The 56,346-nt window shown below is 46.7% G+C and carries 53 protein-coding genes, 1 tRNA gene, 1 rRNA gene, 1 other RNA gene, 1 pseudogene and 1 riboswitch; of the genes and pseudogenes, 40 read left to right on the top strand and 17 right to left on the bottom strand.

Features of this window, described 5'->3' with window-relative positions; translation table 11 throughout:
• The first annotated feature begins 186 nt into the window (after window positions 1–186).
• The 11 genes from rrf to JO375_RS00270 all read left to right on the top strand — a co-directional run bounded on the left by rrf (window position 187) and on the right by JO375_RS00270 (window position 9,016).
• A 5S ribosomal RNA gene (rrf, locus tag JO375_RS00320) occupies window positions 187–303 on the top strand.
• Between the two features lie 338 nt (window positions 304–641).
• Window positions 642–2,099 (top strand): IMP dehydrogenase, encoded by a 1,458-nt coding sequence (gene guaB, locus JO375_RS00315; protein ID WP_229522613.1) that lies wholly within the window; start codon window positions 642–644, stop codon window positions 2,097–2,099.
• A 254-nt stretch (window positions 2,100–2,353) separates the two neighbouring features.
• Window positions 2,354–3,742, top strand: a complete 1,389-nt coding sequence (locus tag JO375_RS00310; protein WP_229522609.1) for a D-alanyl-D-alanine carboxypeptidase family protein — start codon at window positions 2,354–2,356, stop codon at window positions 3,740–3,742.
• A gap of 132 nt (window positions 3,743–3,874) precedes the next feature.
• Window positions 3,875–4,756 (top strand): pyridoxal 5'-phosphate synthase lyase subunit PdxS, encoded by an 882-nt coding sequence (gene pdxS / locus JO375_RS00305; protein WP_229522608.1) that lies wholly within the window; start codon window positions 3,875–3,877, stop codon window positions 4,754–4,756.
• Between the two features lie 17 nt (window positions 4,757–4,773).
• Complete coding sequence (gene pdxT, locus JO375_RS00300) at window positions 4,774–5,340, top strand: pyridoxal 5'-phosphate synthase glutaminase subunit PdxT (RefSeq protein WP_229522607.1); 567 nt, start codon at window positions 4,774–4,776, stop codon at window positions 5,338–5,340.
• Window positions 5,341–5,376: 36 nt separating this feature from the next.
• On the top strand, window positions 5,377–6,660 hold the full coding sequence (gene serS / locus JO375_RS00295) for a serine--tRNA ligase (protein ID WP_229522606.1): 1,284 nt from the start codon (window positions 5,377–5,379) through the stop codon (window positions 6,658–6,660).
• Between the two features lie 84 nt (window positions 6,661–6,744).
• Window positions 6,745–6,833, top strand: a tRNA-Ser gene (locus JO375_RS00290).
• A 140-nt stretch (window positions 6,834–6,973) separates the two neighbouring features.
• The gene (locus tag JO375_RS00285; protein ID WP_229522605.1) at window positions 6,974–7,315 is read left to right on the top strand and encodes a hypothetical protein; all 342 of its coding nucleotides are present in this window, start codon (window positions 6,974–6,976) and stop codon (window positions 7,313–7,315) included.
• A gap of 25 nt (window positions 7,316–7,340) precedes the next feature.
• A complete protein-coding gene (locus JO375_RS00280; RefSeq protein WP_007428073.1) occupies window positions 7,341–7,511 on the top strand; it encodes a hypothetical protein in 171 nt (56 codons plus the stop codon).
• Window positions 7,512–7,582: 71 nt separating this feature from the next.
• Window positions 7,583–7,738: a small acid-soluble spore protein P gene (locus tag JO375_RS00275; RefSeq protein WP_229522604.1), complete on the top strand. Its 156-nt coding sequence runs from the start codon at window positions 7,583–7,585 to the stop codon at window positions 7,736–7,738.
• 201 nt (window positions 7,739–7,939) lie between these two features.
• Complete coding sequence (locus JO375_RS00270) at window positions 7,940–9,016, top strand: hypothetical protein (protein WP_229522603.1); 1,077 nt, start codon at window positions 7,940–7,942, stop codon at window positions 9,014–9,016.
• A 111-nt stretch (window positions 9,017–9,127) separates the two neighbouring features.
• Here JO375_RS00270 and JO375_RS00265 read toward each other — a convergent pair whose 3' ends face one another.
• Window positions 9,128–9,694: a GNAT family N-acetyltransferase gene (locus JO375_RS00265; protein ID WP_229522602.1), complete on the bottom strand. Its 567-nt coding sequence runs from the start codon at window positions 9,692–9,694 to the stop codon at window positions 9,128–9,130.
• Window positions 9,695–9,736: 42 nt separating this feature from the next.
• Window positions 9,737–10,285 carry a tRNA adenosine(34) deaminase TadA gene (gene tadA / locus JO375_RS00260; RefSeq protein WP_229522601.1) on the bottom strand — a complete coding sequence of 183 codons (549 nt, stop codon included), beginning with the start codon at window positions 10,283–10,285 and terminating at the stop codon, window positions 9,737–9,739.
• Window positions 10,286–10,613: 328 nt separating this feature from the next.
• Between tadA and JO375_RS00255 the strand changes: the two genes are divergently transcribed.
• Entirely contained in the window at window positions 10,614–12,890 is a 2,277-nt protein-coding gene (locus JO375_RS00255) for a PAS domain S-box protein (RefSeq protein ID WP_229522600.1), read from the top strand.
• A 50-nt stretch (window positions 12,891–12,940) separates the two neighbouring features.
• Window positions 12,941–13,642, top strand: coding sequence for a 23S rRNA pseudouridine(2604) synthase RluF (gene rluF / locus JO375_RS00250; RefSeq protein ID WP_229522599.1), 702 nt, complete (start codon window positions 12,941–12,943; stop codon window positions 13,640–13,642).
• A 136-nt stretch (window positions 13,643–13,778) separates the two neighbouring features.
• Here rluF and JO375_RS00245 read toward each other — a convergent pair whose 3' ends face one another.
• Together JO375_RS00245 and motA are read right to left on the bottom strand one after the other, a co-directional pair.
• Window positions 13,779–14,606, bottom strand: a complete 828-nt coding sequence (locus tag JO375_RS00245; protein ID WP_229522598.1) for a flagellar motor protein MotB — start codon at window positions 14,604–14,606, stop codon at window positions 13,779–13,781.
• On the bottom strand, window positions 14,599–15,393 hold the full coding sequence (gene motA / locus JO375_RS00240) for a flagellar motor stator protein MotA (RefSeq protein WP_229522597.1): 795 nt from the start codon (window positions 15,391–15,393) through the stop codon (window positions 14,599–14,601). Before motA ends, JO375_RS00245 begins: the two co-directional genes overlap by 8 nt.
• Before the next feature lie 186 nt (window positions 15,394–15,579).
• On the opposite strand from motA, the gene JO375_RS00235 reads away from it, so the two are divergent.
• Entirely contained in the window at window positions 15,580–15,873 is a 294-nt protein-coding gene (locus tag JO375_RS00235) for a hypothetical protein (protein ID WP_229522596.1), read from the top strand.
• A gap of 120 nt (window positions 15,874–15,993) precedes the next feature.
• Window positions 15,994–16,293, top strand: coding sequence for a 4a-hydroxytetrahydrobiopterin dehydratase (locus JO375_RS00230; protein ID WP_007428083.1), 300 nt, complete (start codon window positions 15,994–15,996; stop codon window positions 16,291–16,293).
• A 75-nt stretch (window positions 16,294–16,368) separates the two neighbouring features.
• Here the strand turns inward: JO375_RS00230 and JO375_RS00225 are convergent, their stop codons facing one another.
• From JO375_RS00225 to JO375_RS00210, 4 genes are all read right to left on the bottom strand, one after another.
• Window positions 16,369–16,875, bottom strand: coding sequence for a GNAT family N-acetyltransferase (locus JO375_RS00225; RefSeq protein ID WP_229522595.1), 507 nt, complete (start codon window positions 16,873–16,875; stop codon window positions 16,369–16,371).
• A 305-nt stretch (window positions 16,876–17,180) separates the two neighbouring features.
• Window positions 17,181–17,681: a C40 family peptidase gene (locus JO375_RS00220; RefSeq protein ID WP_229522594.1), complete on the bottom strand. Its 501-nt coding sequence runs from the start codon at window positions 17,679–17,681 to the stop codon at window positions 17,181–17,183.
• A 4-nt stretch (window positions 17,682–17,685) separates the two neighbouring features.
• A riboswitch (cyclic di-AMP (ydaO/yuaA leader) is annotated at window positions 17,686–17,824 on the bottom strand.
• Between the two features lie 274 nt (window positions 17,825–18,098).
• Window positions 18,099–18,923 (bottom strand): hypothetical protein, encoded by an 825-nt coding sequence (locus JO375_RS00215; RefSeq protein ID WP_229522593.1) that lies wholly within the window; start codon window positions 18,921–18,923, stop codon window positions 18,099–18,101.
• 11 nt (window positions 18,924–18,934) lie between these two features.
• Window positions 18,935–20,947, bottom strand: a complete 2,013-nt coding sequence (locus tag JO375_RS00210) for a M1 family metallopeptidase (protein ID WP_229522592.1) — start codon at window positions 20,945–20,947, stop codon at window positions 18,935–18,937.
• A gap of 125 nt (window positions 20,948–21,072) precedes the next feature.
• Between JO375_RS00210 and JO375_RS00205 the strand changes: the two genes are divergently transcribed.
• The gene (locus JO375_RS00205) at window positions 21,073–21,579 is read left to right on the top strand and encodes a YwhD family protein (protein WP_229522591.1); all 507 of its coding nucleotides are present in this window, start codon (window positions 21,073–21,075) and stop codon (window positions 21,577–21,579) included.
• Window positions 21,580–21,697: 118 nt separating this feature from the next.
• Window positions 21,698–21,775, top strand: coding sequence for a helix-turn-helix domain-containing protein (locus JO375_RS24895; RefSeq protein ID WP_377532002.1), 78 nt, complete (start codon window positions 21,698–21,700; stop codon window positions 21,773–21,775).
• A 183-nt stretch (window positions 21,776–21,958) separates the two neighbouring features.
• On the opposite strand, the gene JO375_RS24890 is transcribed toward JO375_RS24895, so the two are convergent.
• Window positions 21,959–22,048, bottom strand: a complete 90-nt coding sequence (locus tag JO375_RS24890; RefSeq protein WP_377529376.1) for a putative holin-like toxin — start codon at window positions 22,046–22,048, stop codon at window positions 21,959–21,961.
• Window positions 22,049–22,284: 236 nt separating this feature from the next.
• Here JO375_RS24890 and JO375_RS00200 point away from each other — a divergent pair, with 236 nt between their 5' ends.
• Window positions 22,285–22,791: a PTS sugar transporter subunit IIA gene (locus tag JO375_RS00200; protein ID WP_229522590.1), complete on the top strand. Its 507-nt coding sequence runs from the start codon at window positions 22,285–22,287 to the stop codon at window positions 22,789–22,791.
• 344 nt (window positions 22,792–23,135) lie between these two features.
• Here JO375_RS00200 and JO375_RS24445 read toward each other — a convergent pair whose 3' ends face one another.
• From JO375_RS24445 to JO375_RS00185, 3 genes are all read right to left on the bottom strand, one after another.
• Entirely contained in the window at window positions 23,136–23,213 is a 78-nt protein-coding gene (locus JO375_RS24445; protein WP_267497624.1) for a putative holin-like toxin, read from the bottom strand.
• A 172-nt stretch (window positions 23,214–23,385) separates the two neighbouring features.
• On the bottom strand, window positions 23,386–24,237 hold the full coding sequence (locus tag JO375_RS00190; protein WP_377529373.1) for a pentapeptide repeat-containing protein: 852 nt from the start codon (window positions 24,235–24,237) through the stop codon (window positions 23,386–23,388).
• 230 nt (window positions 24,238–24,467) lie between these two features.
• On the bottom strand, window positions 24,468–27,041 hold the full coding sequence (locus JO375_RS00185; RefSeq protein ID WP_229522589.1) for a glycosyl hydrolase: 2,574 nt from the start codon (window positions 27,039–27,041) through the stop codon (window positions 24,468–24,470).
• A 596-nt stretch (window positions 27,042–27,637) separates the two neighbouring features.
• Here JO375_RS00185 and JO375_RS00180 point away from each other — a divergent pair.
• Window positions 27,638–28,015 (top strand): VOC family protein, encoded by a 378-nt coding sequence (locus JO375_RS00180; protein ID WP_229522588.1) that lies wholly within the window; start codon window positions 27,638–27,640, stop codon window positions 28,013–28,015.
• A gap of 138 nt (window positions 28,016–28,153) precedes the next feature.
• On the opposite strand, the gene JO375_RS00175 is transcribed toward JO375_RS00180, so the two are convergent.
• Window positions 28,154–28,546 carry a VOC family protein gene (locus JO375_RS00175; protein WP_229522587.1) on the bottom strand — a complete coding sequence of 131 codons (393 nt, stop codon included), beginning with the start codon at window positions 28,544–28,546 and terminating at the stop codon, window positions 28,154–28,156.
• A gap of 312 nt (window positions 28,547–28,858) precedes the next feature.
• On the opposite strand from JO375_RS00175, the gene JO375_RS00170 reads away from it, so the two are divergent.
• Window positions 28,859–29,302 (top strand): transporter, encoded by a 444-nt coding sequence (locus JO375_RS00170; protein ID WP_229522586.1) that lies wholly within the window; start codon window positions 28,859–28,861, stop codon window positions 29,300–29,302.
• Between the two features lie 139 nt (window positions 29,303–29,441).
• On the opposite strand, the gene JO375_RS00165 is transcribed toward JO375_RS00170, so the two are convergent.
• Window positions 29,442–31,499, bottom strand: coding sequence for a transglycosylase domain-containing protein (locus tag JO375_RS00165; RefSeq protein WP_229522585.1), 2,058 nt, complete (start codon window positions 31,497–31,499; stop codon window positions 29,442–29,444).
• Window positions 31,500–31,738: 239 nt separating this feature from the next.
• Between JO375_RS00165 and speE the strand changes: the two genes are divergently transcribed.
• Both speE and JO375_RS00155 read left to right on the top strand, forming a co-directional pair.
• Window positions 31,739–32,566, top strand: coding sequence for a polyamine aminopropyltransferase (gene speE / locus JO375_RS00160; protein WP_229522610.1), 828 nt, complete (start codon window positions 31,739–31,741; stop codon window positions 32,564–32,566).
• A 331-nt stretch (window positions 32,567–32,897) separates the two neighbouring features.
• On the top strand, window positions 32,898–34,187 hold the full coding sequence (locus JO375_RS00155; RefSeq protein WP_229522584.1) for an MFS transporter: 1,290 nt from the start codon (window positions 32,898–32,900) through the stop codon (window positions 34,185–34,187).
• Window positions 34,188–34,561: 374 nt separating this feature from the next.
• On the opposite strand, the gene JO375_RS00150 is transcribed toward JO375_RS00155, so the two are convergent.
• Both JO375_RS00150 and JO375_RS00145 read right to left on the bottom strand, forming a co-directional pair.
• Window positions 34,562–36,301 (bottom strand): ABC transporter ATP-binding protein, encoded by a 1,740-nt coding sequence (locus tag JO375_RS00150; protein WP_229522583.1) that lies wholly within the window; start codon window positions 36,299–36,301, stop codon window positions 34,562–34,564.
• A complete protein-coding gene (locus JO375_RS00145) occupies window positions 36,298–38,139 on the bottom strand; it encodes an ABC transporter ATP-binding protein (protein WP_229522582.1) in 1,842 nt (613 codons plus the stop codon). Before JO375_RS00145 ends, JO375_RS00150 begins: the two co-directional genes overlap by 4 nt.
• Window positions 38,140–38,343: 204 nt before the next feature.
• Here JO375_RS00145 and JO375_RS00140 point away from each other — a divergent pair.
• From JO375_RS00140 to JO375_RS00125, 4 genes and pseudogenes are all read left to right on the top strand, one after another.
• A pseudogene (locus JO375_RS00140) lies at window positions 38,344–38,616 on the top strand (LysR family transcriptional regulator substrate-binding protein); the annotation flags it as partial.
• A 96-nt stretch (window positions 38,617–38,712) separates the two neighbouring features.
• A complete protein-coding gene (locus JO375_RS00135) occupies window positions 38,713–39,153 on the top strand; it encodes a DUF1934 domain-containing protein (protein ID WP_229522580.1) in 441 nt (146 codons plus the stop codon).
• Complete coding sequence (gene argS, locus JO375_RS00130; protein ID WP_229522579.1) at window positions 39,150–40,829, top strand: arginine--tRNA ligase; 1,680 nt, start codon at window positions 39,150–39,152, stop codon at window positions 40,827–40,829. Before JO375_RS00135 ends, argS begins: the two co-directional genes overlap by 4 nt.
• 121 nt (window positions 40,830–40,950) lie before the next feature.
• A complete protein-coding gene (locus JO375_RS00125) occupies window positions 40,951–41,172 on the top strand; it encodes a hypothetical protein (RefSeq protein ID WP_229522578.1) in 222 nt (73 codons plus the stop codon).
• A gap of 132 nt (window positions 41,173–41,304) precedes the next feature.
• Here JO375_RS00125 and JO375_RS00120 read toward each other — a convergent pair whose 3' ends face one another.
• Window positions 41,305–42,468: a S8 family peptidase gene (locus JO375_RS00120; protein ID WP_229522577.1), complete on the bottom strand. Its 1,164-nt coding sequence runs from the start codon at window positions 42,466–42,468 to the stop codon at window positions 41,305–41,307.
• A gap of 411 nt (window positions 42,469–42,879) precedes the next feature.
• On the opposite strand from JO375_RS00120, the gene rpoE reads away from it, so the two are divergent.
• The 14 genes from rpoE (at window position 42,880) to JO375_RS00050 (ending at window position 55,979) form a co-directional block, all read left to right on the top strand.
• Window positions 42,880–43,422 carry a DNA-directed RNA polymerase subunit delta gene (rpoE, locus tag JO375_RS00115; RefSeq protein WP_229522576.1) on the top strand — a complete coding sequence of 181 codons (543 nt, stop codon included), beginning with the start codon at window positions 42,880–42,882 and terminating at the stop codon, window positions 43,420–43,422.
• Window positions 43,423–43,821: 399 nt separating this feature from the next.
• Entirely contained in the window at window positions 43,822–45,423 is a 1,602-nt protein-coding gene (locus JO375_RS00110; protein WP_229522575.1) for a CTP synthase, read from the top strand.
• Window positions 45,424–45,634: 211 nt separating this feature from the next.
• Window positions 45,635–46,003: a response regulator gene (locus JO375_RS00105; RefSeq protein ID WP_229522574.1), complete on the top strand. Its 369-nt coding sequence runs from the start codon at window positions 45,635–45,637 to the stop codon at window positions 46,001–46,003.
• A 248-nt stretch (window positions 46,004–46,251) separates the two neighbouring features.
• Entirely contained in the window at window positions 46,252–47,106 is an 855-nt protein-coding gene (gene fba / locus JO375_RS00100; protein ID WP_229522573.1) for a class II fructose-1,6-bisphosphate aldolase, read from the top strand.
• A 239-nt stretch (window positions 47,107–47,345) separates the two neighbouring features.
• On the top strand, window positions 47,346–48,602 hold the full coding sequence (locus tag JO375_RS00095) for a UDP-N-acetylglucosamine 1-carboxyvinyltransferase (protein WP_229522572.1): 1,257 nt from the start codon (window positions 47,346–47,348) through the stop codon (window positions 48,600–48,602).
• Window positions 48,603–48,857: 255 nt separating this feature from the next.
• On the top strand, window positions 48,858–50,192 hold the full coding sequence (gene rho / locus JO375_RS00090) for a transcription termination factor Rho (protein ID WP_229522571.1): 1,335 nt from the start codon (window positions 48,858–48,860) through the stop codon (window positions 50,190–50,192).
• A 97-nt stretch (window positions 50,193–50,289) separates the two neighbouring features.
• The gene (locus JO375_RS00085) at window positions 50,290–51,561 is read left to right on the top strand and encodes a radical SAM protein (RefSeq protein WP_229522570.1); all 1,272 of its coding nucleotides are present in this window, start codon (window positions 50,290–50,292) and stop codon (window positions 51,559–51,561) included.
• Between the two features lie 157 nt (window positions 51,562–51,718).
• On the top strand, window positions 51,719–51,916 hold the full coding sequence (gene rpmE, locus JO375_RS00080) for a 50S ribosomal protein L31 (protein ID WP_229522569.1): 198 nt from the start codon (window positions 51,719–51,721) through the stop codon (window positions 51,914–51,916).
• Window positions 51,917–52,027: 111 nt separating this feature from the next.
• Window positions 52,028–52,294, top strand: an RNA gene (ffs, locus tag JO375_RS00075) — signal recognition particle sRNA large type.
• A 160-nt stretch (window positions 52,295–52,454) separates the two neighbouring features.
• Window positions 52,455–54,200 carry a DNA polymerase III subunit gamma/tau gene (dnaX, locus tag JO375_RS00070; RefSeq protein WP_229522568.1) on the top strand — a complete coding sequence of 582 codons (1,746 nt, stop codon included), beginning with the start codon at window positions 52,455–52,457 and terminating at the stop codon, window positions 54,198–54,200.
• 35 nt (window positions 54,201–54,235) lie between these two features.
• On the top strand, window positions 54,236–54,547 hold the full coding sequence (locus JO375_RS00065) for a YbaB/EbfC family nucleoid-associated protein (protein WP_229522567.1): 312 nt from the start codon (window positions 54,236–54,238) through the stop codon (window positions 54,545–54,547).
• Between the two features lie 27 nt (window positions 54,548–54,574).
• Entirely contained in the window at window positions 54,575–55,174 is a 600-nt protein-coding gene (gene recR / locus JO375_RS00060) for a recombination mediator RecR (RefSeq protein ID WP_229522566.1), read from the top strand.
• 221 nt (window positions 55,175–55,395) lie between these two features.
• Window positions 55,396–55,707, top strand: a complete 312-nt coding sequence (locus JO375_RS00055; protein ID WP_229522565.1) for a DUF2508 family protein — start codon at window positions 55,396–55,398, stop codon at window positions 55,705–55,707.
• Window positions 55,704–55,979, top strand: coding sequence for a pro-sigmaK processing inhibitor BofA family protein (locus JO375_RS00050; RefSeq protein WP_229522564.1), 276 nt, complete (start codon window positions 55,704–55,706; stop codon window positions 55,977–55,979). Before JO375_RS00055 ends, JO375_RS00050 begins: the two co-directional genes overlap by 4 nt.
• The last annotated feature ends 367 nt before the right edge of the window (window positions 55,980–56,346 follow it).

Genomic DNA, 56,346 nt, shown 5'->3' with positions numbered 1-56,346 from the left:
TCGAGGGCTTATCCTAAGAATAGAACGCAAGTGGAGTTTCGGATCCAGTTTTCAGGGTGTAACACCTTGAAAGTATGTAGGACTATATACGGTATGTAGAACTACATACGAATACGTTCGATTTTCATACACGCAGGAGCGTGGTGCCGGAAATCTGTACGTTAGAATGGATGAGATCCATTCATGTTTGGTGGCGATAGCGGAGGGGTTCCACACGTACCCATCCCGAACACGACCGTTAAGCCCTCCAGCGCCGATGGTACTTGGACCGCAGGGTCCTGGGAGAGTAGGACGCCGCCAAGCAACAAGCAAAGAGGACCGTGATCTCGATGAGATTGTGGTCCTTTTTCGTGTATGGCCAGATTATAAAATTACTTTTATGCAGCTTACCCAAGTCGGAAATATACAATTGGGAATGTCGCAATTTTTTAAAAATGCTTATTCCCAAGGATTGTCCTCCATAGGAGTACACTTGTTTATACAGGGAGATACTAAGGCTTGAGGCTGTTGATAAAGGCTTGACACCCCTATACTGCTTTGCTAAGATTGCAATTAATATATTTTTAGAGAGCCTTGATTTGTCCGTATCGGACAGACAACAAGACCAATACAGACTAAACATTTGAAGGAGGATCATCTTGGTGTGGGAAGATAAATTCGGTAAGGAAGGCCTTACCTTTGACGATGTTTTGCTGGTGCCTCGTAAGTCGGAGGTTCTGCCTAAAGAAGTAAGCGTAGCGACTCGGTTGAGTGATAACGTGAAGCTGAATATTCCTTTGTTAAGTGCTGGTATGGATACTGTTACTGAGGCAGTATTGGCAATTGCCATGGCACGTGAGGGTGGTATTGGTGTTATTCATAAGAATATGTCGATTGAACAGCAAGCGGGAGAAGTGGATCGGGTTAAACGCTCGGAGAGCGGTGTTATCACTAATCCATTTTCATTGACTCCAGATCATTTGGTATCTGATGCCGAGGCAGTGATGGGCAAATATCGAATTTCTGGTGTACCTATTGTAAACGAAGAAAACAAGCTGGTAGGTATTATTACGAACCGCGATCTTCGCTTTATCCACGATTTTAATCTTAAAATCAGTGAAGTAATGACGATGGAAGAATTGGTAACTGCTCCTGTAGGTACGACTTTACAGGAAGCAGAAATTATTTTGCAAAAGCATAAAATTGAGAAGCTTCCTTTGGTCGATGAAGGAAATTACCTCAAAGGACTTATCACCATTAAGGATATTGAGAAAGCAATTCAATTTCCAAACGCAGCGAAAGATACACAAGGGCGTCTTCTGGTCGGTGCGGCTGTAGGCATTTCCAAAGATACATTTGAACGGACTGAAGCGCTTGTAAAAGCTGGTGTGGACTTGATTGTAGTAGACTCTGCTCACGGTCATCACATTAACATTATCGAAGCCGTTCGCAAGCTGCGTAGTACTTACCCGGATTTGACTATTGTAGCTGGTAATGTAGCCACCGGTGACGGAACGCGTGAATTGATTGAAGCAGGAGCTTCGGTTGTAAAAGTCGGAATTGGGCCAGGCTCTATCTGTACAACACGCGTAATTGCTGGGATTGGGGTGCCACAAATAACGGCTATCTATGACTGTGCAACCGTTGCACGGGAGTATAATATTCCGATTATTGCAGACGGCGGTATTAAATACTCTGGCGAGATTACAAAAGCTATTGCGGCTGGCGCTTCGGCGGTAATGCTCGGAAGCCTCTTTGCAGGTACGGAAGAAAGTCCTGGAGAATCCGAAATTTATCAAGGACGTCGCTATAAGGTATACCGGGGTATGGGTTCAATGGCTGCGATGAAGCAAGGGAGTAAAGATCGTTATTTCCAAGACGACGATAAGAAGTTGGTACCAGAAGGCATTGAAGGACGTGTTGCCTATAAAGGTCCACTTTCTGACACTGTCCATCAGTTGCTGGGTGGTCTTCGCTCAGGTATGGGCTACTGCGGTACAGCAAATATTGAGGAGCTTCGCAACGATACAAGCTTTATCCGCATAACAGGTGCAGGTCTGCGTGAAAGCCATCCGCATGATGTGCAAATCACGAAGGAAGCACCAAACTATTCTCTATAGAGTTCGGTTGTAATAGACTTGACGACAGGCAGAGCGCAATTCACTCTGCCTGTCTTTTTTTAGAGATACCCCTGTGATAGAATAGACAGGTGTCCGTCTTGTTACGAGCACACTCATAATAGGTCTGAACTTAGTAGCTAGATTCAATTAACGATATGACACTGAACTTTAATTACATTGCCTGGCAGAGGCTATAACCGCCGCCCGTTATACATAACGGATCGGGTTAAGGTATGAGAGGAGTTTGTATTCATTTGAAAGCGAACAATCAAAAGCAAAAAAGTAAACGCAGCATGATTAAGAAGAGCGTAACTGCGGTCATGGTGCTTAATATGATGTATATGTCGGCATTGCCTGTAGTCAGCCATTTGGATCCGACCGTGGCTACTTTTGCTGCCGGAACAACTACAGCGTCGATGAATATTGTCGGAACAGGCTCTGTTAACCCGCCTAGTCTGGCACTACGTTCAGCCATTCTGATTGAGCCTTCCACAGGGCAGGTGCTGCTGTCCATGAACCCGGATGAGCCGCTTCCGCCTGCCAGTATGACTAAAATGATGACTGAATACATCGTGGCTGAGCAGGTCAAGCAGGGCAAGCTCAAATGGACCGATAAGGTTACGGTTAATGATAACGCTGCTCAGAGCGTCGGATCGCGTATTTTTTTGGCTAAAGGTGATCAACATACGGTAGAAGAGCTGTATATTGCCATGGCGGTAGGTTCTGCTAATGATGCAACGGTAGCCTTGGCCGAGCGTGTATCCGGTACGGAACAGGATTTTGTTAAATTAATGAATGAGACGGCTCAGAAAATGGGCATGAAGAATACGTATTTTATCAACGCCACAGGCTTGGACCGTAAGGATATGCCAGAAGCATTCCAGCCCAATACTGATCGGGAGACGGTAATGTCAGCAAGAGATGCAGCGATATTAGCTAGTAATATCATTAAGGATCATCCGGATTATAAACGGTTTACGACGATTCAATCCTACAAATTCCGCCCGACGGATAAGGCGCCGATTGTTAACTACAACTGGATGCTGGAAGCAAATAAAAACATAACTAACTTCAAAAAGTTCGCTTATCCGGGACTGGATGGAATGAAGACGGGTCATACGAGCAATGCGGGTAACTGCTTTACGGGAACGGCCGAGCGCAACGGAATGCGTCTTATCAGTGTAGTTATGGGAGCAGATTCTGAACCCCACCGTTTTACAGAGACGGCCAAAGTACTGAATTACGGGTTTGATAATTTTGAAGTAAAGCAGGTCGTGGCACCAAAGACTGTAGTTAAAGGTGTAGAGAACGTGCCTGTCACCAAAGGTACAGAAACGGAAGTGCCTGTCGTGACGAAGGATGCAGTAAGTTTTGTAGTACCTAAGGGCGCAAGCAATCCTAAGGTAACCTTTACAACTAACATTACCCCGGCAAGCTCACTCGTGGCTCCTTTGAAGCAAGGGGCAAAAGTCGGAACGATTACGTATACGTACAAAACGGATGGCTCCGATAAAGGCCAGGTCAAGACGGTAGATCTGATTACGACGACGCCAGTAGAAGAGGGCGGCTGGTTCCGAATGCTTTTCCGCGCAATTGGCCATTTCTTTGGTGAATTGTTCCAGGGGATTAAAAATCTCTTCTAGTTTACGATAGAGTGAGCCGAGATTTTTTTATTCTTCGTACTTATTTGCGGCTTGAAATGATTGTGTATTTGGCATCTGTGCGGTAGAATATTAAGTTAGAATCTAAACGTAACCCTTACAGGAGGCAACGATATGGAAACGGGAACATCGCGTGTAAAAAGAGGTATGGCAGAAATGCAAAAAGGCGGCGTAATCATGGATGTCATGAACGCTGAGCAGGCTAAAATTGCAGAGGCAGCAGGTGCTACAGCCGTAATGGCTCTTGAACGGGTGCCTTCGGATATCCGTGCGGCCGGTGGTGTTGCCCGTATGGCTGACCCGACGATTGTGGAAGAGGTTATGAAGGTTGTTTCTATTCCCGTTATGGCCAAGGCTCGTATCGGTCACTATGTGGAGGCAAAGGTGCTGGAATCTCTTGGTGTTGACTATCTTGACGAGAGCGAAGTGCTGACACCTGCGGATGAAGTTTTTCATATCGATAAGCGTGAGTTCACCGTTCCTTTTGTCTGCGGAGCTAAGGACTTGGGAGAAGCACTGCGTCGTATTGGAGAAGGTGCATCTATGATCCGGACCAAGGGTGAGCCTGGAACAGGCAATATTGTTGAAGCTGTTCGGCACATGCGCTTGATCAACGGTCAAATTCGCAAGGTGCAGAATCTGTCGAAGGACGAGCTGTATGCTGAAGCTAAAAACCTCGGCGTTCCTTACGAGCTGCTGTTGGAAGTGCATGAGCACGGCAAGCTGCCAGTGGTAAACTTTGCAGCGGGCGGGGTAGCAACACCTGCTGATGCCGCATTGATGATGCATTTGGGCGCCGATGGCGTATTTGTAGGATCAGGTATTTTCAAATCGGACAGCCCTGAGAAATTTGCGCGGGCCATTGTGGAAGCGACTACTCATTATAAAGACTACAAGCTGATTGCAGAAGTATCCAAAAATTTGGGCACTCCTATGAAAGGCATTGAAATTTCCAAGCTGGCATCGCATGAACGCATGCAGGATCGCGGTTGGTAAGGAAAGAAGGGACCGGCATGAAAATTGGAGTATTATCGCTGCAGGGCGCTGTGGCTGAGCATATTCGCAGTGTTGAATGCGCAGGTGCTGAAGGTGTGGCGGTGAAAAAGATCGAACAGCTCGATGAGCTGTCCGGTCTTATCATTCCCGGCGGTGAAAGCACAACCATCGGCAAGCTAATGCGCAAGTATGAATTTATAGATGCTATACGTCAGTTTTCTGATCAAGGCAAGCCTATATTTGGTACCTGTGCGGGATTAATCGTGCTGGCCAAACAGATTCAAGGACAGGAAGAAGCACACTTGGGGCTGATGAATATTACAGTATCACGTAATGCCTTTGGTCGCCAACGGGAAAGCTTTGAAACAGATTTGAACATTAAAGGCATTGAGGAACCGGTACGTGCAGTGTTCATACGCGCGCCGTTAATACAGTCGGTTGGTGCGGGAGTAGACGTGCTGTCTGAATATAACGGTGAGATCGTGGCGGCCCGTCAAGGGCACCTGCTAGCTTCATCCTTCCACCCGGAATTAACAGATGACTACCGGTTACATCAGTATTTTGTGGATATGGTCCGCGAATAGCGGAAAGTCAGGTTTGTATTGTAGGGGGGATTACCTGTGTTAGATATAAAGATTTTACGCAACGAGCTTGGTCGGGTTGAGAAAGCTTTACAGGACAGGGGCAAATCGCTGGATCTGATTAATGGTTTTACAGATCTGGATGTAAGACGCCGTGAATTGCTTCAGGAGAGTGAAGCACTCAAAAATCGCCGGAATGTCGTATCCGGTGAAGTAGCCAAGCTAAAGAAGAACAAGGAAAATGCGGATGATCTTATTGCCGAAATGCGTCAGGTCTCCGACCGTATTAAAGAATTGGATGAGCAAGTGCGCGAGCTGGAGGTTCAGATCGACGAACAAGTGATGTCCATTCCGAATATTCCAAATGAAACTGTGCCGGTAGGTGCCTCGGAAGAGGATAATGTTGAAATCCGTCGCTGGTCGGAGCCGCGTGAGTTTTCCTTTACGCCCAAAGCGCATTGGGAATTGGCGCAGAACCTGGACATTCTTGATTTTGAGGCCGCTGCTAAGGTAACCGGCTCTCGTTTTACGTTTTACAAAGGGCTGGGAGCACGACTGGAGCGTGCGCTGATTAACTTTATGATGGATCTGCACAGCAGTGAGCATGGGTACGAAGAAATGCTCCCTCCGTACATTGTGAATGGTGACAGTTTGTATGGAACAGGACAACTTCCGAAGTTTGAAGAGGATTTGTTTAAACTGCGTGATACCGAGTACTACCTCATTCCTACAGCTGAAGTTCCGGTAACGAACTACCACCGCGAAGAAATTATGAATGCGGAGCAGCTTCCAAAGTATTATGTGGCATACAGCTCTTGCTTCCGTTCAGAAGCTGGATCAGCTGGACGAGACACCCGCGGTTTGATTCGTCAGCATCAGTTCAATAAGGTAGAAATGGTCAAGCTGGTGCATCCGGATACCTCCTACGAGGAATTGGAGAAGATGACGAATGATGCTGAGCGTGTTCTACAGCTCCTTGGGCTTCCATATCGTGTGCTGGCACTTTGCACCGGGGATATGGGCTTTACTGCTGCCAAAACGTATGATTTGGAAGTATGGCTGCCTGAGAGCGACATGTATCGTGAAATTTCTTCATGCTCCAACACTGAAGACTTCCAGGCGCGCCGTGCGAATATCCGGTTCCGTCCAGATTCAAAAGCGAAGCCTGAATTTGTACATACGCTGAACGGCTCAGGATTGGCTGTAGGGCGTACGGTGGCTGCTATTTTGGAGAATTATCAGCAGGAAGACGGAAGCGTCATGATTCCGGAAGTGCTACGTCCATACATGCGAGGCGTTGAGGCAATTACTCCCAAGCATTAATCGTTGCATTTGTAGAAAGTCTGTGGTAAAATAAATTTGTTGCGCCTGAGTTATTGGTAGGAGCAGCTTATCGATTTACCACTTGGAGAGGTACCGAAGCGGTCATAACGGGGCGGTCTTGAAAACCGTTAGAGTGCAAGCTCACATGGGTTCGAATCCCATCCTCTCCGCCATATGATAAAATAACCAAGCCATTCAAATACGATAGCTGATACATTGGCCTTTAAGGCTAGACAGAGATCGTAAGGAATGGCTTTTTTGTTGTATAAAAAACCTGCTTTTTTCACACGTTATCAGATGTGGAGGTGCTGGCATGAATCGAGAAATGACAGTAGATCAGCAAAAGCTGGTAGAAGCTTGGCAGGAACAACTGCCGATTCTTTTAAATTCAGGAGATAAAGCACAGGTGCAGGCAGATGAGGCAGACAGCCGGGCTATCCGAATCCACATTGAGGTAGAGGGCCGCCAAATGTACTCCTTCGACTTTGCATGCACCTATGTCGATTCCCGGGAAGTGCAGGTTAGCTTGATCGATGTAGAACAGGATGGGAAGACTGTAGATGAACGAACAGATATCATCCAACAGTTGGTGTCCGATTACACTCGGCATATTCATCAATGTGCCCAGACGTTACAGTCGTTGACGCATTCATAGTTATGGAGGATGGGGGTAAGGTTACATGACAAAAGCCAAAAACGGACTGGATAAGAACCTGTCCAACATTGTAGATGATTTGGAGCAGCGTCCAGTGAATAGCCATCAGGCACAACAGGTGCAGCAGGATCGGAATGACCGCCGTCATCAAGATTCACTAAATCACGATAAAACGGAGGACCTGCACCATCTATAGTCCTAATTAAAATGGAAATATACGGATTTTATGATGAATTAGCGTAAAGACTGAGAACGGAGGATGCATAAATGGGCAAGTCTAAAGTCATACCTGTCCCCGAGGCACAGGATTCCGGTGGAGGAAACGAAAAACGTGAGCGTAATCATCAGCAGGAGCCGCTGTCCGGCTCTAAAAAGGTGAAACAACGAAATCACGTCTCTCATCACAACAGAGAAGGGTCATAAGCATATAGACTTTTTTCCTAAAAATATATTGCATAATACAGTACACCCTGGTTAAGAGCCGGGGTGTCTTTGTGCTTATTGTAAGAAATTTTTCCAATAAGTATTTCGTTGTTTGAGAAAATGCGGTAAAATAAAGAGAGTGTGTATTTTTTTATTTACACTATAAAAAGGGGTTAATTACGAGAGGAGAGAATCTACACCATGAGTAAAAAGTTGACCGTCCTGGTACTCACGATGGTGCTGCTTTTAACGGTAGCCCTGGTAGGTTGCAGCAAGAAGCTGGAACCGAAGGAAGCAATTACGACCGGTACAGCAAATGCAATGAAGTTGAACTCTTATGAATCCAAAAGTCAATTCACAGTAAAAGATCTGACTATTACATCTGCTTCACTTCCAGGTGAGCGAAGCACAATGATAACAAATATGCTGAAAAATGCAGACATTACTTTGGACGGCGTATATCAAAAGGAACCTTTCCAATCTGAAATGACCTTGGGCATTCATTTGAAAGGTGACCTTTCCACCAGCTTTACGATTCCAATGGTAATGACTAAAGATAAACTATACGTTAAAATTCCGAATGTTCCATTTTATCCGCTTCCACAGGATGTTGTAGGCAAATTCCTGATTGTCGATCCACAAGAACTGGCTAAGAAATCCGGACAAGAATTCAACCCTGCAATGATGGATCAGGCAAAATCGCAAAAATTTGCGAACGAAGTGATTGCTGCAATTATAGGCGATTACGATCAAGCTACGTATTTCTTTAATATTGATCCTAAAGATGCTAAATTGCCACAAGGCGTTGAAGCTAAACAAGTGGTTCAATTCAAAATTACGAACGACAATGTGAAGCAAGCATCGAATACATTTATTACCAAGTCGCTTCCGAAAGTCCTGGATATCATGTCCAAGGACGAATATGCTAGCATGCTGCAAGTGAAGAAGGAAGAGCTGGCTGAAGCCAAAAAAGAACTGCAATCCAACACCAGTGAAGTGAGTAAAAAACTGGATGAACTGAAAAACTATTTGACCGTGAAACAGTTTGACATGAATACAGCTCTGAATAAGGATAACATCCCTGTATACCAAGACCTGAATGCAAATGTGGAACTGAATGATCCAACCACAAAAGATAACGTAAAATTGTTTGTAACGGGCTACTCGCAATACAGCAAGATCAATGAGAAAGCAACATTTAAAATAGGTATTCCAACAGACGACCAAGTCCTGACAATCGAACAATTGCAACAAAAAATGCAAACTGTTGCTCCTTAAGTGTGAAATAACGGTCTGCAAGTAGCATCATCAAGTGGTATAGGAAAACCGCTCGGCTTAACGCCGGGCGGTTTTTTGTATACTGCTACTGTGTTTACCCTGTGCTGTCGTTCAGGTCTGCCACACGTTATCCTCAGCTAAAAGTCCGAACATCTGGTGATCCTGCCAGGTTCCCTGGATTTGGACCAGCTTGCGGGCAATACCTTCTGGCTGGAAGCCGCATTTTTTCAGCACACGCTGTGAACGTTCATTATGCAGGAGTGTTCCCGCCTGAAGACGGTGAAGGGATAGGGCACGAAAGGCATATTGTATGACTAACTTCAAGGCAGCGGTCATATGGCCACGCCCCTGTTCCTGTTGATCCATCATGTAGCCGATATCGGCAAATTGCCCAACACCGCGTACCAGATTGGAAATGGAAATATAACCGATAAGTCGCTCTTCCTCTATGAGGAAGATACCGAATAAGTATCCTCGATCCTCCTCGGCTTGACGCAGCCTCTGACGGATGTAGTCCTGTTGTTTCTCCAAGGTGAAAAATGAATCCTCGTACCGCGGCTCGTACACCGCGTGGGAATCCCTGTTTTGGAGCCTGAGGGCGAGAAGGGATTCACTATCCTTCAAGCCAAGCGGGCGTAGAAAAATGCCTTGTGGCGTATTGTACAAGCTCACAGACATAAGCTGATCTCCTCCCAATGGGAATTTAGCAATCAGATGCAATCATGACCGATCAGGACTATGCGAAGCAAGAGTTCCAGGTTCTCCTCCTAAGGATGAAGACGGAGGAGAAGACAACTTCGCAGCCGCTCGCTTTTGACGGAGATCTCGAAAAAAATTCGTTAGCAATGAAGCGCATTCCTCTTGAAGCACGTCACGGGTCACCTCTGTACAATGATTGAACCGGGGCTCCTGTAATAGATTCATCAGCGTGCCTGCGCAGCCAGCCTTGGGGTCTGTGGTACCGTATATCAAATGGGGAACCCTTGACTGCACAATGGCTCCGGCGCACATCGGACACGGCTCCAAAGTGACATACAGCCTGCAATCCAGCAGACGCCAAGCACCCAGATGCTCGCTAGCCTGACGAATGGCAATAATCTCGGCATGTGCAGTCGGGTCTGCGCCAGTCTCGCGCAAATTATGACCGCGGCCTATGATTTCATTATCTTTTACGATAACAGCTCCGATGGGGACCTCACCCAACGCTTCCGCCTTATACGCTTCCTGAATGGCTTCTTTCATCCAATAGGCGTGATCCATAATGGTCACTGGGAAATGGCTCCTCTCCAACGTGGAATTATCCAACGAACAAGTATTCCGTTGTTAACATGATGTGAATAAAATTGTGGATAACACTTAATTTGTCCACAAATCTATCCACAGTTCACAATATGATCTGTGTATTTGTGGACTATTTGTGGATGATTATCTTATTCCATTGTAGGCAAACGTCCGAATATTGACAACACGATTCACTTGGCGTGTATTTATGAGTATCCGGGAAATGTAAATGCTGGTATCATAGGCGTTATTACGGTATCATTGAGTTAGCAATTGCCAGTAATCGCCAGCATACGGCAAGAGGTGAGAAATTAGTGTGTCAATAAAAATCAAAATTACGATTATTTTGTCGGGGTCCGTTTTATTTATCCTTTTATTGAATATTGCACTTAATTATTATACGACCCACGAAAATTTAAGAAGTGACAGCGAAACGAAAATGGTTCTGACCGCTAAAATCATCGGAGAAGCCATTGAACAAAGCAGACATAGCTGGGAGGCGGTTGACAAGCAGCTTGGCTATAACCTGTGGCTTTCTGCTAAATTGGTTGCCAATCAGCTCGGCCCTGACATCCAAGACATTCAGCAGAAACAACTTCAACAGTTGGCCACACTTCATAAGGATATTAATATTTCATTGATGGTTCGCGATGGAGAAGGGTATAAAGTTGTCAAATCCTCAAATCCCAAGGAAATAACATCCTCCAATCTAGCGACTGGGCACTGGAAAAATGCAGTCGATCAATTATATGCGTATGGACAGGCAACAATAGGGCAAGGACAGAATCTGGATCATTTTTGGACCGGGTCATTTGATTACACAGGTTTAGACACCTCGAATGTTAATAAATGGGGTTTTTATTATGACCAAAAACGCAACTACTTAATTCGAATTTCATTTCAAGAAGCTACAGTGCAAAATTTTCAATCCATCCTGAGCCCTGATGAGATCGTAAAACAGACTCAGCAGGTGGATTATCGCATCATGGAGATCACAGGGATTAACCCTGCAACCTTCGGTGGAGCTACGATGGACAAGCAGGGGAACGATTGGAAGTACTATTATATGTACAACAAACCTATCCAATTCGGCACCTATCAACTAGCTAGAGCGCAGGAGGACCGTTTGGCCGTGTCCAAAGCTATTCTCTCCGGGGAGAGTATTGTACAAGATTGCTATATTAAAGGAGAACGGGTTCTCGTCAGTTACATACCTTTTTATCCAACTAACCGTGAAGCCTATGTCATCCGTATTGTTATGAATTATGATACAATCACCTCTGTGATTTCCAAACAATTGATCAGCTTAGTTGCCATTTCTATTGTCCTTTTGGAGGTTATCATTATCGGCAGCTATGTGCTAGCCAGTCTATTCGTACGCCCCATTCAATCTATTTTGGAAAAAGTGAACGAGATGGCCGATGGGCATTTTGATACGCGACTGGAAATCAAGGGTGGTCATGAGCTTGCACAGTTGGGTGAACGTATCAACGCAATGGCCTACAATCTGGGTGTGTATACCCGGAGACTTGAACAGATGTATGAGGAGAACCGTTCTGTGAAAGAGCATCTGGAATCGGTTATTAATCAAACAGCCGATGCGATTCTTGTGACTGACCAGGAGGATCGTGTTGTTCGGGTCAATCATGCATTTGAAACGTTGTATGGCTGGACCAAGAAGGAATTGGTCGGACGCAAGCTGGAGTTTGTACCTCCGCAGCAACAGGCGGAATATGAGTTGCAGAAGAAGAGCCTGCTTCAAGGTGAGAGCATCGTGTCGATTGAGACCCTTAGAATGCGTAAGGATGGAAGTACCGTAGAGATTAGTATGAGCACATCGCCTATTCTGGATGAAGAGGGAAAGATTTTGGGCTTTATCAGCGTCTCGCGCGACATTACAGGGCGCAACCGGATGGAGGAATTGCTGCGCAGATCAGAGAAGCTGACGACAGTAGGACAACTGGCGGCAGGTGTAGCGCACGAGATTCGAAATCCGCTGACTACGCTGCGCGGCTTTCTCCAGCTACAGCAGCAAAATCAATCGCTGAATTTGAAGCACAATGATATTATGATGTCTGAACTGGATCGCATTAATTTAATTGTTAGCGAGTTTTTAATATTGGCGAAGCCACAGGCTGTTCATTTTCAGAAAAAAGATGTTCGTTATATTGTGAGTGATGTTATTTCTCTGCTTGATAGTCAGGCGCATCTGCTGGGTATTGTGTTTAACCTTCAGCTCACGGAAGAGCCTGCTCTGGTGTACGCTGAAGGAAATCAGTTAAAACAGGTATTCATTAATTTACTTAAAAATAGTATGGAAGCTATGGGTAAAGGCGGTACGATCACGATTCGTTTGTTCTTAGAGGGAGAAAACGTTAAAATCTTCATACGGGATCAAGGGACAGGGATTCCCGCAGAGATGCTGTCCAAGCTGGGCGAACCTTTTTTCACAAACAAAGAGACAGGTACAGGACTCGGACTTATGGTCAGCCAGCGTATTATACAAAGTCATAAAGGCACACTGGATATTGAGAGCACGGAGGGAGAGGGAACCACGGCCCTTGTGCAGCTTCCGATTGCCAAACCTGAGTAACGGATAAGACGCAGGAGGAAACGTAACAGTAGAAATGGAGGGTACACAGGTTGCGCATTAACAAGTTTATCAGCGAAACCGGTTTTTGCTCGCGTCGGGAGGCGGACAAGCTGGTAGAGAGCGGCCGCGTGACGATTAACGGTGAAGTAGCCGTGCTGGGCAGTCAAGCGGAGGAAGGCGATGACGTTCGTGTGAACGGCAAGCCACTCCGCGAGAAGTCCGATCACGTATATATTGCATTGAATAAACCGGTGGGAATTACAAGCACAACGGAGAGCCACATCAGAGGCAATATTGTCGATTTTGTAGGACACCCGCAGCGGATCTTTCCAATCGGACGTCTGGATAAGGACTCAGAGGGCCTCATCTTGCTTACCAATGATGGAGACATTGTGAATAAGATTTTACGGGCCGAAGGCAAGCATGAAAAGGAATACATCGTAACGGTGGATCGTCCCGTCACATTATCCTTTGTACAGGGGATGTCCAGTGGTGTGAAAATACTCGGTCAGCGGACACTGCCCTGTGAGGTGACGCGTGTATCCGAGCATGTATTCCGCATTATCCTGACGGAAGGGAAAAACCGTCAAATCCGACGAATGTGTGCTGCCTTTGGCTATGAAGTCCAAAAGCTGCAGCGCCTGCGGATTATGAATATCCGATTAGGATCGCTTCAGAAAGGCGCCTGGCGTGACCTGACAGAGGCTGAAAAGCGGGAGCTAGGCCAGATGCTCAATTATACGCTTAGCTAGCCCAGAGGGGCTCCTCATAGCTTACAGACGATGTCCATCGTAATAGGACATGGTCAGCTGCTGGAAGCGCAAAATCAAAAGGCACCAGCTGCATAGAAATGCGGCGGTGCCTTTGCTTATATAACATATGCATTTATTACTCGTTACTCGCACTTGAGGTAGGGCTAATAACCTGTGTACCGTTCTGATATTTGCGAAGAACGGAAATCTCAACGCGACGGTTTTTAGCGCGTCCCTGACTGTCCTGATTCTTGGCTACTGGGCGATATTCGCCATAACCGATAGATACAAATTTGGTTGGATCAAGCTGCTGATTGAGCAGCAGTATCCGCAAGAAATTGAGTGAGCGCTTGGCGCTCAAGTCAAAGTTGGACGGAAACTGGCTGTTGGAGATGGGCACATTATCTGTATGACCCGATACGATAACATCATAGCCAGGAAATTGCTGCAGCATGCCGGAAATGGACTTAGCCAGCTTTCTCGCCTCCGGCTTTACTTCGGCCTGTCCTGATGCAAACAAAGCATTATCGCTAATGGTGATCATCAGCTGAGATTGGTTCAGTCTGGTATTCAGCAGAGTAGTCAGGCCGTTATTTTGAATGTATTGATCCATTTGCTTTTTAAGCTTTTTCAAATCTTCTTCTTCCCGCTGGGCAAGCTGTCTTTGCAGCTCAGAAGTGGAAGTAGCTTTAGATTTTGTGGGTTGGGTTACCTGTTCTTTATTTTTCCCCATATCCATCGATTGTGACGACGGGTTAGCAGCCGATTGATCCAGTATGCCGGTACCACCGTTAAAGGCTGCAGTCAAGGATTGAGCCATCGTTTCAAATTTTTTGGCATCAAGCGAGCTCATACCGAATAAGACGATGAATAATGCGAGCAGAAGGGTCATCAAGTCGGAATATGGCAACAGCCAGCTTTCGTCAGCATGTTCTTCATGCGGTTCATGTCTTTTTTTACTCACTGGAGTCGCCATCCTTCTGGCCCATACTAGCGCGTTCGGTAGGAGTTAAGAAGATCGCCAGCTTTTGGCTGATGGCAATAGTCGAGATGCCCGATTGAATCGAAAGCAAGCCTTCGACCATCATCAGCTTCAGCTCAACCTCTTTTTTGGAAAGTCGTTTCAGTTTATTTGACATCGGATGCCAAAGGACATAACCGGTAAAAATACCAAGCAACGTCGCAATAAAGGCTGCAGCGATGGCGTGAGACAGTTTTTCCATGTTACTAAGGTCGGCCAAGGCCGCAATCAGACCTACGACCGCACCGAGTACCCCCAGAGTAGGAGCGTACATCCCGGCTTGGGAGAAAATCAGCGCGCCGGCGCGATGTCTGTCTTCGGTAGCGTTAATGTCTTCCATTAGCACATCGCGTACGAATTCCTGATCATTACCATCAATGATCATACGCATACCTGTACGCATAAAGGGATCGTCGATCTCTTCGACCTTGGATTCCAGCGCGAGCAGACCTTCACGACGGGTAATCGATGCCCAATTGGTAAACGTGCTGATGAGCTCCTTGCGATCCAGCAGTTTCTGCTGGGTGAAAATAATTTTAAACAGCTTAGGTACCCGTTTAAGTTCTTCCATCGGAAAAGCCATGAATATACTCGCTGACGTTCCGACAAAAATAATCATGTAAGCAGCGGGATTGTTGACCAAGTTGACGACTGGCGCGCCCTTTAGGATCATCCCGACGACCAGTGACACAAGCCCGAGCACAAGTCCAATAATGGTTGAAATTTGCATGATACACCTCATCCATGAGAATAGAATTTGAATCCTTTCATGCCGCCGGGGTCGTCCTTGCCCCAAGCGCGTCATTATGAGACGGATTATAGTATTTATCGACAAAACTCTCTTTTTTGTTAAGGGCGAATTTCCGGTATAATAAGATGATATGTATTGAATGGCGGAAGAATTGGAGGAAAACGCATGGGAGTGAAGCATGGGCGGGAGTATGAACAAATTTTGAACGAATTGACAGAGGCAGTAGGTCACATTCCAGACAGCTATGAATTTTTCGAAATGGATGCAGTGGATTGGGACAAGCTGGACCCGTCGGGACGGCGGGAAGTCAATGAAGCACTGGCGGAAGATTTGTTTTATGCGCTCGGCACAGAGCCCGTAATTGCTGTAGGCAGCGGCGTTATGATCTATAAGCCGGATCAGCATCAGATCTATGTCCTCATTGGAGATGAAGAGTTAACGTCGGTTCCTTTAATTTGAAGGCCGGCTTATGGATTTATCAACGGGGCCGTGGTAATATGTACACCATTATACCGTAGTTTCGGCCGCGCTCAAGCGACTGAAAAAAGGCTTCCGTATTAAATAGGGAGGAATCGTAACATGCCTTTTACACAAGAAGAGATTGAAGCACACCTAGAGAAACTGGAGGGCTGGGAACTGGAGGAAGGACGTTGGATCGTTCGGAAATATAATTTTTCCAGTTTTATGAAAGGGATTGCATTTGTGGATGAAGTTGCCGCTATATCTGAGGCATTCAATCATCATCCTTTTATTACGATTGACTACAAGACTGTGACCCTGCGTTTGACCTCATGGGATGATGGCGGTATTATGGCCGTGGATATTAAAGAAGCTCAACAATATAATGAAGCTTTTGAGAAAATGCGCAGCAGTCATTGATCGCGTGATGACCTGCCGATGATAAAAAGCGCCTTCGCTATACAACAAGGTAGTTGTATAGCGAAGGCGCTTTTATCATCGAGTCCGAGTCTGCTGTTGGGGACGATATACCATACAATGGAACGGCTTTTTGCCATCGGGAGTCTGGCGTTCATAGGTATCTGTAAGCTCAAATCCAGCTGCCTCGTAGGCCCGGATGGCACGCCCATTCCAGGTGAGTACCTCCAGGTCAATCTCATTCTGCGGATTTCGCCTTCTGGCTTCCTCGGCAATCACGCGGACAAAATCAGAGCCTCTGCCTTGCCCGCATCTTTCGGGATGCATTCCAAGACCCAGCCGGGTTACACCAATCATAGGGAAATATTGAGCAAATCCGGTCAGTGTGTTCTCCTCATCCAGTATGGCAACATATTGTTCTTGGCGAAGTGTGGCATTTCCAAATTCGACTTCAAGCGCCTTCATTTGGTCCCAGGGCAGCCAACCATATATATCGTAGGGTGGATCATAATGCCATTCACAGATTGCGGCCGCATGATACTCGTCCATCGGTACGATCCGGAAATTTGAAATTGAGGCTGGCATGTCTTACCACATCCTTTTGCAGGTACTTAAACTATTAACAACAGATTGTAGACAGGTAATCGAGGAATGGCAAGGTGTTTATTTCAGGTCTAAGTCGGATATAAATTTAATAAGAAGGATTTACTGCTAATGTTGCTCCCCCTGGCGATAACAGTAAAACCGGCGATGTTCGCCTAAAATTGAAACTTTTTTGGGTTTCAGTTCGTAAGTAATCAAATAACGGTTGCTGATGTGGAGAACATAAAAAACCGCAATTCGATCCAGTCAGAATCAAATTGCGGCTAAGTTCAATTGCTGTTGGGTCGTTATTCTACGTTGTCGTCATCAGGAGTTTCAGAAGCAACGGTATGGTACGCGTCTGTGCTCATAATTCTTTTTGCACCAACATAACGGTTAGCATAATAACTTTCGTTCAGTGAGCTAATTATCACACCGCGTGAAGATGAGGAATGGGCAAATTTCCCTTCACCCATGAAGATGCCTACATGGGAAATGCCTCTCCCTGTGGTATTAAAAAACACCAGGTCTCCAGCTCTCATTTCGTCGCGGGATACGGAAGATCCCATTTTGAATTGTGATCCAGATTGATGTGGCAGTTTAATTCCCAATTTGTTAAATACATACATTGTAAAGCCGGAGCAATCGAATCCGTCGAGTGTAGTGCCTCCGCTTCTGTAGCTCGTTCCTTTGGCATCCTGGATGACTTGGTCCATCTTAGAGTCTGCAAATACACTGCCGCCACCCAATGTAAGAGATGTAAAGGCAATGGCAAGACCCATAGCTGCGATCGTTAGCTTCTTTTTCAAAAAAATATACCCCTTCCAACGCCTACGAGGTTAGCTTAAGGATTCGGTAGAAGGTTCCCCTATGATCACTCTGTTGCGAGATCAATTCACCCAAACTTGGTTCCCCCGCTTCCTAGGTGCCAGGAATTAGGCTTAACTTATGATGTGCACCTTGGAGAGCAGTATTCACGATAACGACTTTTAAAATAAAGGTTACAATAAAGATTACAAAGTTGTTACTATCAGTTCACTGCGATTATTGTAACAAAGTCGGCTGGCTTTGGCAAATGTTTCATCGCAAAAAGTTACAAAAAAAATCTGCCTCTGACATCTCAGGGGCAGATTATGTTAATAGTACTTGGTTAAATGACGTTTTTGAGGGAATGCACAGGGGTTCTTCGACAGCTCAAAAAGAGAGGAGACGCATACAGGGTGAGCTCAGCCTCTGGAGATGTCGGAATGCCATAGCTGATACTGTGAGCTGATATGCCACAGCCTGACCAGACTGGTAACAAAATGATACGATTGCTGGAGAATAAGTGCCAGCATCCCCGTCCAAATCATCGCCACAGTGCCAAATAGGCCGAAGACCAGCAGCACACAAGCGCCGAGCGAAAGCGAGATGCCAACGGATGGAAGAATCTGGCGAAAGAAGGCAAGCAGAGATGACAGTATGGTATGACCACCGACGGTGCCCAATTGCATGTACAGGATGCACTGCCGGATGAACCAGCCGTATGCGATCCATCCGACAGCATAGGGCAGTATATGCAGCAGATAAGAGGGGGATTGCAGCGCTCCTGCTGCAATAGGGTAGAGCCTCGGTATCACCCAGATAGCAGGAAGCAGCAGCAGCCCCAACTCGACGATATAATAGAGCATCGACGACAAGCCGTGACGTTTCATCCCGCGGAAAAAGGACAGACTTTGCGGCTCAGTCGTATGGGTGTGCAGACTTTGATATATTCCCGCTCTAATAAAGGGAGTGATCAATATACGCAGCACCGTCGCCCCCAGCAGCAGCCACAAGTATATATGCACTTCCCGGTTGTCCATTAGGGCTATCTGGCTTTCCAGCCAGAACAGAGTCTGGCCCAGCTCATTGTGCCCCTGATCGGGATAGCGCAGCAGCAGAGGGGTAACGGCGGATTGTACCAGCCGATAGAGAAATACTCCCCACAGCAGCCGATACAGAAATAAAATAATGACAATATAAAATTGTATGCGCACAAGCGCCCAGCCTTCTTTTATAACCGTCCGCATTTATAGACACCTCACCATGACAGACTACCAAGCAGTGTCTCCAACAGCTTGGTTACACTTATGCTCCAACGGGTTTGCTGCTTTTCGCTTAGTTCAGCCTTCAGGTTATTATTGATATGCTTATTCTCCAGCGCAATGGTATACAGTGGATCAAGGGTCACGTATGAAACAGGAGAGCTGCTTTTGATCCGATACGTCGTGCTTTTCTCTGTGCCATTCCAAGCCTTGAATATCGTAGTGCCATCCTTGAAGGTAAATTGAACGGGAATTTTGGGATAATCCGCGCCTTTTTTGCTCAGTGTCACGACCGCTTCGTATCCATTCTTCAGCTTATGGCTTGTGATGCGATCTACCGAAAAATCCGCCATCTGGCCGTCATATACATATTGCTCAAAATAGTGGCTCCAGGAGCGTCCGGTGACTCTCTCAACAATACGTTGAAAATCCTGTGAGGACGGATGTTTGAAACGATACGTCTGAACGTAGGTGCGCATAATGCGATCCATTTTTTTCATGCCTACCTGGCGTTCAATCCCCCGTAGCACCAGCTTGCCCCGGGAGTAGGCATTTTGCCCATATTCAACTGAGGAGCCATACTTCCATGACTCGCGGTTTAGCGGTTGTGGAGATGCTATCTGGCCCGCCTGTAGCGGCAGGTTAGGGTTGATCCCGTATTCCTGCTCCATGAGTCGTTCTTCTGCATAAGAGGTGAAGCCTTCATCCAGCCACGGTTCCTCAAACTCATTATTGGCTACCATCCCGTAGAAATATTGATGCGCAATTTCGTGAACCACTGTCCTCTCCAGGTTATAACCGGGATTCAGGTCATCTGCGGCGGCGGCCGTGATCAGTGTCGGGTATTCCATACCGCCGGCGCCACGGCCCGTTTTGGGGGGAACCACAATGGACAGGGTGGAATATGGGTAAGGCCCGTACCATTTGCTGTAGTATGAAAGGGCGGCCTTCGCTGCGCTTATATAGCGACCCTTTAGCTCCTTGTGCGACGGATCAAGGTACAGCTTGATTTTGACACCAGGCACTTCATCAGTAGAAAAGGGCTCTTCTACCGTTGCAAAGTTGGGTGAGGCGGCCCAGGCAAAATCGTGCACATCATCGGCATAAAATTGATATATTTTCTGTCCGTTCTGTCGGACTGCTCCACGTGTTGGAAAGCCGGTCGCGGCTACGATGTACGTTTCAGGCACTCGAATCCGTATGCTGTAAATTCCGAAATCAGCATAAAACTCGGAGTTGCCGTGATATTGGTGGAGATTCCAGCCTTCCTCGGCTCGTCCGCGCTGTCCTGCGGTTTCATAAACGCTGAGTTTGGGAAACCACTGCCCTGCCATTACAAAATCATCTGTTACCCCCATCCGTGCGAAGATGGCAGGCAGCTTCACTTCGAACTTCATATATAGTGTAACTTCTTCGCCACCCCGTACCGGCTTGGGTAGACGTACCTTCATAAGCGAGCGGTCGTCTGCGTTGCCGTCATCCGGCTGTACATACTGCGTACGGTGCATAAGGGATAAGCCATCCTCCGTTTTCAGCTCGGTCAGCGTCATGGAGCCGAAGCCGTTCTTGGGCATGGTGTCCCCGCGCAGCTTGCCTCCGGATTCCTTCATAAAGGTGGTTTCCATGGAAGAAAAGGCGTTCGGGTATAGATGAAGATACAGATCGTTCACAGTTTTCTTGCCCGGATGCTTCCAGGTCAGCATCTCTGTGCCTCGTAAAATGCGCCCTTCTTCGAGGGATACATCAATGTGATACTCCACCACTCGTTTGCTGAGGATTTCACTAGCGGACTGTGAAGGATTCCTGGGCAGCTCAGCCGAGATGTTTGCCCCTGGAGGCTTGCCCATATTTGGCGCAAGCGCAGACTCAGATGGGGAGCCGTATGATGGTTTGCCTGTGAATTGCGGATCGAATTGTGATTGCGGCTGCCAAGCCAACCATAACGTCCCTGCGAGAAGACCGAGGGCTAGTGTAGACAATAAAATGATTTTGGTGCGTGCTGGGGTCATACAATGGATACCTCCCGTTGACAAGCATCTACAGCATGTATATGTTTGCTTTCGGAAGATTATTAGTTAAAATATTTGTAGTGTAAAATAGTGTGTGAAGACGGAAAATGGAGGCCTAGTAACGCATGAGTGAAAATCAGCCGGACGGCAAAAAACAGATTGCACTGAACATTGTCAGTGGCAAGAGTAAACATAAGGGCTTCGGTGCAGGCTCAATTGATCTGAACAGCATGTCCCCTGTTATCATTGACCGGGGAGAGGCAAAAATTGATATGGGTGCCATGCATGCCAAAAGCAAAGTGGAACGTGGAATCAAGTTCTCTACGAATAAAGAGGACGTACCGAACGGACGCCAGGTATGGCTGGTATGGGTAGCCGTGGACCGCACGCCTGAAGGACGTATGTACGGCGGCGCGACAGCCTGCGAGATGCTGATTGATGACGAAGCCAAACGCGGCTGGAAGATTCTCGCCGATCACGTCAATCGTATGGACTACGCGCTCAAGCGACGGTTCATGCTGGATGATCTTGGGAGTGAGGAAAAAGCAGCGCTCAAAAGCCTGCTGATTTCGCATAATCAGGAATGGTGGGACGCTTCGCCAGAGGAATTGAAGCAGGCGCTGGAAGGATAAAGTGGATAAACATAGTAATAATATTTTAAGAAAGTAGCCGCTCTATTGGCTGCTTTTTTTAATACGATGGATATTGCTAATAAGAAGTTACTTGAGATTATAATAAAAAAAGTGGTAATTGGAAACCTTATTAAAGCTTTGTGATGCTTTCAATTCTAAGCTTTCAGACCTCATAGAATATGTACCAAACAAGTAAAACAACGAGGAAACCCGTTAAATTCTTGAAGAGAAAAACTGTATTTACGTTATAAAATGAGCTATACTGAGATAAGAATAGTAAAAGGAGCCGTGCGCTAACACGACTCCAGTATACAACAGCTGCTTAAAGAGCAGTCGGCAGTAGGTTCCAACGATAGACCGTTACCTTGGGGAGGGCGGTCTATTTCTTAAGCAATGCCAGAATGAACATGCCAAACATGATCATTAGGGAAATTGCGTCTATTTTTGACGAGAAGAGTAACGAGTGCATATACTTAAAACAACCTGACTGAGATAAACGTGATCTTAGTAGGTTATTTTTTGTCAAAAATATATGAACAGATAAAGCCTTGACATTCAGGAAAGGCACTTACTATAATTCAAATAAAAATCGGTTACAAAATCCGATTTTTATTTATTTCTCCTGTGGAACCGGTTCCCAAAAGAGTGTAGTTAAGTTCTATTCATTGTTTTTGAATGCAATCTGTTAAGAAAGGTGGCATCGTTATGTTTAAATGGTTGAAAAAGAAGACAGCTTCTCGTATTGAAGAATTCGACATGGCAGCGCCAGTTAAAGGACGCGTGGTTTCCCTTGAAGAGGTTCCAGACCCTGCTTTCTCTACGAAGGCTATGGGGGAAGGCATCGCCATTTATCCGGCCGAAGGCAAGGTTATAGCTCCTTTTGCAGGTAAAGTCGCTCATGTCATGGAGAAAAGCAAACACGCTCTGATCATTGAACATGAATCCGGGGTACAGATTTTGATACATGTAGGGATTAATACAGTCTCTCTCAAAGGACAGGGCTTTAATCCTCATGTCCAGACAGGAGATAGCATTAAAGCAGGCCAGTTGTTGATGGAATTTGATCTGGATGCGATTCAACGGGATGGATTGCCGGTAATTACTCCAGTCATTGTTCCGGACGGGCAAGAGATGATCAGCCATGTGGAAATATTGGAAGGTTCATCTGCTTCTCCAGATACACCTGTATTAAGAGTCCATTTGAAAGACTAACTGGAATTTCCGGTTAGTCTTTTTTTAGATAATTCATTTACCAGTCAAAGGACTGGAATGAACATCTGAATCAGAAGATAGGATTCACATATTTCAGCTATCCGCCGATTTCAAGCTTTCGGTATGAATAGAATATGTATCTGACAAGTAAAACGACGGAACAGTCAGTTGAATTTATGAAGAAAAGAACTGTATTTACGTTATAAAATGAGCTATACTGAGATAAAAATAGTAAGGGGGCCGTGCGTCAACACGACTCCAGTGTACAACCACTGCTTAAAGAGCAGTCGGCAGTAGCGTTCAACAATAGACCGATACCTTGGTGGGGGCGGTCTATTTCTTTTTCATGAGGTAAGTAATGCCAGAATGGACATGCCAAACATGATCATCAAGGAAACCGCGTCTTTAACCTCCACAGGCATCACCTCCCTTCGGGGAGACTAGCCGATCGCCCTTTTAGCCGTATGTTGTACTAGCAAAGTATACCACAAGACAGACGTCTTTAAGGTGATAATTACTTGATTAAGTCTTTATTTAGGGGTCACAAAATCGATTCCTATACTTTAATAGCCAACGATTGCTACCAAATGAAATCTAATGCAGCCAATGATCAGGGATGCTTAGAGAAGGAGGTAATATGGTTTTGCGATTACCTTTTGCCGAATTCAATTGCGCTTGCGTAAGAAAGATACTGCCTTCGAGATTGGCCCCGCTTAAATCCGCATCTCTAAAATCTGCGCCGATCAGGTCGGTCATTCTCATATCAGCTTCTCGGAGATCAGCAGCAATAAGCAGCACTCCCCTCAAATTGGCCCCTCTCAGATTAGCCCCTCTTAAATTCGCGCCCATCAGGTCTCTTTGTTTCAGCTTTTTATTATACTTACTGTGCTCCATGTTTTTCTTTACCTTTGCCCGCACTAATTCACTTGTTTGTAGCAGTAAATCATTGATTAGCGCCCTATGGGCTGGTACATGAAGATTTAAAAGGGATTCTGGGTCTTGATCCGTAAGCTGCTCGGTTTTTGCTATCGCTTTTTGCAAGTCTGCATAGATGGGGCGAGCCTCTGCCAGGCTAAGGGCTTCATTTAAGTAAAAAAGCATTTCGTGTAGCTGCTGCATGACGGGAAGTAGATTAAACATTTCTTCAGCGATTGCCGGGCTGTCTCGCCAGCTTTTTCCGCTGTACGTAACTTGAGATATCTTTTGACCTGCCCCAAAGCAATCATATACGGTACAGCCTCGCAAGCCGCTATTTCTTAGATTCGTATGAATATTACAACGATAACCCGCATTCAGGTTTTGACAAGGAGTTCCTCCATCCTTATTAAAGGCAAAATCAGCAGATTTGGCATAAGGCAAAGCTACACAGCATAACCCAAAACATTGGTCACAATCTGCACTAAACTTTTTTTGAATATGGCTCTGATTCATTAACTCACTAGACAATGATCACACATCCTTTTACTAGCACCTATCGAATGTAATATTAGCATTTAGAAAGATAGGGGATTGCCTTTATTATATCTATAGCCTTTATTTCAAGTAAATATATATGAGCTAGCGCTTAAAAATATGGGGAATTTGCTAATTGGCGATAGCGCTCTTGCCTTGCCTAACACAACAAAAAGGGTTGGAGCAGGGGATAATCCCCGATCCAACCCGTATTTCTTGCCTCCTTACAGCTCAATCCCCCATATAAGCTTACCGTTCATATACCCGGTAACCAGTTCGTTGTCTGCGAACTGACTGCTGGATGCCTTGAATGAGTAATCGTCAGCCTGGTTGTAATTGGACCAGTCGGTTTTGGAGAACCGAGCTTGGACTTCTGCACTCTGGCCGGGATTAAGCGTTCCAGCCGAACTCGTAAAGCCAATTTCCAGATAATAATCGGCTCCGGCAACCCGAGTCGCCAGTTTAACGAATTTACCGGTTACATTCGCACTCCCGATACTGGACCAGTCGCACCAGAAGTTCTGTGCCTTTTCCCCGTCAATCGTATAGTAATACCGGAGTTTCACATCACTTAACTTTATCGCCGAATCACCGGTGTTGATTACTTTGAATCTGGGTGAAATTCCATTGGTGGAGGCACTCGTGTTGCCATTGAAGGCTTGGATCGTCAAGTCTCCCGCCGGTACAGGAACACTGCTGTCCACTACATTTACTGTAAGGACAGCGTCTTTTCCTCCACTGAAATGAAAGGTTATCGCATTCTGGCCCAGTGGCAGTGTGGCAAGATAGGATTTGCTCAGAATGACAGCAGCACTTGATTCCGTATAATCCTGTCCCGATTTAAGGGTATAATTCCCACTTTTTATGCTTGCAAGCTGGTTTCCATTTAAAGTAAGGGATACAGGAATATCCTGCCCTAGATTCTTTGCTTTATCATATGTCACATTCACAGGCGTAATCGCAGCGCCCGGTGTTGAATCGACAATTTTGACTTTTAATACGGAATCTTGTCCTTGATTAAAATCAAAGACGATCGAATGCTCGCCAACCGGCAGCCCAGCCAGGAATTCTTTTTTCAGCAGCAGCGTATTTCCGCTCAAGGTATAATCCTTAGTCACGGTCAATGCATTGGCACCAGCTCGGAGAGCGGTTAACGTATTGTCGTTAAAATTCACGGTTATGGCTTTGTCGCTTTGATTGGGCGAATATTTGTCGAATTCGACGTTTGTAGGTGTGATGGATGCTCTTGGGGTTTTATCGTCAACCTTTAAATCGGGCAGCTCATCCAACGTGATTACATAATCACTTTGATAAAGCGTTGTCAGGGTGTCTGGATAATTAAAGGCGGAACTCATGAGATGCTCGCCATACCAGGGTAAAAAGTAGAGCCATCCCGATTTTTCCTCTGTCAGGTTCTGTACGCTTGGGACGGTGTCGTTCTCCGTCATGGCCACCATTTTCTTGCCGTTGGTTAAATCAACAAGTTGATAGAAAATCGAGGTAATGGCATCCTCATTGGGTACGCCGGACAAACCGTCATAGCGGTTGTAGACCGTATTGTATTTATCATAGCCGACAATATCCACCTTATCGTTGCCAGGATACCATCCGGGAGAAGTGCTGTATACATAGCTGTTGTAGGTCCAGATCAAGTTGTGCAAGCCGTACGTCTCCGTAAGTTCGGTATAGAGATGATCCCACAGCTGTTTGTATACATCCGCGCCTGCCGAAGCCCACCAGAACCACGCGCCTTCCCCTTTCAACCCGCCGTTGCCTTCCGCCTCATGATAAGGACGAAAAATAACCGGCACATGGTTATCTTGCAGAATCTGCAGCTGTTTCGCCAAATCCTTAATGGTCATCTGCACGTATTGATATTCTTTAGTACCGGGAACCACCGCATTGGCTGTATTAAAATTGGTTTCCGTCGGCTTGTAGGTGGCGTTCTTCCAATCCACAGACTCCCCGAGCTGATAGGCGGTGAAATTTCGGGGCACATTGATATGCCAGGAAGCTGTCGCGATCCCGCCCCGTTTATTTACCCAATCGATCATCCGATCGGTTGTGCCGTCCTCCCAACCGTACAGCGGATTATAGTTCATCAAATCAAAGCCGCGGATTGCCGGATACTTTCCGGTTAGATTGTGAATCCAATCAAACTCCAATTCAGTATTGCCGTTATTGCCGCCTCCGTAAATCTCCTGCTGACCGGAGATCATATGGTTGCCGTAAACCTCCGTTAAATAATTCATCAAACGTTGAGTTTCCGGTGTGGCTTTAGAATCGGTGAGGACAGGCTGCACATCCAAGGGATCAAGATCAGCATAATCCACAGTGAAGGTGTCAAAATAAGCGAATCCCCAACCGGCCTTCAGTTGGATGGTGTTGCTTCCTTGTTTCAGCTTATGAAAGCCAAAATCGAAATTCGACCACGTGGTCGTGTAAGGCAGCATATACGAACCTTTGGCATCGCCGTTAACAGTTAAATATTGAAGCCTGCCGTCAGGGCTCAGCTCCTGCATATACCGAGTGGAGATCGCATACATGCCGGTTTCCGGGACAGTCACTGTAAAGGTTATTGTGCCGGAATTCTGCATCCAGACAAATCCACTTCCGGAGAATCCGGGCTTGGGTTGTCCGTAAATTTTAGTCGCCACTTGAAGATCGGAGGTGAGCTGGGCGTCTTCGCCTTCAATCGTGAAAAGCGTGGTGTCTGCATGAACGGGCACTGGTATCAATCCAAGCAGCAGAGTAAATGCCAGCATAATTGCACTTGCAGTTTTGAGCAAATTTTTCACTTTCATCTTTCCTTTCTATGTAAAAGATGATAAATAATCGCACAACCTATCAACTCATGGAGGCGATTTCATAGTAAATATAGCATATGAACCATATTTTGTAAATATATAAACATTAAATAGTTTTGCACTTTGTTTTTCTACAATCCCTACGTCCTTCCACTCTTCTTTTCCCAACGTCAACCACTGTTATTGGGTTTGAGCCTTATTTCATGTCAGCCAGGAATTAATAGGCATTGGATTTTGCATGGAAGGACAAATGAATTCATTATAGAATTTATTAACAAATATAAAGATTATAGTAATTTGAAGAAAAAAGAGATAGATAAAATCGATGATTGCTTGTTTTGAGCCGGATACAACGTCCTTAAAATTTTTAAGGGAAGTGCATTTTTAATATTCCTTTATAGGAATACTCCCGATGGGGTATTCTTTAATCAACAGGACAAAAGTTATCCTGAATAAAGGAGATGATTAAACAAGAAGCTATTAGATATAGAGGTGAGTAACATGTCATGAAAAAATCCGAAATGGACATAACGATGCTGAGTGCTCTAGCTGAACCGAATTATTCCATATGAGGAGTGTATAAATTGATGATTAATATTATTGGTCAAGTTATGCTGTATGTGAGTAACCAAGACGAATCCAGAGATTTTTGGACAAAGAAACTAGGGTTTGAGGTCATTTCTGAAAAAAACAATGGACAGATGAGGTGGATAGAAGTTGCTCCTAAGGGTGCAGCAACTAGCATCGTTCTTCATAATAAAGAGTTTGTTGCCAAAATGAATCCTGAATTGAATCTGGGAACACCATCTATAATGTATTTCACGGAAAATCTCGATCAATTACATCGTGATTTGACAAACAAAAATATCACAGTTGGAGAAATTGTAGAACTTCCCTCCGGAAGAGTTTTTAACTTCGCAGATAATGAAGAAAATTACTTTGCTGTAATGGAAAAAAGAAGTTAAAAAAGTAAGTAAAATGAAATGAACTTTCGAACCCCATTAAGGTTTTAAACTGATGGGGGAGACGTAAGGGAAACAATAGTTGAATAAGTCACAAAAGCAGCTAATCAAAATGATTAGCTGCTTTTGGTCTAGATCGGGTTATGCTTTTGCCAGATTCAATTGCCATGAAACGCCGTATTTGTCTTCAACCCATCCAAATTGCCGGCTTACGGGTGAGGGCTCAAGAGGCATTAGAATTTGGCCTCCCTGCGATAGCTGATCAAACACACGGTGAATTTCTTCTTCTGAATCACAGGTGACGAATAATGACAGAGCCGGGGTAAAAGGGTGCTTGTTCTGATGATTGTAGTCAATAGCCATAAAGGTTTGTCCCTTGAGGATAAATACAGAATGTAACACGGTTCCATTTTCCTGATGAAGCATGCTAATGATGTCAGACGGCTTAAATACGGAAGTATAAAATCGGATGGCTTCTTCTGCTTGGCCAGGGAACATAAAAAATGTTGTCATTTTCGGTTTAGCATTTTCCATAAGGTTCACTCCTTGGGTTAGATGGTAGATGCTAAACATTCTCTCACTTTTGAAATGAAAATATTCAGCCATGAAAGAGTGCTGCGACTGGTACATCTACCATGCGGATCGCATCGCGAGGAACAGGCGGCGAGTTGGAAAAAGCGATAAATCAGAATTTATTTAATGAATTTTCAAATTTTTATCTTTATTAAGCTTTAAATGTAATCAGCTGAAATCGCAGAATGTGGTGGCGGATATGGGGATTCGCCCAGTCCACGGGCTAATGTCCCGCATAGGATACATCAGCCTAGAACACAAGGAGTGAAACACATGTCTTTAATGCCACAGGTGCCTGTACAACCAGGCACTCCGGGTTCATCCATGCCGTCAGGTCCTTCGCTTCCACAATTTCCTGGTACACAAGGCTTATTCCCGTCACCGATTGGCCCACCGCCAGGTCCGGGTCCGTTCTCGCCGCCGTCAGGACCGATTGGTTCTCCGGGACCTGGGTTTCAAGCTCAGGCCCCGACTGCTCCGCCGCCGCAATTTATCCCACCGCAGCCACTGGCCACAGCCTTCGCGATTGATCCCGCGGCCATGTCCGGTTGCTTGTTCCGCTATACGTTTATATGGCTGAGGAATGGCGAACGTTTCTGGATGTATCCTGTCTTTATAGGCAGAACATCCGTATCGGGATTCCGATGGAATGGTTTCTTCTGGACATTTTTTGGTATAGACACCAACCGGATCGTGTCATTTAGCTGTTTCTGGTAAGCATTCCTTTGGAGAACATCGTACTGAACCGGGGAATTGCGGGGAAGTGGCAACCGATATATAGGACATATGAGAAATAAAATAAAGCAAAAAGACTGAGGGAAACGCTCATAGCGTTCCTCCAGTCTTTTTTTGGGTGCTACTCCATCCACCATCGCTTGAAATTGCTCCACCATGATTTCTTTTCGGCCTGCTGCTCGGCCTGATTAGTCTGTGTCGCTGCCGGTGGGGTGTTCTGTCCTGACAGGGTCTCCTTCGGCTCCGTCCCGCTGACGAATACCTCCAGCCGCTTATCCGGGCTGTCCGGTGCGGCCAGCTTGCCACTGGCCGGATCGATATAGGCGCTGACTACGCCGTCAGGAATGGGAAAGATTTTGGGCGGCACATTCTCGAGTGCTTTTTCCGTATATTGCGCGAAAATCGGTGCCGCCCGCCGGGCATCCTGCGTGCTGATGGCCTTGCCTTTGTCATAGCCGACCCAGACGGCGGTGGACAGCTCCGGCGTGAAGCCGACCATCCAGGCATCGGTGTTGGTCGTGCCGCTCTTCCCGGCAACCGGGCGCTTGATCAGCTTTGCGACCCGGTTGCCGGTTCCGCCTTCCTCGAACACGCCTTCCATCAGGCGTGTAAGGACGTAGGCGGAGGCGGGCTTCACTACCTGCTCAGGGGCGGACTGCGGCGCTTCGTAGAGCGTACGCCCGGCCACATCGGTGATGCGCAGCACCGCCACTGGAGCGACCCTTTTCCCGCCGTTGCCGATCACCGAGAAGGCCGAGGCCATCTCGAACGGGCTGACGGGCGATACACCCAGCGCGAGAGAAGGCACAGGCTTCAGCTCGCTCGTAATGCCCATTTTGCGGGCGAGGTCCATGACTTTATCCGTTCCCACCTTCAAAATGGTGCTCACGGCATAAATATTATCGGACGCTGCAATCGCACGCCGCAGATCAATTTCGCCCAAATATTTATCTCCAAAATTTTTGGGTTTATAGGTTTTGCGGTTGTTGTCGTAGTGAAACAACGTCGGTCGGCTCTCGAACTTGGACGTACTCGTCAGCTCACCCGAATCGAGTGCGCTCAGATACATAATCGGCTTAAAGGAGGAGCCTGGCTGCCGGGTCGTGGCTAGCGCATGGTTATACTGGTTGCCGACATAATTGGTCCCGCCGACCATGGCCTTGACATGCCCGTTGCGCGGGTCGATGGAGATTAACGCCGTTTCCAGTCCGTCGCTGCTCTTCATCCCCTCACTTACAGCCGCCTCGGCTGCTTGCTGCATGTGTATGTTCAGCGTGGTATAAATGCTCAGACCGCCATGCTCCAGCACGCTTTCGCTAATCCCCAGTTGATTCGTGGCGAGCTGACGGACATAGTCACGGAACCAGGGAGCAGCTTCAAGTGTCTGGCGCTGGCTCTCGGGGCGCAGGGCGAGCATTTCCTCATAGGCCTTGGTAGCCTGGGACGGCGTAATTTTGCCGATGAGTGCCATGGAATCCAGCACAATTTTTTGCCGATCCTTTGCATTTTTCATATGATTATACGGCGAATAATAAGTCGGTCCCTTCGGAATACCCGCCAGCAGGGCGCTCTCAGCCAAATCCAGATCTTTTGCCGATTTGCCAAAATACATCTGCGCAGCCGCTTCAATGCCGTAAGCACCGTGACCGTAATAAATTTCGTTCAAATACATTTGCAGCAGCTCGTCTTTGGTGTATTTCATTTCAAGCTGTGCGGTATAGATAGCCTCCTTGGCTTTGCGTGTCCACGTTTTCTCATGAGACAGGTATAGGTTACGCGCGAGCTGCTGAGTCAGTGTGCTGGCTCCTTGTGCCATATCCCAATGAGTCAGATTGACAAGCACAGCCCTGCCCAGACCCTTGAAATCAAAGCCAAAATGATCGTAGAACTTCCGGTCCTCAACAGCCAGTGTAGCTGCAATCAGATCGGGTGAAATCTGATCAAGTCGGACAGGAATGGACTCTTTGCCTCCGGCAGAGAAGGTGGCAATGACTTGACCCTGGCTATCGAGCAGACGTGAGTTCCGGTCCGTATCCGCGAGAGGAAGACTGGTCGTATATAAATAGGCGATCAGAATGCAGGCGGCGATGGCCATCAGGATGGTGAGCGACAGCAGTCCCTGGAACCAGCGAAGCCAGAGCGGCTTGCGTGCGGGAAATCGTCCGGTTGTATTGGCCATCCTGCCACCTCCTTCCATGGTTGATGTTCTCAGTATGGTCAATCCAAAAGTGTCTATTCATCAGATGTGCATATGTATCTGCTTTAATTAGGTACAATAAATATAGCAGACTCGGCGTTTGCATGTTGCACATAAAAGAAAAGCCAATATTTGTGCTGTCGCAACTGAATTACAAGAGTGCGGCCTGGCGATACAAGGGTTGCCGGACACATACTTTGATCAGGAAGAAGGTTGAAATGATGGACTTGTGGTTTACAGAGAAGCAAACTCCCTCTTTCGGCATTACGGTGAAAATCAAACAAACGTATGTCTCTGAAAAAACGGAGTTTCAGGATCTGGCGATGATCGAGACAGAGGAATTCGGCAATATGCTCGTACTGGATGGCATGGTAATGACAACCGTGAAGGATGAATTCGTTTATCACGAAATGGTAGCACACCCTGCTTTGAATACCCACCCGAATCCGAAAAAAGTTTTGGTTGTGGGCGGCGGTGATGGTGGCGTCATTCGCGAGGTGATTAAGCACCCTGAGGTAGAAAAGGCAGTGTTGGTTGAGATTGACGGCAAGGTCATTGAATACTCTAAAACATTTTTGCCTGAAATCGCCGGGAAGCTGGACGAACCTAACGTAGAAGTGCTGGTTAATGACGGCTATATGCATATTATTGAACATAAAAATGAATACGATGTGATCATGGTGGATTCGACAGAGCCGGTCGGTCCGGCAGCGCCACTATTCGAGCGCGGGTTCTACCAAGGCATTTTTGAAGCGCTGAAGGAAGATGGTATTTTTGTTGCGCAGACGGACAACCCTTGGTTCAAGGCTGATTTGATCCAGAAGGTCAATCAGGATGTGAAGGAGATTTTCCCCATTGTACGTGTGTACGGGGCGAATATTCCGACTTATCCGAGTGGACTCTGGACGTTCACGCTGGGCAGCAAGAAGTATGATCCGCTGGAAGTAGACGAAACGCAATTTCCAGAAATGGATACTCGATATTACAGCCCGCGTCTGCACAAGGCGGCGTTTGTTTTGCCTAAGTTTGTGGAGGATTTAACGAAGTAAAGACCATGATGAGCTAAATATACATTCAAATATAGCTGTGCTATAGCATGAAATAAATGCAAATAATCGATTAAATGCGCCGAAGCGCTCTATATTGCCTGTTTTAAGGTGGAAAAGAGTGTTGTAGGCGCTTTTTGTTGTGAACAACATTGAAATTAATCGCAAAATTATATTGGACAGCCAATTTCCTTTTAAGATAAAAGGAGGAAAATTAAGGGTGTGTGTAGAATATACAAAAAACCAGACATTTGACAGAATTGTAATATCAGCAGAGGAGGTTTGGTTATAGGGATACATAACTTGGAAATATACCAAAGAGGAGGAAAAATTTTTGATCAAACGCTCTTTTTATTACCTGTGGGGATCGCAGACGATTTCCAACGTAGCAGATATCATCTACATGTTGAGTGTAGTGGTGTTGGTGTTCAGTTCAAGCAACTCACTGATGACGACCATTTTGATTCCGCTCTTTCGATTGTCTGCCCAAGTGCTTAGCGGGCTTGTTGCACCGATCGTTCTTGGCCGATTTCGATTGACGCGCATTCTGCTATTTTCCCAATTCGGACAGTTTGTCATCTTTACGCTATTGCTGCTTTATTTGTGGACTGTACCTGAGCAAAGGTCCTTTCTGTTTATTTTTGTGATGGTGTTCGGCATGTCTTTTCTCGATGGCTGGACGAATCCTTCACGTAATGCGCTTGTACCTCGTTTGGCTACTGGTGAAGGACTAATGCAGGCGAACGGGATGGTAGCGGTCAGTGATCAAGTGGTCAAATGCGCAGGCTGGGCGTTAAGCGGACTTATTGTCGCTTGGCTGGGCTCCCTGAATACGCTGTTGATCGCATCGTGCTGCTATCTCATTGCGGTAACGGTTACAACCTTCATTCGTGATCCGCTGGATGCAAAACAAATAAGCTCCGAGTCTTCACAATCCTCGTCAGATCCGGAAGAAGCCGCAAACGAAGAAAAACGATCCCATTGGAAAGAGCTTGGGGAAGGCTGGCAGATTATTTGGCATAACCGTCGTATTCGATCTCTGATGATCGTGGATAGCGTGGATACCATTGGGGGAACCTCTTGGCTGGGCGTATTTATCTTGGCTTACGTCACCCAAGTGCTGCATCGGGATGCGAGCTGGTGGGGATTTATGAATGCCTCTTTTTTCTCTGGCAGCATTTTGGGTGGATTGATCGTTGTTGGTTTGGTTAAGCGGTTACAAAAGAACAGCTTTTTGTATATGCTTGGAGCGTTGCTAGTGTATGTTCTGATTACCATTGTATTTGCCTTAAATACAATCCCTGTTGCTGCGCTTGTTCTTTTTGCTGTATCAGGCTTGCCTGTTCAAATGGCTGGCATTATTCGCCGCACCCTGCTACAGACAAGCGCGCCGGCAGACCAGCTTCCCAAGGTGATGGCAGGGATCGATGTTCTTACCAATCTTGCTTTTGGGCTGTCCTTATTATTCCTGGGCTGGTACGCAGACCGGTTTGGCATGGTGCAGGTGTATTTACTGGCTGCGGTTATGACAACCATTGCCGTTTTGATCGGCTGGTGGTATCGACGTGATTTCCGGGAAAGTGAGTCCGTTGATCATCCGACAGCTACGAAGATAGGTATTTAAAATGTACCGTATTTGGTAGGCGTGGCAACATTCATGGGATAACTACATAATTATAATTCTCCCCGGTTGCACAGAAGCATTATCGGAATGACGTTGCCGGTGGTGCCCAGCCTCAACCCAGTCCGCCAATTTAAACTGATGTCCAGGTGCCGGATATACACAAGATCTCAAGGATCAGACAAAAGGAAAACATATGTTCGTTTTTTATTATACAATATGAGGGGCCATTTTTCAAAGAGAAATAAAACAACTGATAGTAAACTACCCAGAATTAGAAAAAGGAGCCGGCTTATTACGACTCCTTTTTCCGTTGTTCAGCTATTATCAGACATAGTGGAATTGATCAGGAGACTGGACCATATCCCGTCAGCCTGCTAGGCCGTAGCGAACTGACTATTATAAAGAGAGGCATAATAGCCACCGCTTGCAAGCAGCTCCTCATGGGTTCCGCTTTCGACGACATCGCCGTTTTTCATGTAGAGGATCAGGTCCGCTTCACGAATGGTTGATAGCCTGTGGGCAATTACAAAGCTGGTTCGGCCAGCGACCATTTTCATAAACGCCTTTTGGATGCGCGCCTCTGTCAGAGTGTCTATGCTGCTGGTTGCTTCATCCAGAATGAGCATAGGCGGATCAACCAGGATCACGCGCGCAATGGTGAGCAGCTGCTTTTGCCCTTGGGACAGGGTATCGCCGGAGCCGTTGATAACGGTATCGTAGCCATGGGGTAGACGTGTAATGAAGCCATGTGCATTGGCAGCTTTCGCTGCTGCGATGACTTCTTCCTCGGTGGCTTTAGGCTTCCCGTAAGCGATATTGTCCCGAATGGTGCCGCTGAACAGCCATGTATCCTGAAGCACCATGCCAAAGTTCTTTCGCAAGCTGTCCCGGGACATGTCGTTGATATTCACCCCATCGATAGATATGGAGCCGCTGTCCACATCATAAAACCGCATGAGCAGGTTGACGAGTGTCGTTTTGCCTGCCCCGGTCTGGCCGACAATGGCGACCCGGGTCCCCGGCCTAACCTCCAGGCTAAAGTCGGTAATAAGAGTGCGTTCCGGGGTATAGGAGAACTTGACATGTTCAAAAAGAATCGTGCCTTTGCTCCGCTCCACTCGCAATGCGTTTGGTTGTTCCGGCTTCTCCGGCGGCGAATCCAGAATGGCAAATATACGCTGAGCGGAGGCTGTAGCCGCCTGGAACTGGGTAAGCACACCCGTAATTTCGTTAAAAGGCTTCGCGAACAAATTGGTATAAATCAGAAAGCTCGATAATCCGCCTACAGAGATTACACCCAAAATGATGGATATACATCCCACCATTGCGGTGACCGAAAAAGTCATGTTGTTTACCAATCGGGTGGAGGGGTTCGACAATGATCCATAGAACTGTGATTTTACCCCGGCTTGATACAGCTGCTCGTTTTTGTCACAAAATTCCTCGAACGAGCGGTTTTCGTAATGAAAGGCGGTTACCACCCGCTGTCCGCCGATCATCTCCTCCACATAACCGTTCAGGCTTCCTAAAATTTTGGCCTGTTCGTGGAACATCCGCTGAGATCGTGTAGAAATAAATCTGGCCACGCCGTATGTGATCGGGGCTGATACGAGTACGACCAACGTCATGATTGGACTGATATATAGCATGAGTACAATAGAGCCGATGATCGTAACCATCCCGGTAATCAGAGTAGAAAAACCTTGCAACAACCCGTCTGACACGGCATCCATATCGTTCACGAACCGGCTGATGCTGTCTCCTTGAGGGTGATTGTCATGGAAGCTTAACGGAAGAATATTAAAATGGTCAAATAACTCCCGCCGCATATCATTTACAGTCTGGAAAGCAACCCGGTTTGTTAAATACGTGAGCACCCAGCTAAACAGGCTGCCTACGACATATACGATGCCCAGTCCGGCCAAAATTTGCGCCACACCTCTAAAATCTACTGCGTCCAGACCCACCATATGGTCGATGGCCAGACCAATCATATAAGGCCCGACCAGACTGGCAAGCACGCTGAGAATCGCACAGACGACAATCCCAATGGTAGTATTCTTATATTGACCCACGTAGGTTAATAGTCTTTTCCAGGTTTCCTTGCCGCTCATTGATCTACCTCCTGCGTTGAGATCTGGGAACGATTAATTTCCTGATATACTTCCGAACGGGTCATTAACTGGTCGTGTGTACCGATCCCGGCAATCCTTCCTTCATCAAATACGATAATTTTATCGGCATGCTGTACGGTGCTTACCCGTTGTGAGACCAGCAGGACCGTCGTATGGGTGCTGTTGTCCCGTAGCGATTTGCGCAGGGCAGCATCGGTTGCAAAATCAAGTGCGCTTGAGGAATCATCTAAGATGAGGATTTCCGGATTGCTTACAATAGCTCTGGCAATGGTGAGCCGCTGCTTTTGGCCTCCCGACAGATTAAGCCCTCCTCGGGTAATCGGGGCATCGTATTTCCCGGCCAGGTTGCCAATAAATTCTTCCGCTTGAGCGATGGCGGCTGCCCGGGCCACTTCCTCATCGGTAGCGTGTTTCTTGCCCCAGCGGATATTATCTGCGATGGTGCCGGTGAACAGCAGCGCCTTCTGCGGGACGATACCGATCTTTTGCCGCAGCTCTGTAAGATTGTAATCCCGGACATCGATTCCATCGATCCGTATACTGCCTTTCACCGCATCATAGAACCGGGGAATGAGATTCACAAATGTCGATTTTCCCGAGCCTGTTCCTCCAATGATGCCGACCGTTTCACCCGGATAAATGTCTACGTCTATGTCGCTAAGCGCCAATTGTCCTGTTGTATTGTATCCAAAGGAAACATGATCAAAAGCGATAGCTGGGACCGTGTTTTGCCGGGACATACGATCTGTTTGGGACAGCGAAGCCTGGATACCATCGACACTATCGGGCTGCATCGACCCTGTGTCTACTACATCTCCGTATGGAGCAGGGGGAGAACCCGGCTGATTTTCAGACGCAGCAGTATCGGAGATCGAAGCCTGCGTATCCAGCACCTCCTGAATCCGTGCTGCTGAAGTAGAAGCCTTGGTGAACAAAATAATCAGATTGGTCACCACAATCAGAGCCAGCAAAATCTGCGTGATATAATTAATAAAAGCGATGATTTCTCCCTGTGTGAGCGATCCGTATTGAATATGGATGCCCCCGATCCACAGGATGGCAATAATAGCTCCGTTGACCACCAGCAGGGTGGCCGGACTAAGCAAAGCGGAAATACGACCGACACGTATGGCGGTCTGGGTCAAATCGTCGGAGGCTGTGTTGAACTTTACCCGTTCGGTGCCTCTTTTGGCAAAAGCTCGTATGACCCGTACTCCGGTCAGATTTTCACTTAGCACCAAGGCGATGTGATCCAGCTTCTTCTGGTATAAGCGATAAAGCGGCGAAGCCTTCGTAATGACCAGATACAAAATTACAGCCAGGATCGGCGTAGCGGCCAGCAATACCAAAGCCAGACGCGCGTCCAGAATCATCGACATCATAATAGCTCCGATACAAATAAAAGGAGCGCGAATGACTAGACGAATGAGCATCGCCACTGCCATCTGGAGTTGATTAACATCGTTGGTGATCCGGTTAATAAGCGAGGGAGTACCGAACTTATCCAGGTCCGCGTATGAAAACGATAAAATGTGCTTGTATATCGTATTGCGCAGCGTAGTACCGAACCCTTGGGAGGCCCGGGCCGCATAAAGCTGACACACCAAAGAGCTGCTAAAGCCCAATACGGTCATAAGCAACATCAAAAGACCCATCTGCCACACATAATGGGTATCTCCTTTGCCGACCCCATGATTGATCATGAGCGCGACCATGGTAGGCAGCAATAATTCCAGAATGGCCTCGATCAACTTAAACAGCGGGCCAAGGATGCTTTCCTTTTTATAAGGCTTCAAAAAAACAGCGAATTTCAGCAAATAAACCATCACCTAACCTGAATGAAATATAATGCCCGTCGAATCAAATACGATAACTGAATATGATTATGTCACATCCCCATCCATATGAAAAATATTTAATATATATTGTAGATATAGGTTTTACATATATCAGACCCGGAGGTCCACGATGGAATTGAGACATCTCAAATATTTTCTGGCGATTGCAGAGACTGACAAATTACAGTGGCTGCAAAAACCGTCTCCTCCTCCAGTGCAGCCCTGATGAAGGACAGGCTTTCCGAATTTCATAGAAACTATGCGGGGGTAAAATTTGAAATTCATGAGGGAAATACGTTCATGATTCTCGACCTGTTGAACAAAGGAATTATAGAGATAGGTATTGTCAGAACACCGTTCAACACGACCGGTTTGGGTTGCAGGTATGCAGCCTCCGAGCCGATGGTTGCAGTGATGACAGAAGAACACAATTGGAACCCCGACCGGAAGACCATTTAAGTTTATAGTTAATTGATAATTATTCATTTTGTAAAATCTCATTTGAATTGCAATCAGGAACTGGATATAGTAGTACAGTAGGATAGCGATAGAATGGAGTTTGAACATATGCCACACATTGCAAAGGTCCAAATTCGTCTTCACAGTCGCCATGACGGAGAAGATGTGGTTCAGGAGCTTCCCGGAGAAGCCATCGTGCGTGGGAAGCATCTATATATAAGGTACGATGAACCGCTGGAAGGCCCTCAGGGGGGGACGACACGGAATACGGTCAAAATCGGACCGGATGAGCTTAAGCTAATTCGTCATGGCGAGGTGCAGTCCGAACAGTCATTTGCGCTTGGCCGCAGATTGCCGGGATTTTACCGATCGCCTTATTTGAACCTTAACATGTCTGCGCATACGCAGAAGCTGGATATCCAGATGGATGGATATTCCGGGCATGTGAGCTGGGCCTATGATTTGTACGTATTTGAGGATTTCTCGGGGCATTTTGCCATCAGTTTGCATATACAGGAGGAGCAACAATCATGACAATCAATCCATTGGAACTTATTAATCAAAAGGTGGCCTCGGCAATTGAGACCGCGATCCTGGCTGCCGGAATCGTGAGCCGTGAAGAGCTGCCAGCTATTACACTGGAGGTGCCAAAGGACAAGTCACATGGTGATTTGGCTACCAATGCTGCGATGCAGCTTACCCGTATTGCCAAGAAGAACCCGCGTCAAATCGCTGAAGAGCTGATCGCAAATATGGATTTGGCTGCCGCTTCGATTAAGAGCGCGGAAATTGCCGGACCAGGCTTTATTAACTTCCGTCTGGACAAGAGCTACCTGTATACCGTTATTAAACAAGTACAAGAGCAGGGAGCAGATTACGGACGTGTACAGGCAGGTGCCGGTAAAAAAGTCCAAATCGAATTTGTCAGCGCGAATCCGACAGGCAGTCTCCACCTGGGCCATGCGCGCGGTGCAGCAGTAGGGGATGCTCTTTGCAACGTGCTTGATTATGCCGGATACCAGGTCACTCGTGAATACTATATTAACGATGCGGGCAACCAGATTTACAACATGAGCCGTTCTATTGAAGCACGTTACTTGCAGGAGCTGGGACAGCCTGCCGAGATGCCGGAGGACGGTTACCATGGTGAAGATATCATCGGGTTTGCCAAAGAGCTGGTGGCCGAAAAGGGCGATGCGCTGTTGTCCATGGAACCGGGGGATCGCGCTGCTTATTTCCGTGAATATGGATTGGAAAAGGAACTGAACAAGATCAAGCGCGACCTGGAGCGGTTCCGTGTACCGTTTGACTCCTGGTTCAGTGAAACATCACTGTACGACAATGGCGAGGTGCTCAAGGCGCTGAACGAACTTCGCGACCGTAATGAAATCTACGAGAAGGACGGAGCTACATGGCTCAACACGACCAAATACGGTGACGATAAAGACCGCGTATTGATCAAAAATGATGGCACTTACACATACCTGACTCCGGATATCGCTTACCATCGCGACAAATATGCTCGTGGATATGACACGATCATTAACATCTGGGGCGCCGATCACCATGGCTACATCCCACGGATGAAGGCAGCTATGGAAGCGCTGGGGAATGACCCGGACAAACTTAAAGTGCTAATTGCCCAAATGGTCAGCCTGTTCCAGAACGGGGAAAAGGTGAAAATGTCCAAGCGTACCGGCAAGGCCGTGACGATGGAAGACTTGATGGAAGAAGTGGGCGTAGATGCGATTCGTTACTTCTTCACGATGCGCAGCATGGATTCCCATCTGGATTTTGATATGGATCTGGCGATTTCAACCTCCAATGAAAATCCGGTATTCTACGTGCAATATGCGCACGCACGTGCGTGCAGCGTATATCGTCAAGCCGAGGAGCAGGGTATTGCTGTACTGCCATTGGCGGAGGTTGACCTGTCCAAGCTGACGACTGAGCACGAATATGACCTGCTGCGCAAAATCGGCGAGCTGCCGGAAGAAGTGGCTTTAGCAGCTGCGAACTTTGCACCGCACCGTATGATTCGCTATGTCTACGAGCTGGCCTCTTTATTTCACAGCTATTATAAGGCAGAGCGTGTCATCACCGAGGATGCCGCTCAGACACAGGCTCGTCTGGCGCTGTTTGGCGCGGTGCGCACTACGATTGCCAACGTATTGAAGCTGGTCGGCGTGTCTGCTCCGGAACGGATGTAAGCAGACCTGGCCCGAATGGAATTATCGTTATAATTATAAAAGGAACCGTCCGTACCACCCTTATCAGCGGGTGGCGCGTCCGGTTCCTTTTTAGCATGAGCTTAACAGCCATGGTATTATTTTGACCGGGCATGCCGCGAGTGGTTCATTTGGCCAGCATTTACTGGAACGTGCCGGGCAAAAGGATGCTTGCAGCGTATGGCACAGGGTATATAAGGTGCATCAGGGGTTGCCGGATGTAAGGCGCATGCTGGTAGTATTGCCAAGCAAGCAAGTTGTGTTCGTACATGCAACCAAGCCGCAGACTGATCTGGTGTGCAATGAGCTGATAGAAGAAGGCTGAGCTGGTCACAGAGACCTTTTAAAAGCCATTCACTCGCTAGAGCCGGGAGCCACGTTAACCGTTTAGCAGGAAACGTTGCCCAACCTATCACGAATGGCTGCTCATTATGACATTGTTCGATTGTTTAGTACATTATGATTTCATGCCCTCCTGTATTAATCGGAAGGCATCTACTTCCCCGAGCTTGGTGGAGAGCAAGTTGCGCCCAGTGCTTTTACGAAGGCGCAGCGGAGTGGCGGTGCGCTTGAGCAGTGCTTTGATTTCCGCAGGCCCCAGTTCCGGTCTCAGGGAAAGGAGGAGTGCAATGCTCCCGGTCACATGGGAGGTAGCCATAGAGGTGCCGTTCATTTCGTGATGCCTGCCGTGTATCCAGGAGGAGACGATTTTCTCGCCAGGGGCGTATATGTCCACAAATTGCCCCCGATTGCTGAAAGGCGCGATACGCCTGTATTTGTCAGTAGCTCCGACCGAGATGGTCTGGGAATAGCGAGCCGGGTAGTCAATACTGCGGCGCTTGCCCTCATTGCCTGAAGAAGCAACGACCACGATGCCGTTATGATATGCTTTATTCACCATATCCAGCAGTGCCTTGCTGCGTGATTTCATACCAAAGCTCATATTGATAATATCGACACGGTTTAACACACACCAGTCGATACCAAGAATAATGTCGGAGACGTAGGCGGCTCCGTTATGGTCAAATGCTTTTACAGGATGAATTAATGCCCTTGGCGCTACGCCGACCATACCTTCATCATAGTTGGATGCCGCGATAGTGCCGGCAATATGGGTACCATGACCGTTATCGTCATAAGGCAGCATTGTCCGGTTGAGCAGATTTATACCTCTGGCCAGCGAATGGCGGAGATCGGGATGTTGGAAATCCGCTCCTGTGTCGATCACGCCGATTCTGATTCGATTGCCTGTCGAGGAAGGCCAAGCCTTGTATGCACGGACCTGCTTGACTCCCCAAGGCATGGCCAGTTTTTTTTCTGCTCTCGGTATAGGGGCTGTCTCCCCGTGAATCTTTATGCGCGTATCTTCTTCAACGGTAACGCCGTTATGATATTTACCCAGCCTTTCTCTCCCTGGTAGCGGGGCAATTAGAGCGCGGATCAGTCGGGCTGGTTGTACTTGCCGCAATCCCGCAAGCTCGGGTTTCATCTTCTTGAGATAGGACAGGCACTCCCAGTATTGGTGGGGCTTATCGAACGTAATAATCTGTTTGTGCCGTCCACTGCCGGACGGCTCCGAAATACCCTCATGCAGACGCTGCAAAAAACTCGGATAGTCCATTTGAGACGGTCCCCCTCCGATGAGCCATGCTGAGGTATTGTATGAGCAAGCGTAAGCGGCTGCATGGGAAACCTGCCCCATTTTCATGGAAATAGGCCTGCTTGTCGTGTCAAAGTAATTGAGGACACATACGATACATGGAGGGCATAAGCTCTTGTGCAACAACTTTGGGGGGGCGCCTCCCGAAGCGGGTACAGTCGAAGACGGGGTTGACCCCGTCTTTTTTATTACGTTAACCGGGCTTGTTTGCAAAGATATTTCTGGAAATTATAATGTTGCTCATGTTTAACTTGCAATTTGCTTCCAAATAGGTTTTACTTAGTTTTGATAATGGATATGTTAGTATTGCATGTATCGTGTGTGCACTGAAACATGTTCTTGTGAATTACGTGTGAGAGGAAGTGTCCCTAGGTGAGTACCCCACTCAACTTAAAAATTGACCAGGAGAAAGTCCACGAGACTCCAATGGTGGATTTGGCATTTATGGTATTGAAAGCGGCCAATACTCCATATTATTACCGTGACCTGATGAATGAAGTCGCCAAATTGCGTGGCTTGTCCGAAGAAGAAATTAATGACGTAATTGCTCAACTATATACTGAAATCAACATTGACGGGCGTTTTGCCTGTGTCGGTACGAATCTGTGGGGCTTGAAACGTTGGTATCCGGTTGATAAATCCGAAGATGCCCTGACAGGCGGCAAGCGTCCTCGTATTATTAACGACGAAGACGATGAAGACGAAGACGACTATCATGAGGATGAAGAGACCTACAACTCTGATGACGACTTCGATGCAGATAGTGAGGACGCCGAAGATGAGCTGTTCGATGGTGAAGATGACGATAGTGATGATGACGTAGTCATAGATGACGAAGATCTCAATGATGAGGACGATACGGAAGATGAAGCTGACGAGGATTCGTTGGATGACGACGACGATTCGCTTCGTTAGGAACAAATGGGAAGGGGAGATAGGTTCTCCCCTTTTTTGTGACCTTTTTTATTGCACCCTTCTGATTTGGAGCTTTCAGGCAGATTCATTCCAATCCTGTTCAATGGGCAAATTAAGACCGATAACTTCCTTGACAGGGGCCTGAACACGGGGTAAACTATTGCTTGGGCTTATGATTGATTCATTTATATGTTTGCTTTTTGTATAAAAGTGCCCCGTACTACGGGAGTGCTTTTTTGTTTTTTATAGGGGTGTTTTCACTCATGAAAGAGGGCTAAGGGCGGCGGTGTGGAAAATAAATCCGCTGCCTTCTTCATGGATGATAATCTGTGCAAACGGGTTACGATAACATCATAATGTCGCCTGAATTTTGCATTTTATCTAGGAGGGTTTTGAACAGTGACAAAGTATATTTTTGTGACAGGCGGGGTTGTGTCTTCCTTGGGCAAAGGGATTACGGCAGCTTCACTGGGAAGGCTTTTGAAGAACAGGGGGCTAAAGGTAACGATCCAAAAATTCGATCCTTACCTGAATGTCGATCCGGGTACCATGAGCCCTTACCAGCACGGTGAAGTTTTTGTAACGGACGATGGTGCGGAAACAGATCTTGACTTGGGACACTATGAACGCTTTATTGATATTAATCTGTCCAAGAACAGCAATGTCACAACAGGCAAGGTATACTCAAGCGTAATCAGCAAAGAACGTCGCGGAGAATATTTGGGCGGTACAGTACAGGTTATTCCTCATATTACGAACGAAATCAAGGAACGTGTATACCGTGCGGGCCGTGAAGCGGGCTCCGATGTCATTATTACAGAAATTGGCGGTACAGTGGGCGATATCGAAAGCTTGCCATTTTTGGAAGCGATCCGTCAGCTTAAAAGCGAAGTTGGACGCGAGAATGTGATGTACATTCACGTAACGCTTATTCCTTATATTAAAGCTGCTGGTGAGGTGAAGACCAAACCCACTCAGCACAGTGTAAAAGAACTGCGCAGCATCGGTATTCAGCCTAACGTCATTGTTTGCCGTACAGAGCATGAACTGTCCTCTGATATGAAGGCCAAAATTGCACTGTTCTGCGATATTGATGCGAACGCCGTGGTAGAATGTCGCGACGCTTCGACCCTTTATGAGGTTCCGCTGAACCTGCGTGAAGAAGGTTTGGACGAAATCGTCGTGAATCACCTGAAGCTGACAACCCCTGCACCGGATATGACCGAGTGGGAAGGGCTGGTTGATCGAATCAGCAAGCTGGATAAAACAGTCGAAATCGCCATTGTTGGTAAGTATGTTGCGTTACATGATGCATATTTGAGTGTGGTTGAGTCACTGTCCCATGCCGGATTTGATGCGAATGCGGACGTGAAAATCCGCTGGGTGAACGCTGAAGAAGTAACTGACGAAAATGTAGCTGAAATGCTTGGCGGCGTTGGCGGCATTCTCGTACCGGGTGGCTTCGGCGACCGCGGAATTGAGGGTAAAATCAGCACCATCCGTTATGCCCGTGAGCAGAAAATTCCATTCTTCGGCATTTGCTTGGGTATGCAGGTATCTGTGATTGAGGTTGCTCGTTCCCTGGCCGGTCTAGAAGGAGCGAACAGCTCAGAGATCAACCCGGCTACCGATTACCCTGTGATCGATTTGCTGCCTGACCAAAAAGACATCGAAGATTTGGGCGGTACAATGCGTCTTGGCCTGTATCCGTGCAAACTGGTGGAAGGCTCCCTTGCTGCCGCTTGCTATAACGATGAGCTGGTATACGAAAGACACCGTCACCGGTATGAATTCAATAATGAATATCGTGAAGTTATTGAAAAAGCAGGTCTTCGTATTTCCGGTACTTCACCGGACGGACGTTTGGTGGAAATTGTGGAGCTTCCAGAGCACCCATGGTTCCTGGCGGTACAATTCCATCCGGAATTTACTTCCCGTCCGAATCGTCCACAGCCATTGTTCCGTGAATTTGTCAAAGCAGCATTGCAGCTTCAAGGTTAATGCAACGGCTTAAAAGACCCCTTAGGGGTCTTTTTTTTACCCCATGTTTCCTGAATGTGAAAGAATATTCCACAATTATGTATAAGAGCAGGATTTTCTTTTTGCAGGAGCGAATATAATTTTAGGTATGGGATGGATATTGTACGTCATCGGACGCTGTTATGGCAATAGCTGCACGATCCTCGTTTTAAGATCCTAGGAGGTTAAAACATTGGAAAAGAAAAAAGTATTAATCGTCGATGACCAGAATGGAATACGAATTTTACTGATGGAAGTATTCGGAAGTGAGGGTTATGAGACCTTCCAAGCAGCGAACGGCAAAATTGCACTTGAAATTGTGGAAAAGGAACCACCTGATCTGGTTCTGCTTGATATGAAAATCCCGGGTATGGATGGACTTGAGATTTTGAAGCATTTAAAAGCGATGCATCCCGATATCAAGGTTATTATGATGACAGCATACGGAGAACTGGACATGATTAAAGAGGCGACGGAACTGGGTGCGCTTATGCATTTTACCAAGCCATTCGATATTGACGAAATGCGAATTGCTGTGAACAAACAACTCAGGGGTGATTAGATCAGTCACTTTGGTTGGGACTCTGTTAGCTAAACAGGGTTTTTTGTTTGTGTTTATGGGAAATACTGAAAGTAAATCCTCTCCTTATACAATTCCATGATTAAACGGCGTCCTGAGCGTGATTTTTGTAAGTGTTGATATACAAAAGCTTGTTTAGTATTTAACATGGGTTGTGGTATAATAAGCCCGTATGTGATGTCGGCTAAAAAAGATAGACAAACCCAAACACCTTTAGGAGGACTGTAACCATGCCATTGGTATCTATGAAAGACATGTTGAACAATGCACTCGAAGGAAAATATGCAGTAGGTCAATACAATATTAACAACCTGGAGTGGACTCAAGCTATTCTGGGCGCTGCTGAAGAAGAAAAATCCCCTGTAATTCTCGGTGTTTCTGAAGGCGCAGCACGTCACATGGGCGGATTCTACACTGTTGTTAAAATGGTAGAAGGACTTATTCATGACATGAAAATTACGGTTCCAGTTGCAATCCACTTGGACCATGGTTCCAGCTTTGAAAAATGTAAAGAAGCAATCGACGCTGGTTTCACATCGGTTATGATTGACGATTCCCATAGCCCGATTGAAAAAAATATCGAAACAACGAAGAAAGTTGTTGAATATGCACATTCCAAAGGCGTTTCCGTTGAAGCCGAAGTTGGAATGGTTGGCGGACAAGAGGATGACGTTGTAGGTGACGTAATGTACGCTAAACTGGACGATTGTGTACGTATCGTGAAAGAAACTGGCATCGATACACTGGCTCCTGCGCTGGGTTCCGTTCATGGTCCTTACAAAGGCGAGCCAAACTTGGGCTTTAAAGAAATGGAAGAAATTCGCAATGCTGTGAAGCTGCCGCTCGTTCTTCATGGTGGAACAGGTATCCCTACACATGACATCCAAAAATCCATTTCCCTGGGTACTTCCAAAATCAACGTAAACACTGAGAACCAAATTGCATTTGCAAAAGTGGTTCGTGAAGTGCTTGCTGCGAAACCGGATGCTTACGATCCACGTACATTCATCCAACCAGCCCGTGAAGCGATCAAACAAACCGTTATCAATAAAATTCGTGAGTTCGGCTCCAACAACAAAGCATAATAACGGATGAACTGTTCGTGTGGACGCACGGACTGGATTCATTTTTGGGTTATTTTTTGGGGTTGCAGATGTATTTCTGCTGCACAAAATATTGAAATTTGTATAGTTGAATAGTTTAGTATGGAAAGCACACCGCTTAGCCGGTGTCTTTCCATTTTCACCACTAAAAAGTAGGATTTTTCGTAGTTTTAACTCATGGTTTGACCGACTGCAAAACACGTAGGGGGACCCTCAAGCTTATGGAAAAATTGATGATCACCGGTGGACGACCGCTTCAAGGTACAGTTTCCATCAGCGGTGCCAAAAACAGTGCTATCGCCTTGATTCCCGCCGCCATTCTGGCAGAGTCGGAAGTCATTTTGGACAATTTGCCGCTGCTGAGCGATGTTGCGGTGTATTCCGAAATACTGGAGGAACTTGGTGCAACGGTTTCCTGGGAAGGCAGTCAGATGAAAATTGATCCATCCTCTATTAAATCCATTCCCATGCCGAATGGATCGGTTAAGAAATTACGGGCTTCCTACTATATGATGGGAGCTATGCTGGGCAGATTCAAGGAAGCGATTATCGGTTTGCCAGGAGGGTGTAATTTTGAACCCCGGCCTATTGACCAGCATATCAAGGGTTTTGAAGCACTGGGTGCGACGATTACGAACGAGCACGGTGCTATTCATTTGCATGCCAAAGAACTGCGCGGCAATAAAATTTATTTGGATGTCAGCAGCGTAGGAGCTACAATTAACATTATGCTGGCGGCCGCACGTGCCAAAGGCGCCACAATTATCGAAAATGCGGCTAAAGAGCCTGAGATTATAGATGTAGCAACCCTGTTAAACTCCATGGGAGCCATTATTAAAGGGGCTGGAACGGAAACGATCCGCATTGAAGGCGTGTCCGAGTTACATGGCTGCCGTCACTCCATCATACCTGACCGTATACAAGCGGGTACATACATGATTGCAGCTGCGGCTACTCGTGGTAATGTATTAATCGACAATGTGATACCCAAGCATATGGAGGCCCTCACTGCAAAAATGCAGGAGATGGGTATCGGTATCGAGGAATATGACGAAAGTATTCGTGTAATTGGTGCGTCTCGTTATGAGCATGTTGACGTTAAAGCCTTAGTTTACCCTGGATTCGCCACGGACCTGCAATCTCCTATGACCAGCCTGCTTACCCAGGCGCAGGGAGTTAGTGTATTGAGCGATTTTGTGTACAGTAATCGTTTCAAGCACGTTCCAGAGCTAGTGCGAATGGGAGCCAAAATTCGCGTAGAAGGCCGATCGGCCATTATTGAGGGCGGCCGTTTGAATGCGGCCAAAGTCAAAGCGGCGGATCTGCGGGCTGGAGCAGCGCTTGTCATCGCTGGACTTACAGTGAGTGAAGGTGTAACCGAGGTGACGGGTGTTGAATATATTGACCGTGGTTATGATCATCTTGTCTCCAATCTGCGTCAACTAGGCGCAGACGTATGGCGTCAGACGGACAACTAGACCACACCCAATGATTGAATGCTTGAAACGGACGAACAATTGAATGCTGAGCGCTATGCAGCCGCTGCTGTTACAGATTGTGGTTCATTCCTAACAATCTTTTATCGGAATTCCGCCATAATCCGGTATAATTCAGGCAGAGGGCTGCATAACTTTGTTTTTTTTGGGTTAAAATTAGGTTAGTGGTGTTTATGATATCGTTGTCTATCATTTTGAAGTATGAATGGACTTAATAATTGAATAGGTGGTTATTATATGGATCTGCAAATTTCCGATTTGGAAGTAATGAAGCTGACCGATATGTACAAGCTGGCCAAGCAATACCAGATCCCGTACTACGGAACGCTCAAGAAGAAGGAACTAATTTTTGCCATTCTGCGTGCGCAAGCGGAGAAGAGCGGATTAATGTTCATGCAAGGAGTTCTGGAAATACTTCCTGAAGGATACGGTTTTCTGAGGCCGATCAATTATCTCCCGAGCACTGAGGATATTTACATCTCTGCTTCACAAATACGCAAATTTGACCTGAGAACAGGTGATCTTGTATCTGGTAAATGCCGGACGCCAAAAGAAAATGAACGATATTTTGGATTGCTTCAAGTTAACGCCGTCAATGGAAGAAGTCCTGAGCAAGCTGCTGAGCGGTTACATTTCCCTGCACTGACTCCACTGTATCCGCAAACCAAATTAGTCCTTGAAACTTCCCCCAACCATTTGTCTACGAGAATTATGGATATACTTGCCCCTGTCGGACTTGGACAGCGCGGGCTCATAGTAGCACCTCCCAAAGCTGGGAAGACGCTTCTCCTCAAAGAAATTGCCAACAGCATTTCTGCCAACAATCCCGAGATTGAGCTTTTTGTCTTGTTGATTGATGAACGCCCTGAAGAAGTGACCGATATGCAGCGTTCTGTTAAGGGCGAAGTTGTAGCTTCTACCTTTGATGAGCTTCCTGAAAATCACATCAAAGTGGCAGAATTGGTATTGGAGCGTGCACTGCGTCTCGTGGAGCATAAAAAGGATGTTGTTATCCTGCTGGATAGTATTACACGTCTGGCTCGTGCGTACAATCTCGTAATTCCTCCATCCGGCCGTACTTTGAGCGGGGGGATTGATCCAGCGGCATTTCATCGTCCGAAGCGCTTTTTTGGCGCAGCACGGAACGTAGAGGAAGGCGGCAGTCTGACGATCCTTGCAACAGCGCTGATTGATACGGGATCACGTATGGACGATATTATCTATGAAGAGTTTAAAGGTACAGGCAACATGGAGCTTCATTTGGACCGCAAGCTGGCAGAGCGTCGAATCTTTCCTGCGATTGATATTCGCCGTTCCGGTACGCGTCGTGAGGAAGTTCTGTTAAATAAGGAAGAATTAGATACGATTTGGGCTATTCGCAAAAATATGACGGAAAGCCATGATTTTGTAGAAGGTTTCCTCAAAAAGCTGCGGAATAGCAAAAATAACGCTGAATTTTTGGCTTCGTTTGATTTGACGGCATCTTCTGGCGGCTCGCCAAGCAGCTCAGGTGGCCAACAACGGAGAACGACGCGTTCCACCACAGCATCGGTACAGGCCACAACAAACTAAATCCAATTTGTATTTTATCTGTTCCACGAGTTCATGGCCGCTGCGATTCATTCTGTTATTGGCAGCGCCGCTTGACGGAGCGAAAGGAGTTCCATAAATGTATTTGGTGTATGCCGACGAAAAAGGCAATGTATATGATCATGCTTCTTTGTATGGGCTTGCACGCAGTGCGGACATGATTGTTGAAATCATGGAGGATGAGCTGATTCCGTTACCGGAAGGAGCTACACTGGTAGGTTTGCCCAATACCCGCCCGGTCGGTATGAACCCTGAGACAGGGGAAATGGTTTCTCTTCCTGGGGAATTTCAGGCAGTAGGCGCATTGTTGCCGCAAGGCTTTACACGCTTGTGTTTGCCAGGATATGTAAAAACCGATAAAGAGTATAAGCTTCCCTTGTTTGGTTATTCAGCTGTAGTCTGGAAGGATGGAGCATTTTATGTAACAGCAGAGCAGAGCGATAGCCCATCCCAATGGAATCCGGAAAATTGTGACCGCGATCAGGTCAAATTGGGAGTTCAGCGGATGACGAAGCAATATCCGGAAAACCGGCTATACCAGCATTTGTCTAACTGTGCCCTAGGCTATGAGTGTCTTACTTCCTCGAACACATTCCTGAATCGTTGGGAAGGGGGAGTTCCGGTATCGTACTCTTGCAATGCCGGGTGCTTTGGCTGTATCTCCGAACAGCCGGATGACAGCGGCTTCGTATCTCCGCAGACAAGAATGAATTTCCGTCCTCGTGTCGAAGAAATTGTAGAGGTTATGCTGGAACATTTGAAAACACCGGAGTCTATCATTAGTTTTGGCCAAGGCTGCGAAGGTGAGCCTTCTACTCAAGCCAAGCTGATTATTGATTCAATCAAAGAGGTGCGCTCCATTACCGATATGGGGTATATCAATATCAATACGAATGCGGGCTTGAGCGATCATATCCGGGGCATCGTGGATGCAGGGCTTGATCTGATGCGGGTCAGCACTATTAGTGCGCTGGACGATCATTACAATGCTTATTACAAACCAAGGGGCTATACATTAGCCAATGTGGAAAAATCACTCCGATATGCCTCAGAGCAGGGTGTATATACATCGATTAACTATTTGGTATTCCCGGGGGTAACTGACCGCGAGGAAGAAATCGAAGCGATGATCGAGTTTGCCAAACGTACCAAACTCAAGCTGATCCAGATGCGTAATCTGAATATTGATCCTGAAAGCTATTTGGAGCTGATTCCTCCTGCCCAAGGGGATATACTCGGCATGAAGCAAATGCTTGAGATTTACCGGGAAGAGCTGCCTGATGTCGTTATCGGGTCCTACACTCACGTGCCGCCGCCAGGACAGGCACGCCCTAAATTTGCAAGGGCTTAAAACGCTCAGCAGCAATGTAAAATATACCTGTTTTACGCTGGTTTTGGATGCGTAAAACAGGTGTTGAAACACTTTAGTTCAAGTGCTATAATGTGAAAAGTATGTTCATACAACTCTGGACTGATAGGACGTTCAGGGCGGAAAGAGGTGAAAGTTAATGCAACAAGCTATTCAACCGAAGTATAACGTAACTACTGTTACTTGCGCTTGCGGGAATTCGTTTGAAACTGGCTCTGTGAAAGAATCTCTGCGTGTTGAGATTTGCTCCGCCTGCCACCCATTCTTCACAGGCAAGCAGAAATTTATTGATGCTGGTGGACGCGTGGATCGCTTCAAAAAGAAATACGGTATGTAATCAGTTACCGCAAGTTATAAAATTATTAGAGCCTTCTGCATTTGCAGAGGGCTCTTTTTGTCGGTATTTGCTATTTGCTTTTTGTGTAGGGTTGAGATATACTTATTTTCACCGTGCTAGATGGGGAGGTAGCGGTGCCCTGTAACTCGCAATCCGCTATAGCGAGGTTGAATTCCTGTTAGAGGTGTTGTTGATGTGAGGCTGGTCCCTGCGCACAATGTTGACGGTTGGGTCCTCCGCAATGAGTACTTGTGAACCTGGTCAGGTCCGGAAGGAAGCAGCCATAAGCAAGCCCACTCTTGTGCCGGAGGGTTGCCTAGCCCGAGTTGTTGTTCAGGGTTGCCGCTCGGATCACAACGATCAATAACAGGTGCACGGCTTATAGTAGAAATTAGAACATCTTGGCAGCCAATGCGAAGGTGTTTTTTTTGTGCTTTTTTAAATTGGAAGGTGTTCGGTTTAGATTCGGACGGGAGTATAGTATAATAAATTGACCGTGAATGGTCATGAAAGTGAATGGGAAAGAGGGTAACGCGCATTGGAACATATAGCGTTGTACCGTGCTTGGCGGCCTCAGGCCTTCAAAGACATGGTAGGACAACAGCATATTATCCAGACATTGCAGAACGCCATTCGTGAAAACCGCACGTCCCATGCTTACCTGTTCAGCGGTCCGCGAGGAACGGGGAAGACAAGTGCGGCCAAAATTTTGGCCAAGGCAATCAACTGTGAGCATGGACCTGCGCCGGAACCTTGCAACGAATGCGAAGCCTGTAAACGGATCACGGCCGGGGCAGTCATGGATGTACAAGAGATTGATGCAGCCTCCAACCGGGGCGTTGAAGAGATTCGTGACTTGCGCGATAAAGTCAAATATGCGCCGACAGAAGTGCGGCACAAGGTTTATATCATCGATGAAGTGCACATGCTGACGACGGAAGCGTTCAATGCACTGCTGAAGACACTGGAAGAGCCGCCGCCACATGTAATGTTCATATTGGCTACGACAGAACCACATCGTATCCCGGCGACCATTATTTCACGCTGTCAGCGTTTTGACTTCCGGCGGGTATCACTGGAGGAGCAGACCGAGCGGCTTGATCTTATATGTCGGCAGGAGAACATACAGGCTGATGCGGATGCACTGCAATATATTGCGCGTCTTTCAGATGGCGGGATGCGGGATGCGCTTAGCGTTTTGGATCAAATAGCCTCGTTTACAGACGGCCAGGTTACTTATCAGCAGGTGCTGGATATGACGGGAGGCATTGCGTCCGAACAATTCGGCAAACTGGCCTTGGCGTTACTGAAAGAAGACGTGGGCACAGTGCTCCAAATGATCGAGAATTTTATGCAGGAAGGCAAAAGCGCGGATAAGTGCATGGAGAATCTTCTGTACTATTTTCGGGACCTGCTTATGATCAAAATGGTACCGCAGGCCACTAAAATGACAGACCGAGTGCTGAACCCGGAGCAGTTTAAGGAAGTGGCAGATGCTTTCACCAGAGAGCAGCTCTTCGGAATGATCGACACTCTTAATCGTTATCAAAGTGAGATGAAATATGCTGTTCAGCCGCAAACTTTGTTTGAGGTCGCTCTGTTAAAATTGTGCAGCATTCCGAGAGAAGCAGGAACGGCTCAGTCCATGGTGCAGCGCGCCGAAGCTGCTGATCAGGGAGAAGTAGCTGCATTGAAGCGCCAGCTTACTGAGATGGAAAAGAAGCTGGAGCATGCGTTGCAGGGCGGACTGGCTGGCGGAGCGGGTCAGTCGGCATCATCAGGTGGTCGTCAGACCTCTGGTGGTCGTGCTCCTGCTACACGAATTTCAGCTCCTGCCAAGCTCCCCTCTCAATTGGATCGTTATATCGCTGAGAAGTCAAGCGAAGCCTTTGCAGCCACAGGGCGCAAGTGGAGCCGGATTTTGCAAGGGGTCAAGGAGGCAAAAGTCACGGTTCATGCGTGGTTTATGGACGGTGAGCCAGTCTCTGTATTGGAAGACAGCGTGCTGGTAGCCTTTAAAAACAATATTCATCGTGAAACCACCGAAAAGCCTGCTAACAAGCAGGTTATCGAGAAGGTTCTGCATGAACAGCTGGGCCATCCCTATCGTCTGGTGACGATGATGCAAAAGGACTGGAACGCTGCGATAGAAGGAGTTTCCGATCAGCCTGCCGAAGAATTCCAACTGGAGCCGGAGCAGGACGCGTCGGGAAAGCCCAAAGAACCCTGGATTGATGAAGCTATTCAACTGTTCGGGGAAGATTTGGTAGTTATTAAGGATTAAATCAAAGTTATACATCATTTAAGGAGATGATTGAAATGAATAATATGAACCAAATGATGAAGCAAGTGAAAAAAATGCAAGAGCAAATGCTGAAAGCTCAGGAGGCGCTTGGCGAAAAAGTAATTGAAGGCACTTCCGGCGGCGGTGTTGTGGCTGTAGAGGTAAATGGTCATAAAAAAGTGTTGTCTATCACGATTAAACCAGAGGCTGTAGATCCTGATGATGTGGAAATGCTGCAAGATCTGGTGCTGACTGCAGTCAACGACGCTTTGTCCAAAGCTGACGAACTGGCTAACAATGATATGGGTAAATTTACAGGTGGTATGAAAATTCCGGGCTTGTTCTAGTCTGCCGCAAAAAGGAGAAACGCGCTATTGTATTATCCGGAGCCGATTGCAAAGCTGATTGATGCTTTTACACGCCTGCCGGGAGTGGGGCCCAAAACGGCTGCCCGGTTGGCTTTTCACGTACTGAAGATGAAGGAAGATGATGTGATTGATTTTGCCAAAGCGCTGGTCAATGTGAAACGCAATCTTCACTTCTGTTCAGTCTGCGGCAATATTACGGACACGGACCCTTGTCGAATCTGTCAGGACAAGACGAGGGATGTTTCCGTCATTTGTGTTGTACAGGAATCCAAGGATTTGGTGGCGATGGAGCGCACCAAAGAATTTAATGGTCTTTATCATGTGCTTCATGGTGCGATCTCCCCTATGGAGGGTATTGGTCCTGAAGATATCAAGCTCAAGGAATTGCTGAACAGGCTTAGTGATGAGCGTGTTCAGGAACTGATTTTGGCGACGAACCCAAATATTGAAGGAGAGGCTACAGCTATGTACATTTCACGGCTGGTGCGTCCTTTTGAAATCAGGGTTACTCGTATTGCTCATGGATTGCCGGTGGGTGGAGACTTGGAGTATGCCGATGAGGTTACTTTGTCCAAAGCGCTGGAAGGCCGTAGAGAGCTTAATTAGGTTGTTTATACGTATTTATACGTTATAGATATGTGAGTGCTGAGGTGTCCTTTGGACATGATGGGCACACTGAGGGAGCCGATATGGCTCCTTTTTGGTTGTAAATGATATATGGCAGTCTCAATCGTTCCAGGTTCTAAGTTTGTCCTCTGCTCAATAAGTATGAATAAGGGAGTCTTGTAGACTGTACACATAATTCAGCTTGTAAGGAGGATGAATGAATGTGGGAACGGATGAAGCGAACTTTTCGTCGCCAGGAGCATGACAAATCAGAAGCGGAGTATCGGCAGCAATTGTTTGCCCAGATAAGAGCTTCACATGCGGAATGGTTAAGAGCACATCGTTTATTTCATGAAGCTACCGGCAAGGATGAGATCGACTATGCCATTTTTGTTCTGGAAGCCGCAGAGCGTAAATACCAAATTCACTTAAAAAGTGCCAAACAACAAGGCCTACACCGTTTTCACCTGCCTCCAGATGAACCGGGGTACGCTCACGATGTGGATCGTGCTCATAAGCAGAGGGCAGAATGAGAGGGGTGGTCTGGTTTGTTCTGATTGGATGCGTTGCGATTCTGGTATATCTCATTTTCAGGAAAAGATTGGGTTTCGGCTGGCTTGCAGTGTTCGGGGCACATATGGCGCTGGCGGCAATTGCGCTGTACGTTATTAATTATTCGGGTTGGATCACGCAGATATATATTCCAATTAACCCAGTGACAATGGGAACAGTAACAGTATTAGGATTGCCCGGGATAGTGCTTTTAGTGGGATTGAAAATAATGTTGTTCGGACAGGCTATATAAAAGCTTGCGAGGAAATATCTCAATTTTTTAAATTATAGTTGACGTTAAATTAAATTATATGATACATTAATTCTCGGCTCTTGAAGCCCGGGGATTTTTTTGTAAGAGCAACGCTAAGATGAAATAAATAATTTTCGAAAAAAGTGTTGACTTAAATCCCGAATATGTGTTATATTAATCAAGTCGCCGCTGAGATGCAGCGGTGAAACAAAGTGAAGATTATAAAAGACTTCATAGATTGTTTGATCTTTGAAAACTGAACAACGAGTGAGTACGGATTTTGTTCGCAAAATCCAATATGAGATATATTATCTCGTCAGATTCAACATGAGCTAATCGCTCTTTCAATAAACCGACCTTGGTCGGT

The sequence above is a fragment of the Paenibacillus farraposensis genome, assembly GCF_020736845.1.
Classification (GTDB): domain Bacteria; phylum Bacillota; class Bacilli; order Paenibacillales; family Paenibacillaceae; genus Paenibacillus; species Paenibacillus farraposensis.
Note: the sequence above shows the minus strand (reverse complement) of the source record. Positions and strands in the feature narration are given on the sequence as shown.

What these genes read in the sequence shown, in the direction of transcription:
- JO375_RS00270 (WP_229522603.1), top strand. Translation starts at nt 7,940, where the DNA reads ATGAGTAAAAAGTTGACCGTCCTGGTACTCACGATGGTGCTGCTTTTA.
- JO375_RS00280 (WP_007428073.1), top strand. Translation starts at nt 7,341, where the DNA reads ATGACAAAAGCCAAAAACGGACTGGATAAGAACCTGTCCAACATTGTA.
- motA (WP_229522597.1), bottom strand. Translation starts at nt 15,393, where the DNA reads ATGCAAATTTCAACCATTATTGGACTTGTGCTCGGGCTTGTGTCACTG.
- JO375_RS24890 (WP_377529376.1), bottom strand. Translation starts at nt 22,048, where the DNA reads ATGCACTCGTTACTCTTCTCGTCAAAAATAGACGCAATTTCCCTAATG.
- JO375_RS00175 (WP_229522587.1), bottom strand. Translation starts at nt 28,546, where the DNA reads ATGGAAAATGCTAAACCGAAAATGACAACATTTTTTATGTTCCCTGGC.
- JO375_RS00065 (WP_229522567.1), top strand. Translation starts at nt 54,236, where the DNA reads ATGAATAATATGAACCAAATGATGAAGCAAGTGAAAAAAATGCAAGAG.
- JO375_RS00085 (WP_229522570.1), top strand. Translation starts at nt 50,290, where the DNA reads ATGTATTTGGTGTATGCCGACGAAAAAGGCAATGTATATGATCATGCT.
- JO375_RS00055 (WP_229522565.1), top strand. Translation starts at nt 55,396, where the DNA reads ATGTGGGAACGGATGAAGCGAACTTTTCGTCGCCAGGAGCATGACAAA.
- JO375_RS00180 (WP_229522588.1), top strand. Translation starts at nt 27,638, where the DNA reads ATGATTAATATTATTGGTCAAGTTATGCTGTATGTGAGTAACCAAGAC.
- JO375_RS00235 (WP_229522596.1), top strand. Translation starts at nt 15,580, where the DNA reads ATGGGAGTGAAGCATGGGCGGGAGTATGAACAAATTTTGAACGAATTG.
- JO375_RS00230 (WP_007428083.1), top strand. Translation starts at nt 15,994, where the DNA reads ATGCCTTTTACACAAGAAGAGATTGAAGCACACCTAGAGAAACTGGAG.
- JO375_RS00215 (WP_229522593.1), bottom strand. Translation starts at nt 18,923, where the DNA reads ATGCGGACGGTTATAAAAGAAGGCTGGGCGCTTGTGCGCATACAATTT.
- pdxS (WP_229522608.1), top strand. Translation starts at nt 3,875, where the DNA reads ATGGAAACGGGAACATCGCGTGTAAAAAGAGGTATGGCAGAAATGCAA.
- pdxT (WP_229522607.1), top strand. Translation starts at nt 4,774, where the DNA reads ATGAAAATTGGAGTATTATCGCTGCAGGGCGCTGTGGCTGAGCATATT.
- rpmE (WP_229522569.1), top strand. Translation starts at nt 51,719, where the DNA reads ATGCAACAAGCTATTCAACCGAAGTATAACGTAACTACTGTTACTTGC.
- speE (WP_229522610.1), top strand. Translation starts at nt 31,739, where the DNA reads ATGGACTTGTGGTTTACAGAGAAGCAAACTCCCTCTTTCGGCATTACG.
- JO375_RS00275 (WP_229522604.1), top strand. Translation starts at nt 7,583, where the DNA reads ATGGGCAAGTCTAAAGTCATACCTGTCCCCGAGGCACAGGATTCCGGT.
- JO375_RS00150 (WP_229522583.1), bottom strand. Translation starts at nt 36,301, where the DNA reads ATGAGCGGCAAGGAAACCTGGAAAAGACTATTAACCTACGTGGGTCAA.
- JO375_RS00285 (WP_229522605.1), top strand. Translation starts at nt 6,974, where the DNA reads ATGAATCGAGAAATGACAGTAGATCAGCAAAAGCTGGTAGAAGCTTGG.
- JO375_RS00170 (WP_229522586.1), top strand. Translation starts at nt 28,859, where the DNA reads ATGTCTTTAATGCCACAGGTGCCTGTACAACCAGGCACTCCGGGTTCA.
- rho (WP_229522571.1), top strand. Translation starts at nt 48,858, where the DNA reads ATGGATCTGCAAATTTCCGATTTGGAAGTAATGAAGCTGACCGATATG.
- JO375_RS00265 (WP_229522602.1), bottom strand. Translation starts at nt 9,694, where the DNA reads ATGTCTGTGAGCTTGTACAATACGCCACAAGGCATTTTTCTACGCCCG.
- JO375_RS00225 (WP_229522595.1), bottom strand. Translation starts at nt 16,875, where the DNA reads ATGCCAGCCTCAATTTCAAATTTCCGGATCGTACCGATGGACGAGTAT.
- JO375_RS00095 (WP_229522572.1), top strand. Translation starts at nt 47,346, where the DNA reads ATGGAAAAATTGATGATCACCGGTGGACGACCGCTTCAAGGTACAGTT.
- fba (WP_229522573.1), top strand. Translation starts at nt 46,252, where the DNA reads ATGCCATTGGTATCTATGAAAGACATGTTGAACAATGCACTCGAAGGA.
- JO375_RS00120 (WP_229522577.1), bottom strand. Translation starts at nt 42,468, where the DNA reads ATGGACTATCCGAGTTTTTTGCAGCGTCTGCATGAGGGTATTTCGGAG.
- JO375_RS00135 (WP_229522580.1), top strand. Translation starts at nt 38,713, where the DNA reads ATGGAGTTTGAACATATGCCACACATTGCAAAGGTCCAAATTCGTCTT.
- JO375_RS24445 (WP_267497624.1), bottom strand. Translation starts at nt 23,213, where the DNA reads ATGCCTGTGGAGGTTAAAGACGCGGTTTCCTTGATGATCATGTTTGGC.
- argS (WP_229522579.1), top strand. Translation starts at nt 39,150, where the DNA reads ATGACAATCAATCCATTGGAACTTATTAATCAAAAGGTGGCCTCGGCA.
- JO375_RS00210 (WP_229522592.1), bottom strand. Translation starts at nt 20,947, where the DNA reads ATGACCCCAGCACGCACCAAAATCATTTTATTGTCTACACTAGCCCTC.
- JO375_RS00200 (WP_229522590.1), top strand. Translation starts at nt 22,285, where the DNA reads ATGTTTAAATGGTTGAAAAAGAAGACAGCTTCTCGTATTGAAGAATTC.
- JO375_RS00050 (WP_229522564.1), top strand. Translation starts at nt 55,704, where the DNA reads ATGAGAGGGGTGGTCTGGTTTGTTCTGATTGGATGCGTTGCGATTCTG.
- JO375_RS00205 (WP_229522591.1), top strand. Translation starts at nt 21,073, where the DNA reads ATGAGTGAAAATCAGCCGGACGGCAAAAAACAGATTGCACTGAACATT.
- JO375_RS00165 (WP_229522585.1), bottom strand. Translation starts at nt 31,499, where the DNA reads ATGGCCAATACAACCGGACGATTTCCCGCACGCAAGCCGCTCTGGCTT.